Here is a 57,125-nt window from a genome sequence, read left to right as displayed (position 1 = left end):
TTTCCAGCGCTTCACGCACCACCGCGTGACCACTCATGAAAGTGACCTGGGCTTGTTGGTCCGCGGTCATGTTGACCTTGATATCCAGGCGCCCCAGCTCGGCCGGCTGCAACTGGATCTCCGCCGACTTGAGGTTGGCGCTGGACAGGTACATCACGCGGTTGACCACTTCCTCGGTCCAGCCGCTCTGGTGCATGGCCAACGGTGCATTCGCAACGGGTGGCAAGGCATTCGCGGTTTTTGGCGTGGCGGCCTGGGTCAGCGCGGCCAGGCGGTTGGCGAAGTCATCGACGCGGGTGTCGCTGCTGGCGTCTTTCAAATCTTTGAGGCCGCCTTCGATCAAGCCACTGAAGGCTTTGTCGCCGCCCTGGTCAGTGCTGTCTTTGGTGGCTTGCTGGTCGACCATATTGGCCAGGCCGGCGGCAAAGTTCTGCGCAGCGGTCGGCTGATCCTGGGTCGGCGCGGGTGCAGCTTTCTGCGGCGTCTGGCTGCTGGCCGAGACGTGACCGCCCTGCTCCATCGCCAGGCGCACGGCCGGCATCGAATCCAGCGGGTCGGCTGCCGGGTCGAAGGCGGGCTGCTTGGCTTCATCGGTGGCAGCGACCGGTGCGGCGACGACCGGCTGGGCCTTGTCGTCCTGGGTCGCGGCAACCGGGGCCGGGGTTTCGACGGGCACCGGAACGGCAACCGGGGTGACGGTGGCAATCAAGGCCGGGTCGACGACCGGGTCAACCGACGGTTGCTGCACCAGGGACGGGTCGGTGGGTTTGTCGTCGTCACTGCTGGTGCTGTCGTCGGACGTGGCCGGTGGCTTGGCAGGCAAGGGATTGCCGCTATCGGCAACCGCTGGCGTGCTGGCGGCAGGCTTGTCGTTGCTGTTTGCAGGCTTGGCGCTGGCGTCGGAAGGCTTGTTATTCGCGGGTTTAGCCGGAGTGTCGTCGGTCTTTACCGTGGGCTTCGAGCCCTGGCTGGCGAACACTTGAGCAAAGCCCTGGGCCTTGTCCCGCGGGTCCGCAGCCGCTACCGCAGGGGTGGCGGCCGGCGCTTGAGGCTTGGCCGCGGGGGCAGCCTGAAGGAGCGAATTCGGGGCGACTGGCATAGGTAAAGGTCTCCACTGCATTGGGGATCGGGGATGCAGTATTGGGAGGTAGAGCAAGAGTTGGGCCAGGTTTGCACGAGCATCACAAATGGCCGGTAAAACACAGTTCAATGTGGGAGCGGGCTTGCTCGCGAATGCGCAGTGTCAGTCGCCAAATTCGTTACTGATACACCGCTTTCGCGAGCAAGCCCGCTCCCACATTTGGATCTGTGGAGGGCTCAGCGTAACGCGCTGACTCAGAGGCTGAACCGCTGCCGCTCCGACTCATACAACGGCCGAACCAAAGCAAACTCACGATCAATCTGATCAACCAACGCCCCAAGGTCCGCTGTCGATTTAACCGACTCCACCTCCAAGCGCTGGCACAACTGCGCCAATTGCACCGCCCCAAGGTTGCCACTGCTGCCTTTAAAGCTATGCGCAATGCGCCCCAACGCCTTGGCATCATCACGCGACTTGCGCAGCGCCTCGACGCGCTTTTGCGAATCGTCCAGGAAGGTATCGAGCAACTTGGGATACTCGCCTTCCATCACTTCCTGCAAACCCGACAACACGTCAGGGTCCAGATGAATCTCAGCCACTTGCTCGCTCCTTGATCAAGAATCGGCGGATTATGCCAGAGCCCCCCAGCAAAACTCCACGCACACACTGCGCCCGCCATCGGACCAGCGTACATCGCTGCTCAGTTGCCGGACCAGGCTCAAGCCGCGGCCAGACAGACGGTCGATATCCAGCGGCCGCGCCAGCACCTGTTCCACGTCAAACCCAGGGCCGCTGTCTTCAATGCGCAACGTCATTTTGCCGCCCGTGGCCGTCGGCACCACTTGCACATGCACACGCACATAGCCGCTGTTCAACTGCGCCAGCCGCTCATTGCGCTGGCGGTAATAGTGGGCAAACCCCTGCGCATCACGCTTGAGCTTCGAATCCAGGCCCAACACGCCATGCTCCAGCGCATTCGAATACAACTCGGCCATCACACTGTAAAGCGCCCCGCTCTGCTTGCGCAGGCCGTGGATCTCCAGCAGCAATTGCAGCAGATACGGCAGCGGGTTGTAGCTTTTGAGGGTCTGCGCGCGAAACTCAAAACTCACCGACCAGTCCAGCGGGCACGACTGCCCGCTGTCGGCATACAGCGCCTCGGCTGCGCGCAACGGCTGGCCGTCCTGCAAGGTGATCTCGACCATGCTGACGTCGTCCCGCGCCTGGCCACGAAACGCTGCCAGGGCCTTTTCGATGTCTTCGAACAGGCGATCAGGTTCACGGTTGGCCGCGAACACCTGCTGCAAACGCTCGGCGCCGAACAACTGGTCATTGGCATCGGCGGTGTCCAACACGCCATCGGAAAGCAAAAAGACGCGATCGCCGAGGGCCATGGGCCAGACCTCAGTGCTGTCATCAAACGCCTCGGCCGAGAGCACGCCTAACGGCAGGTGCCGCGACACTAGCGGCGTACGCTTGCCCGTGGCGACTTCATGCACATAACCCTCGGGCATGCCGCCGTTCCACACTTCCACCACGCGCCGCTGGGCACTCAGGCACATCAGGGTGGCGCAGCAGAACATGTCCACCGGCAGGATACGTTTGAGCTTGGCATTCATCTCGCGCAGGGTTTGCGCCAGGCCGTAGCCCTTAGCCGTCATGCCATAAAACACTTCCGCCAGCGGCATGGCGCCGACGGCGGCCGGCAACCCGTGGCCGGTGAAATCGCCGAGCAGCACGTGCATGTCACCCGAAGGCGTATAGGCTGCCAGCAGCAGGTCGCCGTTGAACAGCGCATAGGGCGATTGCAGATAGCGAATGTTCGGCGCCGCGTTGATACAGCCAGAATGCGCGACCTTGTCGAACACCGCTTTGGCCGCGCGCTGCTCATGCAACAAGTAATCGTGGTGCCTGGCGATCAAGTCTCGTTGCTGCAACACCGTGGCCTGCAACCGGCGCAGGCGATCCATGGCGTTGATTTTCGCCGCCAGGATCAGCGGGTTGTAAGGCTTGGGCAGGAAATCATCGCCTCCCGCATCCAGGCACTGGGCCAGGGCTTCGCTCTCGCGCAGGGAGGTGAGGAAGATGATCGGCACCAGCGCTTCGCCCGCCAGTTGCTTGATCTGGCGCGCCGCTTCAAAGCCGTCCATCACCGGCATCAAGGCGTCCATCAACACCAGTTGCGGACGCTCGCGCGTGAACACCTCGACGGCTTGCGCGCCATTCGTGGCCGTGAGCACCTGATGCCCCTGGCGCCGAATGATCGTCGACAACAGCAGTAAATCCGCCGCGCTGTCTTCGGCGATCAGCACCGTCAGCGGCTCAAGGACGGGGGCCAAGGTGCTCAACTGATGTCGAACAGCTTGTCGAAGTTGGAGATGGCGAGGATCTTGCGCACATCGGCGTTGCTGTTGATCACTTGCACTTCGGCGTTATCACCACCGGCATGGTCACGCAACAGCAGGAGCATGCCCAGGGCCGAGCTGTCCATATAAGTGGTGTCCTTCAAGTCCACTATGTAGACCTCGGGCACCTTGTAGAACTTTTCGTAAGCTTCACGAAAAGCCTGATGACTACCAAAATCGAATCGCCCCTTGACGGTGATCAGTGCTTTTTTCCCATCCAGGGAGACTTCTGAAACGACTGACATACGACTGCTTCCTTGTCATTGGCAATATGCAACAAGGTTTAGCAGGTGAACCGGGTATGGGCAACACAGAGGACCAAATGACACTCAGTACTGTGATTGGCGCGGAAGACGCTGGGACAGCTCATCCAGCAGCTTCTGCTCGCGCTTGTCTTCAATCGCCCGCGCTTCGTCGATATAACGCTGCACCAACTTGCGCAAACCTTCGACCCGGGCGAACGCCGCTTGCCAGGCCTCGCGGGCTTTATCGAGGTTGTTCTGGTGCCAGGCCAGGCTCTGGCGCTGCTGACCGACGGCCGTCTCAAGCTGGTTGAGAAAGCCCTGGTAGCCCATCAGCCATTGGCCGGACACGCCCTTGCTGCCGCGTTCGATCCACTGCTGCTGGTACTCGCCGCGAAAGCGCTCCAGGTCGCCGAGTTTGCTTTCGGCCAGGCGCACCTGGCCCTGGAAATACCCCAGGCGCTGCACCGCGGCTTTTTCGGCCTTTTCGGCCATGTCCACCACTGGGGCAAGGCGGGAAGAGCGCGTGCTGGCCATGGCTTAACCGCCTGGCGCCGGGGCGAAGATCGAGCCAAGGTGGGCTTCGCTTTCGCCCATGCTGATCTTGTCGTTGAGGCCCTGGCGCAGGTAGGTCACCAGTTGCGGTTGCAGGGCAATTGCCAAGTCGGTTTCACGATCGCCCCCGGCCACATAGGCGCCGACGCTGATCAGGTCGCGACTCTGCTGATAACGCGACCACAGCTGTTTGAAGTGCTGTGCGCGAGCCATGTGTTCCGGCGTGACCACCGCCGGCATCACCCGGCTGATCGAGGCTTCGATGTCGATGGCCGGGTAGTGCCCTTCTTCGGCCAGGCGCCGCGACAGCACGATGTGGCCGTCGAGCACGCCCCGCGCCGAGTCGGCAATCGGGTCTTGCTGGTCATCGCCTTCGGACAGCACGGTGTAGAACGCGGTGATCGAACCGCCACCGGCTTCGGCATTACCGGCGCGCTCGACCAGCTTGGGCAGCTTGGCGAACACCGACGGCGGGTAGCCTTTGGTGGCGGGCGGTTCGCCGATGGCCAGGGCGATTTCCCGCTGGGCCTGGGCGAAACGCGTAAGCGAGTCCATCAGCAACAGGACGTTCTTGCCCTTGTCGCGAAAATATTCAGCAATGCGCGTGCAGTACATGGCGGCGCGCAAACGCATCAGCGGCGCATCGTCCGCAGGTGACGCCACCACCACCGAGCGCTTGAGGCCTTCTTCACCGAGGCTGTGCTCGATGAATTCCTTCACCTCACGGCCCCGCTCGCCGATCAGCCCGACCACGATAATGTCGGCTTCGGTGAAGCGCGTCATCATGCCCAGCAACACCGATTTACCCACACCCGTACCGGCGAACAGGCCCAGACGCTGGCCGCGACCGACCGTCAATAAACCGTTGATGCTGCGAATGCCCACGTCCAGCGGCACGCTGATGGGGTTGCGGTTGAGCGGGTTGATCGTCGGGCCGTCCATCGGCACCCAATCTTCAGCCTTCATGCCGCCCTTGCCGTCCAACGCACGACCGGCGCCGTCGAGTACGCGGCCAAGCATGCTCATGCCCATCGGCAGGCGGCCGGTGTCGGCAAGTGGCACCACGCGGGCGCCGGGGGCAATGCCCGCCAGGCTGCCCACTGGCATGAGGAAAATCTTACTGCCGGAAAAGCCCATCACTTCAGCTTCGACCTGCACCGGGTGGTAGCTGTCGTCGTTGATCACCAGGCAGCGGCTGCCCATGGCGGCGCGCAGGCCTTCGGCTTCAAGGGTCAGGCCGACCATGCGCAACAGGCGCCCTTCGAGGATCGGTTGGCCGGGCAACTCAGTGGCCTCGGCGTAGCCGCTCAGGCGCTTGGCGAAGCTGGTGCGATCAAGGCGCATCGGCGGCGTCCAGGTCGACGCTCAGGTCAGGCTCGGCCGGGTGCAAGGCTTGTTCATGCAACTGGTCGAAGAGCTTGGCCATGATCTGGGTGATACGGGTTTCCACCGTGGCATCGATACGGCTGTGTTCGGTTTCGACGCGGCAACCGCCGGGCAGCAGCGCCGCGTCTTCGACGATGCGCCAGGTTTCTTCATGGCGCTCGCGCAGGGCTTTGACCTGTTCGAAATCCTGCGGGTTGATGTACAGCCGCACATTGCCGACGCCCAACGGCAGCAGCTTGAGGGCTTCGCGCATCACGCTTTCGATGTGGCTGGAGTCGAGCACCAGCTCGCGCTGGATCACCTGGCGGGCGATGTGCTCGACCAGGCCGACCATGGATTTTTCCAGCTGCGAATCCTGTTCGGCGATCGGGTCGAACAGGCTGCCCATCAAGCGCTCCAGGCTGGCCAGCTTGACGCTCAGCGCTTCCTCGGCCTCTTGGCGAACTTTCAGGGTGGTGCTGCGAAAACCGTCTTTTTCACCCGCCGCGAAGCCCTCGTTGTAGGCCTCCTGGCGGATGGCTTCCAATTCTTCGAGGGTCAGTGGCTGGACTTCATCCAGCGGCACTTCTTCCATTTCCGCCGGTGTTTCCACCACCGGCTCAGGCTCGGGCTCCGGCACATGCGGGTCGAAGCTGGGCAACGACCAGATGTCGAACCCGCCGACATCCCGCGCGCGAATCAGATCGCTGGGCGTCTCATCTTTGTTCGACATGGATGGCGCCTTAGATCATTTCTTCGCCGCCCTTCCCGCCGAGAACGATTTCTCCGGCTTCGGCCATACGGCGGGCAATGGTGAGGATTTCCTTCTGGGCGGTTTCCACGTCGCTGACGCGCACCGGGCCCTTGGCTTCCAGGTCGTCGCGCAACAGTTCGGAAGCACGCTTGGACATGTTCTTGAAGATCTTCTCTTTGACGCCTTCGTCCGAGCCTTTGAGGGCCAGCACCAACACGTCGGAAGACACCTCGCGCAGCAGCGCCTGGATGCCACGGTCGTCGACATCGGAGAGGTTGTTGAACACGAACATGAGGTCTTCGATCTGGCCGGACAGGGTGTCGTCGATCTCGCGGATCGAGTCCATCAACTGGCCTTCGACCGAGCTGTCGAGGAAGTTCATGATGTCGGCCGCGCGCTTGATGCCACCCAAGGTGGTACGCGAGGCGTTCGAGTTACCCGAGAACTGCTTCTCGAGAATCGTGTTGAGTTCTTTCAGGGCGGCCGGCTGCACGGTGTTCAGCGACGATACGCGCAGGATGATGTCCAGGCGCACTTTATGGTCGAAGTGGCCGAGCACTTCACCGGCCTGGTCGGGGTCGAGATAGGCGACGACGATGGCCTGGATCTGCGGGTGCTCGTAGCGGATCACGTCGGCAACGGCACGCGGCTCCATCCATTTCAGGCTGTCGAGGCCGCTGGTGTTGCCACCCAGCAGGATGCGGTCGATCAGGCCGTTGGCCTTGTCTTCGCCCAACGCCGAGGTGAGCATCTTGCGGATATAGCTGTCGGAGCCGACGCCCAGGCTGGTCTGGTCGCCGACGATCTCGACGAACTCGCTCATCACCTGCTCGACTTGCTCGCGGTGCACATTGCGCATTTGCGCCATGGCCACGCCCACGCGTTGAACCTCTTTGGGGCCCATGTGGCGCAGCACTTGTGCGGCGTCGGTCTCACCCAGGGACAGCAGCAGAACTGCGGCTTTGTCGACTTTGGTGAGCTTGGCAACAGCGGCTCGATCATTCATCTGCGTTAATCCACTCTTTCACGACCTGGGCCACACGGCCCGGGTCTTCTGCCACCAAACTCTTGATTGCGTTCAACTGAGCGTCGTAGCCTTCGCTCGGGCTTGGCAACAGAATGCTTTGTGGGCCGCCGAGGCTGACGCGGTCGTTGGCCAGTTCGCCGTCCAGGCCGCCCATGCCGCCCAACTCGACGTCGCCGCCAGCCAGGGCCAGCTGCTTCTTGCCGTGGCCGGTGATGTTGTTGAGCACCGGGCGCAGCACGCCGAACACCAGCACCAGGATGAACAACACACCCAGCACTTGTTTGACGATGTCCCAGAACCACGGCTGCGTGTAGAACGACGGGTCGGCGATCACTTCGCCACGCTCGGCGGAGAACGGCATGTTGATCACGCTGACGCTGTCGCCACGGCTGGCGTCGAAACCGACGGCGTCCTGCACCAGGCGGGTGAAGCGCGCCAATTCATCGGCGCTCCAGGGCGCACGGGTCACAGCACCGTCAGCGGCATTGACCTTGACCTGGTCATCGACCACCACCGACACCGACAGGCGATTGATTTTGCCCTGTTGCTGCTTGGTGTGGCTGATGGAACGGTCGAGTTCGAAGTTCTTGGTCGACTGGTTACGCTTGTCGGCCGGGTACGGCGCGAGCATTGGCTGGCCGGTGGCCGGGTCCATGATCTGCTGGCCGTTGGCGTCCAACAGTGGCTGGCCAGGCTGAATCGCGCCAGCTGTCGCGGCAGCGCCACCGGTGGTTTGCGGTGCCGAAGCGGGAGCTGGCGGCTGGTTGCTCAGGGCACCCGGCACACCTTGCGGGCCATTGCTGGCGGTACGTTGTTCGCTGGTCGACTGCTCGCTGCGCAGCGCCGGCTGGTCCGGGTTGAACTGCTCGGAGGTCGACTCGACGGCGCTGAAGTCCACGTCGGCGGACACTTCAGCCTTGTAGCGGTCGTTGCCCAGTACCGGTTGCAGAATGTTGTGCACACGCTGGGTGAGCATGCTTTCCATGCGGCGGCTGTAGTCGAACTGCTTGCCGGCCTGGGTCAGCGCGGAGTTCTCGGCCAGGTCGGAGAGCAGGTTGCCCTTCTGGTCGACCACGGTGATTTGCGACTTGCTCAATTCGGGAACGCTGGTGGCCACCAGGTTAATGATCGCCAGCACCTGGCCAGGCTCCAGGGAGCGGCCAGAAAACAGTTCGACCAATACCGAGGCACTTGGCTTGCGTTCGTCACGTACAAACACCGAGCTTTTCGGAATCGCCAGGTGCACACGGGCGCCCTTGACGTTATTCAAGCTGGAGATGGTGCGCGCCAGTTCGCCTTCCAGACCACGACGGTAGCGCGTGGCTTCCATGAACTGGCTGGTGCCCAGGCCCTGGTCCTTGTCGAGAATTTCAAAACCGATATTGCTGTCGGACGGCGTAACGCCGGCCGCGGCCAATTTCATCCGCGCACGGGCCACGTCGTCGGCCTTGACCAGCAGCGCGCCAGAGTTAGGCTCTACGGTGTAGGCGATGTCGGCGGCGGCCAGGGTTTCCATGATCTGCTTGGAATCCATGCCGGCCAGGCTGCCGTACAACGGGCGGTAATCAGGTTGCTGCGACCACAGCACCACGGCAAAACCAATCGCCACGCTGGCAGCCAGGCCGACCATCAGGCCCACCTGACGCAACATGGTCATTTCGGAGAGGTTTTCCAGGAACGACAGGCCAAACAGCGGCGGCTTGCCGTCTGCCTTGGCGGGTACGTTGTCCACGACTGCTTCTGCCATGACTTAAATCTCGTCCTTAAACCGGCATCTGCATGATGTCTTGATAAGCCTGGACCAACTTGTTGCGCACTTGGGTCAAGGCTTGAAAGGAAACGCTGGCCTTCTGCGAAGCCACCATCACGTCGGTGAGGTCTACGCCGCTTTTGCCGATTTCGAAGGCGGTGGCCAACTGATTCGAGGCTTGCTGGGTATCACTGACTTTATTGATTGCCTGACCGAGCATGTCGGCAAAACTGCTTTGGCCCAATTCCGGCGCTGGCGCGACGGATTTCGGTTGAGCCATGGCATCCATTTGCATGGAGCGCATATCCAACATCAACCGATTGAACTCAATACCCTGGCTCATGACCTTCTCTCTCCGACGACCCGCAATTTTTTGACACTACGTAGCGGTTACTAGGGGTGGTAGCAACAAGGGTGCCAGCTCCGTGGCGATTCGTAAGAAAAGGCGACAAACCCTGTCGGCCCAATGCTTTTTTCAGGTGGCGAAGAGGTAGGCTTCCACGTCCATTCCCGCGTCACGCATCTGCGCCAGCTTGTAGCGCAAGGTGCGCGGGCTTATCCCCAAGCGCTCGGCCGCTTCTTTGCGGCGGCCGCGCTCGGCACGCAGGGTGTCGATGATCATCTGGAATTCGCGGCGACGCAGGTCGTCGCCCAAGCCGCCGGCGGATTCGGCTTCGACCGCCACCACAGGCGCCGGCGCCAGGCTCGGCAACGGTGCCGCGCCAGTGCCCATGGCCAGGCAAAAGTCCTGCGGCTGGATCAGCCCGCCCTGCTGCAAGATCAGCGCGCGCTGGATCGCGTTGTCCAATTCGCGCACATTGCCGGGCCATGGGTAGCTGATCAGGCAGGCCTGGGCATCGGCCGACAACCGCGCCTGGGCGTGCTTCATTTTTTTGACGTGGTTGTTCAGCAGGCGCTCGGCCAGCGGGATGATATCTGCCGGGCGCTCGCGCAGTGGGCGCCAGGCCAGCGGGAATACCGAAAGGCGGTAGAACAAGTCTTCACGGAAACGCCCCGCCGCCACTTCGCCCGCGAGATCACGGTTGGTGGTGGCGACCACGCGAATGTCCAGCTGGATCGGCTTACGTGCGCCGACGCGCTCCACTTCGCGCTCCTGCAGCACCCGCAGCAACTTGGCTTGCAGGCCCAGGGGCATTTCCGAGATCTCATCGAGCAGAATGGTGCCGCCGTCCGCCTGTTCGAACTTGCCCGCCTGGGCGGCGATGGCGCCGGTGAACGAGCCCTTTTCATGGCCGAACAGCGTGGCTTCGAGCATGTTGTCAGGGATCGCCGCGCAGTTGATCGCGATAAACGGTTGTTTGGCGCGGCTGGATTGCTGGTGGATATAGCGTGCCAGCACTTCTTTACCGGTGCCGGACTCGCCGGAGATCAGCACGGTGGAATCGCTGCGCGCCACACGGGCCGCCAGTTCCAGCAACTGCGCGCTGGCCGGCTCGAAGGCAATCGGGCCTTCGCCGTCGCTGGCCGGGACCACGCCGAGCGCATGCCGGGCGACCAGCTCGATCAAGGCTTTGGGCTCGAACGGCTTGACCAGGTAATCCGCCGCGCCTTGGCGCATGGCGTCCACCGCCCGCTCCACCGCGCCATGGGCTGTCATCAGCAGCACCGGCAGTTGCGGCTGACGTGCGCGCAGCAGGCCGAGCAACTGGTGGCCGTCCATGCCGGGCATGTTCACGTCGCTGACCACCAGGCTGAAGGACTCTTGCTCAACGGCCTCCAAGGCGTCCTCGGCCGAACCGACCGCGCGGTAGTCATGGCCCGCCAACAGCAGCGTGTCAGCCAATGCTTCACGCAGGGCGCGATCGTCTTCAACCAATAAAACCTTGATAGCCATAGTCCTTTTACTCCGCGCTTGCCGCGCTGGAAAACAGCGGCAAGGTCATCAATGCACAGGTGCCACGCCCCAACCGGGAGTGCAGTTGCAATTCTCCCTGATGCGCACGCGCCACTGCCTTGACCACGGTCAGGCCCAGGCCCGTGCCGTTGGTTTTGGTGGTGAAAAAGGGTTCGCCCAGGCGCTGCAGCACCACCGGGTCGATGCCGCTGCCGCTGTCGCTGATGCACAGGCGCAGGGTTTGCCCGCGGTTGTACAGGTGCACTTTGAGGCGCGCACCGGGGCCGCTGGCCTGGGTGGCGTTTTCGATCAGGTTGAGCAAGGCGCCGACCAGCGTGTCGCGGTTGCACAGCAACTCGCCGAGATGGCTGTCGCACTGCCAGCGCACGTTGGCCTCTTGAATGTGCGTCGCCGCTGCCGCCTGCAGCGATTGCATCAGCACAGCCGGCGTGAGGCGATCGGTCAGCGGCAATTCGCCGCGGGCAAACACCAGCATGTCGCGCACCTGGTGCTCCAATTCATGCAGGCGCTCCTTGAGGCGGCCGGCAAATCGCTGGTGGGTGGCGGCGGGCAATTGCTCATCAGTCAAATGACTGGCGTAGATCAGCGCCGCCGACAGCGGCGTACGGATCTGATGCGCCAAAGAAGCGACCATCCGCCCCAGCGACGACAAGCGCTCATGGCGCGCCAGCTGATCTTGCAGGTGACGGGTTTCAGTCAGGTCGTTGAGCAGCACCAGTTGGCCGGGCTCGGCGTCGAGGGAACGGGTGGCGATGGACAGGCGGCGGCCGTCCTTGAGGGAGATTTCATGGCCATCGTCTTCGCGTGGCGCAAAGCAGCGCGTAATCACGTGGCGCCACAGTTCGCCTTCAAGCGGCTCGCCGAGCAAGTCGCGCGCGGCCGGGTTGGCTTCGCGCACGCGGCCCATCTCATCGATGACGATCACGCCACCGGGCAACAGGTCGAGGAGGTTTTGCAGACGGTTGGCCAGGCGCTCTTTCTCGGCCAGCTCTTCCATGCGCTGGGCACTGACCACCGCCAGCTCGCCTTTAAGCTCGGAAACCCGGGCCTCCAGCAAGCTGTAGGAGTCAGTCAGTTGGCTCGACATCTGGTTGAACAGCGAAAAGGCCTGTTCCAGGCCCTGCCGGCTTTGCTGCTCTACAGAGGGGAGAAGCCCCTGGATGTCGGGGGCCGAAGAATGTTGGGCGGCGTGGGGCATCATGCTCTCTCGCTTGGCTGACCGTCAGTTAAACGGAACGTTGCGAGGGCTGTAGCAATACCCGTGCCGAAAAAAAACCGCTGATTAATCAGCGGTTTATATTTCAGGCGTCAATCATCTGTCTGCTCATCGCCTTCCCGGCGGCTCATGCCGTACTTGCGCATCTTCTCAACCAGGGTGGTTCGGCGGATACGCAAGCGTTCGGCGGCGCGCGCGACAATGCCGTTGGCATCGTCCAGCGCCTGCTGGATCAGGCCTTGCTCGAGGCTACCGAGGTAGTCCTTCAAGTCCAGGCCTTCGGGCGGCAGCATGGCGGTGGAACCGAAGTCCGGCGTATGGCCGTTGATGGCCACGCGCTCTTCCAGGTCGCTGCGCAGGCTGTCGACCAGTTGCTCGTCTTCGTCGTCGACATAGCGGAATTTCTTCGGCAGCTCGACCACGCCGATCACCCCGTAGGGGTGCATGATCGCCATGCGCTCCACCAGGTTGGCCAGCTCGCGGACGTTGCCCGGCCAGCCGTGGCGGCACAGGGACATGATCGCGGCGGAGTTGAAGCGAATCGAGCCGCGCTTTTCGTGTTCCATGCGCGAAATCAGTTCGTTCATCAACAGCGGGATGTCTTCCACGCGCTCACGCAGCGGGGCCATCTCGATAGGGAATACATTGAGGCGGTAGTACAAGTCTTCGCGGAAGCTGCCGACCTCGATCATGCTTTCGAGGTTCTTGTGCGTGGCCGCGATGATGCGCACGTCGACGCTCTGGGTCTTGTTGCTGCCCACGCGTTCGAAGGTGCGTTCCTGCAGTACGCGCAGCAGCTTGACCTGCATCGGCAGCGGCATGTCGCCGATTTCGTCAAGGAACAGGGTGCCGCCGTTGGCCAGCTCAAAACGCCCGGCACGGCTGGTGATCGCCCCGGTAAAGGCGCCCTTCTCGTGACCGAACAATTCGCTTTCAAGCAGCTCTGCCGGGATCGCCCCGCAGTTGACCGGCACGAATGGCCCGTCGCGGCGCTTGGAATGATAGTGCAGGTTGCGTGCGACCACTTCCTTGCCGGTGCCGGACTCGCCGAGGATCAGCACGCTGGCGTCGGTGTCGGCCACTTGCTGCATCATCTGGCGCACGTGCTGGATCGCACGGCTGGTGCCGACGAGGCTGCGGAACAAGTTGGGTTCGCGATGACGGCCGCGCTCGCGGGCCTGGTCGTACATCTCACGGTAAACCTGGGCGCGGTGCAGGGAGTCGAGCAATTTGCTGTAGCTGGGCGGCATTTCCAGGGTCGAAAGCACGCGGCGGCGTTGGTCTTCCGGCAGGTCGATAGAAGAAACATCGCCCATTAGCAGTACCGGAAGGAACTCATCCCAGGTCGACAGTGTCTTTAACAAGCCCAGTACTGCACCAGGAGCGTTTACCGTCCCGATCAGCACACAAATGACTTCACGGCTCGACGACAAAGAGCTGACCGCCTGCTGCCAATCATGGCTACCGCAGGGTAAATTTTCTTCACCAAGAAAATTTAAAATCACCGCCAAGTCGCGGCGGCGGACGCTATCGTCATCGATCAGCAGAATTTTGGTTTCACGCCACATGCAATAGCAACTTCCCTAGTAAAACTTCCTGCCCCAGAGTGAGGGCAATCTAGACGTCTGTAAGATTTCTTACCTTGGTAGACGTCTGAAATCTGAAAACAGCACTAGTTAAGTCAAAAATGCTGGCACAGTCAAATATATGACGCACCGTTCGGACTAACTGAGCCCATTCAGCCGAACAGATGGTAAACCTTTGACGCGTTTTCCGCTCGGTTGATCTGCGACATCTCTTCGAAAATCGCCTGGCGCTCGCCCGTCGTCACTTCCAGCAACTGCTGATACACCGCCAACAAGCTCTCCAGCTTTTCCCGCAGGGCATCCTCGTCCACCGGCGCGTTATTGAGCGCCTCGTCGATCACCGCACGGCAGCCCATATCCAGTTCGCCGATAGCGTCCCAATTACGTGCCGCCAAGGCGTCGACCAAGGCTTCGCGGGTTTCGTCAATCCGTTGCAGGGCGTGGCTCATGACATCATCCTCAGGCCGAAAGGCCTACAGTGTTGCAATACCGTCCCAGCCTTCCTTGAGCGTAATCATCAGGCCGGCTACTTCGTCGATCATGGTGACATCGTTCTTGCTGTTGGCTTCCAGCAGGCGCGTGGTCATGTAGGCGTACAGGTTGTCCAACTGTTGCAAGGCGGCCGGATCATCGGTTTTTTCCGGGTTCAGGCCGTCACGCAAGCCGATCAGGATGTCGATCGCCTTACCGAGCAGCAGACCTTTTTGCGCGATATCACCACGAGCCATGGCGCCCTTGGCCTGGGCCATGCGATCCAACGCGCCTTCCATCAGCATCTGGACCAGACGGTGCGGGCTGGCTTCGGAGACTTGGGCATGGGAATTGACCTTCTGGTATTGGCGAAGGGCTCTCATGGGATTCATGTTTCTACCTCGTGACAGGCGACAGCTAAATTGGATGGGCTCTGACTATTATGTCGACTGGGTCGCAAAAAACTTTAACCCCCAAGTCGGTCGAAGGCGGCGCCCGATGGCGGTATTTACCACCGGGCGGCTTCATCGGGATCAGCTGTCCGAGGACGACTTGTTCAGCGCGTTGAGCGTGGTCATGACGCTGGAACGCTGACTGGTGAGCTGGGCCACCAGATTGTTCATCGTCGTATATTTAGCGGTGAGGCTGGTCTTCAGGGCGGCCATGCGCGCGGTCAGGGTGTCCTGCTGGTTTTGCAGGTCCTTGAGGTTGTTCGACAGGGTCGAGGAGCGCGTGGCGAGAACACCGGTGTTGCTCAGCGCGTAGCTGTCGGTCGCGGTTTTCATGCGCGCCAACAGGCCATTGTCGCCGTTGAAAATACCGCCGATGTCGGTAGGGTTGGTCAAGATCGCCGCACCGAATATTTTATCGTCAATGCTCAGCTTGCCGGTGCCGGAGTCAGTGTTCACCCCAAATTGCGCCAGGGACTTCAACGTGCCCGTGCCAGCCAGTGCGTTCATTTGCGCGCGCAGGGACGACTGCAGGGTGCGCATGGTGGCATCGCCGGTCAGCGCAGACGGCGTGGTCGAACCATCGGCGTTGGTGGTGATTTTGGTTTCAGTATTGATCGCCGTCATCAAGGCGTTGTACGTGTCGACAAAGCCCTTTACCGAGCTTTTCAGGGTGTCGTTGCTGCGACTGACCGTGATGGTCGAGGCGATTCGATTTGGACTGTTCTGATCTGTGACGCCAGACGGAAGAGGCGACAGCGCCGTCAACTTGATACTCACGCCGCTGATTGCGTCAGTCAGGGTATTGCTCTTGGATTCCTGCGCAGTACCGTCAATGGTGTACTTCGCATTCTTCGGCTCGGTCACCACTGAGGTCCCCGCTTCCAGGCCGGAGTTACCACCCAGGGTAATGTCGGTGCCAACACCGGTATTGGTTGACGTCATGACCAGTCGAGAACCCGTGGCGTCAGTCAGGATGTTGGCACTCAGGCCTACGCTGCTGTATTGCGCGTTGATCGAGTCACGTACTTGTTGCAACGTCGCGCCCGGTGGAACAGTGACCCCATAACTCTGCCCAGACTGGGAAATCTCCAGTTTCGTCGACGTCGTACCGGCATTGACGACCGTACTCGGCCCCTTTGCATACGTCTGGGTCGCAACCTTCGAGGAGGTCGCCAACTGGTTGACCACCAGCAAATAGTTGCCTGCGGAGGCACCAGCCCCCAAGGTAATGGTGGACACGTTTGAATCCGACGTCGTCGCCGTCAGGCCGCCGATACTGGCGTCCTTGGCCATATTGTCCATGGCCCCGCGGAAGGCATCCAGCGCTGCTTGAATCTTGCCGATCGAGGACAGCTGGGCAGTCGACGTTTGCGTCTGCTTGTTGATCTGCGACTGCTTTGGCGCTTGTTCAGCGTTGACCAAGGCCGTAACGATCGACTCGGTATTAATCCCCGTAACCGGGCCGCTTACCGTGATATCACCCATGACTCTTCTCCTGATCGGGGCTGGCGCTTTATTGACGGACGACGCCTCAAGCAGCTACAGCAACAAAATTCATGCCAGCTCAGACTTTGGCGTCAAACAACACACTGCTGGCGTCGTGAAGGCTTTGTGCGAGTTTCAATGCCGTTTCCGAAGGGATTTGACGAATGACCTCGCCACTGTCGGTCGCAATGACCTTGACCACCACCTGATGTGTGGAGTCATCAATGGAAAAATCCAGGTTGCGCTGGGCAGCCTGGACGAATTTGCGAATATCCGTTACCGCCTGTTCAAGGTCGGAGGATTTCGAGTCTTGCTTGGGTTCGCCCGTGGCAACCGTGGGGTCTACCTTGGTTTTCTGCGGGTCGGCTGTCACAGGGGCAGGCGCGCTCTGCGGCGCCGCTGCTGGATAAGACAGGTTCAACTTGACGCTCATGTCCATGTCCAATCTCCTCATCACGCAAAAGACAAAAGGGCACGTAAACGCGCCCTTCCGTCAGTCATCTACCGATGGCTATTACTGAAGCAGCTTCAGTACAGCGGATGGCAGTTGGTTGGCCTGGGACAGGATCGCAGTGGAAGCCTGTTGCAGGGTTTGTTGCTTGGTCAGCTGAGCAGTTTCTGCAGCGTAGTCAACGTCCTGGATCTGACCGCGAGCGGCGCTGGAGTTGTCTGCAATGCTCTGCAGGTTGGCAACGGTGTTGTCGAAACGGTTTTGAACAGCACCCAGACCGGCACGCTGGGAGTCGATGTCGGAGATCGCTTGAGTGATCACGTCGATCGAGTTCTGTGCGTTGGCAGCAGTGGTGATGTCGGTGTTGTTAACGGTGGTTTTGGTGGAGTTGGCAGCAGTACCAGTAGCTGCGAACAGACCAGTCACACCGGCGCCGCTCAGCGAGTAGCTGCTGGAGGAGTTCAGGGAAACTGCACCAGTAGCGATGATCGCGGTGTTAGCCAGAGCAACGGCAGTACCGAAGGTGCCAGTACCGTCTTGGGTAGCCACTTTGATACCGGCAACAGCGCCTGGATCGCCAGCGTTGAAGGTCAGGTTCTCACCGGTGTCAGACTTGACCGACAGCGCTTGAGTGGTCGAATCGTAGTTAACGGTGATGCCCAGCTTGGCAGCGTTGGACTTCAGTTGGTCAGCCAGGTCGGAAGTGCTGGTCACGCCAGTGAACTGCACAGCGGTACCGCCGCCGACTGCCAGGGTGAAGTTGGCGCTGGCAGGGGTTGCACCAGCAATGGCAGCGGAGTCAACAGTGAACTGGGCAACGGTGCTGGCAGTAGCAGCCAGGCCGCCTACAGCGCCGTTCATTTGAGCAGCGATCTGCTTGGCGGAAGCGCCGGCAGCGATGGTCAGGTTTTTCGACTGGCCGCCACCGGTTACAGCGATTGCGCCGCCGGCAACGCCAGTTGCGCTTGGAGCAACGCCTTGGCTCTTCAGCTGCTGCGAACCAATGTTGTTGGCTGCAACGTTACCGATGCTCATGTCGATGGTCTGGTTGGCGTTGGCGCCGACCTGGAACGAAGTAGTACCGAAAGAACCGTCCAGCAGGTTCTTGCCACCGAAAGTAGTGGTGGTAGCGATACGGGTCAATTCAGCGGTCAGAGCTGCGTATTGAGCCTGGTTCGACTTACGGTCTTCAGCGCTTGGCGAGCCGTTGGCGGATTGCAGAGCCAGGGTACGCATGCTTTGCAGGATGTTGGTGGACTGCTGCATTGCGCCTTCAGCGGTCTGAGCAATCGAGCTGCCGTCGTTGGCGTTTTTGATCGCAACGCCCAGGCCGTTGATCTGGCTGGTCAGACGGTTGGAGATTTGCAGGCCGGCCGCATCGTCTTTGGCGCTGTTGATACGCAGGCCGGAGGACAGACGCTGCATGGAAGTTTGCAGGGCGCCGGAAGCCTTGTTCAGGTTGTTCTGAACGGTCAACGAAGCAAGGTTAGTGTTTACTGTTAAAGCCATGACGAAATCCTCGTGGGTGGTGTACTGCGGCTTCCGGCCCTGGCAACCGCCGGGTGTGGCCTAGAGAACCTTCGTAATAGTTATCGTCGTGAATGCAGGTCTCTTGAGGACTTTTTTGATTTTTTTTACTAGCACGTGGCCACCCTTTGTAATTCAAGCATTTACGATAGCCCAAAGCCTCGCATTTGCTGGGTTTTCTGGCGCCAAATAAAAAACGCCCAGGCTTTTTCAAGCCTGGGCGTTTTTGTGTACGGCGCTATCAGCAGGTCACGGACGATAGAGAATTGCCGAACCCCACGACAAACCCACACCAAAGCCACTGATCGCAACACGCTTCCAGTCGCCGTCCATCATGTGCTTTTCCAGCAGCAGCGGAATGCTCGAGGACACGGTATTGCCCGTCTCGACCATGTCCTTGATGAATTTCTCTACCGGGGCGTCTTCAAACCGTCGCGCCACGGCGTCGACAATCGCCGCACTGCCCTGGTGAATGCAGAACGCATCAATCTCGTCAGCCTTAAGCTCAGACTCATTGAGCAGCTCGTGCAAATGCGCCGGCACTTTGAGCAGGGCGAAGTTGAAGACCTGGCGGCCATTCATGAAAAACACACCGTCGCTGACCTTCAAGTGCGGCGCGCCGGAACCGTCGGTGCCGAACTTCGACTTGCCCAGCAGCCACGGGGCGTCTTCGCCCATCCACGTCGCGGTGGCGGCATCGCCGAACAGCATGGTGGTGTTGCGGTCTTCCGGGTCGACAATCTTCGAATACGGGTCGGCGGTGATCAGCAGGCCGTTTTTCAGGCCGGTGGCTTCCATGAAGCCTTTCATCGCATAGATGCCGTAGACGTAACCGGAGCAGCCCAGGGAGATATCAAAGGCGGCCACGTGGGTCGGCAAGCCCAATTTGTCCTGAACGATGGCGGCCGTGTGGGGCAAGCCCTCTTCGTCGCCGTTCTGGGTCACAACGATGACCGCATCGATGGACTCGCGCGACAGTTGCGGGTTAGCAGCAAACAAGGCATTCACCGCCTCGACACACAGGTCGGAGGTTTCCTGCGCAGCATCCTTGCGCGGCAGGAACGCCGAACCGATCTTGCCGATGATGAAATCTTCATCCTTGGCGAATTTGGCGCCCTGGGCGTAGTTATCGACCCCGTCTGCCGGCACGTAACTGGCGATGCTTTTTATGCCAATCATTGTGGCTTCCCAATACTAAATAGCTGGATAACACCCCTCGAACGACGTCGGGAGTGCTGACAATAAAGGGGATAACCCCGTAAAAATATCGCTGAAAGCCGCTGCGCAAAGACCCGCAGTCGACTTATCCTTTTCACACGATACAGTGAAGATGCGCTTTATGACTCACAGGTCACTCAATTTTGTGCGCTTTGTGCAAAACCCTGCAACATTCCCGGCGCCAGAAATGACAACGGCCCACCCTGTTGCCAGGGTGGGCCGTCTGTTCTGCCGATGATTACATGCGGCTGAACAGGCTCAACTGAGAGATTTTCACAAACGCCAGCTGCGAGGCTTGCAGCATGGTCTGCTGCAGCGTCAGGTCGATGGCGGCCTGGCCCATGTCGACGTTGGCCAGCGACGACATGGTGGAGGTGTTGGCCAAGCCCAGGCTGGTGTTTTCCTGGCCCTGAATATCCAGGGCGTTCTGGCGTGCACCAATCGAACCGCGTACCTGGTCGATTTGCGCCGTGGCGTTGCCCAGGTTGCCGATGGTGGTGTTGAGCACATCCTTGAGCTTGTTCATCGCCACCGGGTCGCCATCGGCCGGGGTTTCCAGCGCCTTGCGCAACTGGCCGAGGGTGTCCAGGGCGTTCATGTTTTTGTTGCTGGTGGCGCCGACGGCAAACTGGTCACCGGCACCCGGCGTGCCACTCACATCAAAAGTCACGCCGGCGGCAGTGATCGACGTCGCGCCCGTGGCCATGGTGCCGGTGGCTATCGACTTGCTGTTGGCCGTGTACGGCTGGGCGTACACCTCGTAAGCATTGCCGCTGGTGAACTTGATAATCGCACCCGAGTTGGGAAAGGTGCTGGTGTAGGCCGCCTGATCCGTGACCCGGCCACCGGTCAACTGCGCGGTGGATGCATTACTCGCCGTACGCGAACTGCTGAAGGTGTCCGGCTTGCTTTCCAGGGTAAACGCCTTGCCCGCCACCAACGCATCAGAGTCCGGGCCCGAGGCCACATTCGAACCCAGGTTCAGGCTGATATCGAACTTGACCCCGCGCAGGTTGATGCTGTGCGCACCTTCCTTGGTGGAATCAAACGTGCCGTTACCGGTGATCTCGGCGGTAATGTCGTTACCGTCCTTGTCGGTCACGCTGTATTGAGTGCTGCTGGCGAACGTCACCTTGTACGGCTGGCCATCGGCAAAGTTCTTGGTGTACGCCGTGCCGTTGGTAACCAGGCCCGCGGAGATCGCGACTTTGCCGTCATTGACCGCCGGCGGCAAAATCGTGGCCTGGGTGCGACCGGTGTTGGAAGAACTCTCCAGCAGCGTCTTGCCGGTGTCGCCCGCAGCGATGGTCAGGTTGCTCGACACTTGCAGGCTCAGCGGCGTCTCATCACCCTGGTAGGTGTAGGTGCCATCGTTGTTGCGGCTGTAAGGCGGCGTATCGGTCTTGGCGCCGGAGAACATGTAGTTGCCGCTGGAGTCCTTGGTGTTGAGCAAGCCCAACACCTGATCCTCGAGCGCGCCGACCTGGGCGGCAATCGCCTGGCGGTCATCATTGCTGAGCTTGAGGTTACCGGCCTGCAACGCCAGGCCCTGGGCGGTTTGCAGCGCGGTGTTGATGCTGCCGAGCACGCTTTCTTCGTTGGTCAGCGAGTTTTGCAGGCTGGTGATGTTGCCGTTGTATTGCCCCAGCATGTCTTTCTGCTGTTGCAGCATCAGCAATTGGGCGGCGGCCACGGGATCATCGGCGGCGGTTTGCACGCGCACACCGGAGCTCGCCTGGTCCTGGGCCTTCACCACACCGGAATAGTTATCCTGATACTTGCTGGAGCTGGTGTCGAAATACTGCTGTGTAGAGATACGCATCGTTCCAGACTCCTTTAAAGGGCGTTAATCAATGTGCTGAAGGTTTCTTGCGCGGCCTTGATGATCTGCGACGACGCCGTGTAGTACTGCTGGAACTTGATCATGTCGCCCGCCTCCTCGTCCAGGTTGACCTGGGACACGGAGTTGCTCGCCGCCTTGTTCGCCGCCAGCAAGGCGCCGGTGGCGGTGCTGTCGGTATTGGCCTGGGCGGCCTTGGAGCCGACCTGGGAGACCAATCGGCTATTGGCGCTGACCAGGCTCACGCCCGCATTGCCGTCCACCGCACCCACCGTCGCCTTGGTTTGCAAGCCCAGCAACTGCTGGGCGTTGCGGCCATCGGACGCCGCGCCGCTGTTGAACGAAAACGTGGTGCTGTCGTTTTTAACCGGCGAACCGGCCACGGTGGTATCAAAGCTGAAGCTTTTGCCGGGGATCAACGTACCGCTCGCATCGCGCATCGGCACGTTGATGGTGATCTTGTTGCCCTGGCCCGGAATGATGCTGCCGTTACCGATGGGGTTGCCCTGGGCGTCGGTGAGCGAGTAAGGCTGGGTGCCGTCCGCTGCCGGGTCGCCGAACACCATCTTCACCGGCATCGAGTTCTCGATCCCGGTGCGCAGCTGCGCGGTAGCCGCGCCGCCATTGATATCGATAGGCACGGTCAACACCGGTGGCGTGAACGTGCCGGTGCCGGTGTTGGTCTTGCTGGCATTGCCGGCCAATGGCCCGGCAAACGCGATTTTGTTCGGGTCTTTCAGGTCGACACCGATGTTGCTGGCACCCGTGGCCGTCGGGCTGACTTTAAAGCTGTCACCGGCAGCCACTGTGCCGCCGGTATTCAACGCCAGGGTGAAACCATCAATCACCGGCGGTGGCGTGGTGGTGGTGTCGAACGAACCCATGGCCTTGCCATCGGAACGCACCACGTTGTACTGGTTGCCGCTGGTGAAGGTGACCTTGTAGTCGAAGGTCGACAGCTTGCTGCTGTCGGCAATCGTCACATTCAAGTTGCCTGAACCTGCGCTGTTACCCGCCGCCGCCTGGCTGCGCTGGGCAATCGCCGCGGCGCTGTTGATGTCGCTGAACAGCGAGGAACCGAAATCGCCATTCAGGTCCAGGCCCTGGCCCAACTGGCTGTTGACGCTGTCGGCGGTGGCAATGGCGATGCGACCCAAGTCGTTGATGGCCGGCATCAGCACGTCACTGCGGTAACGCAACAGGCCGCCAATGCTGCCGCCGGTCACCACCGAGCCGATGTCCATCGATGTGTCGCCCATTTTGAGCTGGATGGTGTACTGGCTGTTGTCGGTGCTGCTGGGTACGGCCGAAATCTTGTTGGAGATACTGCCCTCGACCAGCGACTGGCCGGTGCCGGTGGTGATGCTGAGCTGGCCGTTCTTCTCGGTCGCGGTCACGCCAATCAATTCGTTGAGCGAACGCACGGCTTCATTACGCGCATCCAGCAGGTTGTTCGGCGCGCTGTTCGACGAGCCCTGGGCCTGCGCAATCTGACTGTTCAGCGAGGCAATCGACGCGGTGATCGTGTTGACCTGATCGCTCATGGTCTTCAGCTGGCCGTTGATGGTCTCTTTCTGCTGGGTCAACTGGGTGGAAATCGCGTTGAAGCGGTTGCTCAGGGTCTGGGCGCTGGTCACCAGCAATTGCCGCGCGGACACATCACTTGGGGTCGCCGCCGCCGTTTGCAGCGAGGCGAAAAACGCACTGAGCACCGCCGACATGCCGGTGGACTTGTCCGACATGGTCTTGTCGATGGCTGCGGCCTGGCCCGCGTAGGCGGTGGCGTCGCTGTTGAGCGAGGTGCTGCTCTGGTAGGCGGCGCCCAAAAAGTCGTTATAAATGCGGCGCACATCCGCCAGGGTCGTGCCGCTGCCGATGTACACGCCGCCATACTGGTTGTTGGCGCTGGCGTTCTGGGTGGTCTGCTGACGCGAGTATCCCGGGGTGTTGACGTTGGCAATGTTGTTACTCAGGACCGACAGCGATCCTTGAGCGGCGTTGAGCCCCGACATCCCGATATTGAGCAAACTCATGATTCAGACCTTATAAATGAGTGGATGCGCCCGCGGCAGCGTAGTTCTGGTAACTGTTCATCGTTTTGGCGATCTGCGAAATCTTGCTGGCGTAGTCCGGGTCGGTTGCATATCCGGCTTTTTGCAACTCGCGTACAAACTGTTCCGGGTTGTCGGCTGATTTCACAACTTCTTTATAGCGATCATTGCTTTGCAGCAATGTCACGAGGTCGTGGAAGCTGTCCTGGTAGGAGTTATAGGAACGGAACTGCGCCGTTTCCTTGACCATCGCCCCATCACGAAACTCGCTGGTGATTGCACGCGCCTGGCCGCCCTGCCAACTCTGCCCGGCCTTGATGCCGAACAGGTTGTGGCTGCTGCTGCCGTCTTCGGCGCGCATCACCGATTTACCCCAACCGGTTTCCAGCGCGGCCTGGGCCACCAGGTACTTCGGATCCACGCCAATGCGCGCGGCGGCCGCCTTGGCCATCGGCAGCATGGTGGCGACGAATTCATCCTGCGAGCTGAAGGCTTTTTTCGCCGGCGCCAGCGGTGGCTGGGCGATGGCGCGGCCGTAGACCTGCATGCGCCCGCTCGGCACGGCAAAGCTGCGCGCCGTGCTGTTGATCACGTTGTCGGCGGCGGCGCTGTTACGCAGCGGCGCGCTTTGGGCGACAGTCGTTGCATCGGTGCTCGGCACGATGCCGGCCAACAGGCGGTCGGTCAGCTTGCTCGGCAGGGCGATACGGCGCTGGTTCATCAGCTCCATATCGTTGGCGTGTGCGCTTGCGCCTTCCGGCACGGCCACGCGATAAGCCCACAGCGGGCGCTGGCCATTGGAGCGGCCCAACGGGCCTTCGGCTTTCGTGCCGGCGGCGATTTCCGTCGGCACATCAACTTTCTTCGCTGGCGCCTGCGCGGCTTCCGGGCCTTGCAAGGTGGCCGCCTGGGCGTCCACCGGTTTGTTCTTCTGCATCTGGCGCATCAGCACGTCGGCCAAGCCGATACCGCCGCCTTCGCGGGACATCGACACCGCCAGCTGCTGGTCGTACATTTCCTGGTACTGCTTGGCAGCCGGGGTGTTCATCGGGTTGTCCTTGCCCAGCGCCTCGGTGGCCGAGCGCATGGACTTGAGCATTTCGCTCAAAAACAGCGACTCGAACTCCTGCGCCACCTTGCGCATGTTGCCTTCGCTGTTCTTGTCGGCACCGACCTTGAGCTGGTTAAGCCGGTTGAGGTCGGAGTAAGACCCCGAGTCCGCCGTGCTGCTGATCCCGCTCTTGCGCATATCCATGGCCATGGCCTCAGATCACAATCAGGTCGGCTTGCAAGGCGCCGGCCTGTTTCAGAGCTTCGAGGATCGCCATCAAGTCGCCAGGGGCTGCGCCCACCTGGTTCACCGCGCGGACAATCTCATCCAGCGTGGTGCCGGGGCCGAACTTGAACATCGGCTTGGCTTCTTGCTGAGCATTCACACGCGAACGCGGCACCACGGCTGTCTGGCCATTGGACAACGGCCCCGGCTGGCTGACGATCGGGTCTTCGGTGATGGTCACGGTCAGGCTGCCGTGGGTCACCGCTGCCGGCGACACCTTGACGTTCTGGCCGATCACGATGGTGCCGGTACGCGAATTGATGATGACTTTGGCCACCGCCTGGCCTGGGTCGACCTCAAGGTTTTCCAGGATCGACAGGTAGTCGACGCGCTGGCTTGGGTCCAACGGCGCAGTGACGCGGATCGAACCGCCGTCGATGGCCTGGGCGACGCCAGGGCCGAGCATGTCGTTGATCTTGTCGACCACGCGCTTGGCGGTGGTGAAGTCCGAACGGTTGAGGTTCAAGGTCAGGCTGTTGCCCTGGTTGAAACCGCTCGGCACGGTGCGTTCAACCGTGGCGCCGCCCGGAATGCGACCGGCCGATGGCACGTTGACGGTGATTTTCGAACCGTCACGGCCCTCGGCGTCGAAGCCGCCCACCACCAGGTTGCCCTGGGCGATGGCGTAGACGTTGCCGTCGATACCTTTGAGCGGCGTCATCAGCAAGGTGCCGCCGCGCAGGCTTTTCGAGTTACCGATGGAAGACACGGTGATGTCCACCACCTGGCCCGGCTTGGAGAACGCCGGCAAGTCGGCACTGATCGATACGGCCGCGACGTTTTTCAGCTGCACGTTGCCCGAGCCCGCCGGCACCTTGATGCCGAACTGCGAGAGCATGTTGTTGAAGGTCTGCAGGGTGAACGGCGTCTGGGTGGTCTGGTCACCCGTACCGTTGAGCCCCACCACCAGACCGTAACCGATCAATTGGTTGGAGCGCACGCCGGAAATACTCGCGATGTCTTTCAACCGCTCGGCGTGCGCCCCTGCGCTCAAGGCCAGCAATAACGCGGCAGCCATCAGCTGTTTGAGTTTCAAAGTGGCCACCTAGAAAGGGAACAGCGGGCTAAGGAAGAAACGGTCGAACCAGCCCGGCTGACTCGCATCAGCAAACGAACCCGTACCCGAGTAGGTAATGCGCGCATCGGCAATCCGTGTCGACGGCACGGTGTTGTCAGTGGAAATATCATCGGCGCGGACCATGCCCGCAATCCGCACCAGCTCGTCGCCGGTGTTGAGGGTCATCCACTTTTCACCGCGTACGGCGATGATGCCGTTGGGCAACACATCGGCCACGGTCACGGTGATCGAACCGGTCAGGCTGTTGCCCTGCCCTGCCGCGCTCTTGCCGTTGGTGGCACGGTCGCCGCTGTAGCCGGCGTCCAGGCTCAGGTCGCCACTGCCCAGCGGGTTGTTGGTGTTAGGCACGCCGCCGAACAGCGAGGTCAGGCCGATGCTGGTCTTGCTGGTCTTGCCGATCTGCGAGTTGGCGTTTTTGCTCGCCTGGGTTTTCTCGTTCAGGGTGATGGTGATGATGTCACCCACGCGGAACGCCTTGCGGTCGCTGTACAGGTTCTGTTCGAAACCGGCCTGGTAGATCGAGCCATTGTTGGCCGCCGCCGGCAACGGCGTGCGCGGCAACACCGGCGCGTAGTACGGGTCATTGGGCTTCGGCGTCGGGGCGACACAGCCCGCGAGCACGGCGATCCCACTCAATGCCAGAACAGAAACATAGCGATTCATGACCCTTACCTCACGGTGTTGCAGGCGCCGTCAATGGCGCCCCATAGACTTGATTACAGATTCTGCGTTACGAACGAAAGCATCTGGTCGGCGGTGGAAATCACCTTGGAGTTCATCTCGTAGGCGCGTTGGGTGGTGATCATGTTGACCATCTCCTCAACCGTGCTCACGTTGGAGGTTTCCAGGGTGCTTTGCAGGGTGGTGCCGAAACCGTTCAGGCCAGGCGTGCCGATTTGCGGCGCGCCGCTGGAAGCGGTTTCCAGGAACAGGTTGTTCCCCATGGCCTGCAGACCGGCCGGGTTGATGAAGTCGGCGGTTTGCAGGTTGCCGATCACTTGCGAGGCCGGGTTGCCGGCCACGGTGATCGACACGGTGCCGTCGTTGCCGACGGTGAAGGTTTTGGCGTCCGCAGGCACCACGACAGCCGGCTCCAGGGCGAAACCGTTGGCGGTGACGATCTGGCCATTGGAGTCGAGGTGGAAAGTACCGTCACGGGTGTAGGAAGTAGTGCCATCCGGTTGCAGGATCTGGAAGAAGCCACGGCCGTTGATGGCCATGTCCAACGGCTGACCGGTTTGCTGCAGGTTACCGGCGCTGAAGTTCTTCTGGGTGCCAACAATCTGCACACCGGTACCCAGTTGCAGGCCCGACGGCAATTCGCTGTCCTGGGTCGATTGGGCGCCCGGCTGCTTCTTGATCTGATAGAGCAAGTCCTGGAACTCGGCGCGGTCACGTTTGAAGCCCGTGGTCGACACGTTTGCCAAGTTGTTGGAAATGGTGGTCAGGTTGGTGTCCTGGGCGGACAAACCTGTTTTGGCAACCCATAGAGCCGGAAGCATGCTGTTCTCCTTCGTGCGCCTGTTTGTTGGCGCCGCGCTGCAAAATTAGTGTTCGTTCAGTGAGGCCGCGATCAGCTCATCGACAGAACGCGAGTCATGGCCTGGTCGTCTTCTTTAGCGCTGTTCATCATCTTGATGTGCAGCTCGAACTGCTTGGAAAGCGAGAGCACCGCAGTCATTTCTTCCACCGCGTTGACGTTGCTCGCCTGCAGGAAACCCGAGGTCAGCGTGACGTTCGCATCCGCCTGCGCCGGTTGGCCATCCTTGGTGTGGATGGTGCCGTCGAGGCCTTTATTCATGTTCTTGAGGTCGGGCTGGACCATCTTGATGCGGTCCACTTCCGCCATCACTCGCGGGCCTTCGCCCATGGCGCGGATACTGATGGTGCCGTCCGAGCCCACTTCGATTTTCTGCTGGGGCGGCACGGCAATCGGGCCACCGTTGCCCATCACCGGCATGCCGTTGCCGGCGCGCAATACGCCCAGCGCATCGACGTTCATGCTGGCGCTGCGCACATAGGCTTCGCTGCCATCCGGGGTTTGCACGGCGATCCAGCCATTGCCGTTGACCGCCACATCCAGGTCACGACCGGTCTCGATCATGGCGCCCGGCGAGAAGTCAGTGGCCGGCCGCTCGGTCATGGCAAACGCCCGCGCCGGAAAGCTGTCACCGAACACCGGCATTGAACGCGCCTGCTCCAGGTCACGCTGAAAGCCGTTGGTGGAGATGTTCGCCAGATTGTTGGCATGGGCCTTCTGCGCCAGTGCATTCTGGCTGGCGCCGGTCATCGCCACGTAAAGGTACTTATCCACGCTCTATCCTCTTTCTGACGGACGCTTGCCGCCCACCGCTGTACTGATGAGGCTTAAGCAATTTGCGAACCAACTTTTTAAAACAAGGAAAAGTCCAGGCGGAGCGGGGGTTTGCGGGGAGGCGCGGAGATGATGAGGCTGGACGAGAGTCGAAAAAACGGCGGACTACTGCCGCTTACGGCAAGCACAGACCTCATCAACGACAAAAGATCAAATGTGGGAGCGGGCTTGCTCGCGAATGCGGTGTGTCCGTCAATACATGTGCAGACTGATACACCGCATTCGCGAGCAAGCCCGCTCCCACAGTTTTTAACAGTGCTTAGCCCGCCGGGTTATTTATCAGCCTTGAGAATTTCGTAATCGCGCAGCTTGTTGGCGATGGTGGTATGGGAAACGCCAAGGCGCTTGCCGAGCTGCCGGCTGCTGGAATGCTCGGCATATAAAGCCTCCAGCACTGCCTTTTCAAACCGCCCGACGATCTCCTCCAGCCCGCCCTCCAGGGAAAAATCGCCAAGCGGCTGACGCACCCCATAATCCGGCAAGCGAATATGCTCAGCCTTGACCGTGCCGCCCTCGCACAACGACACCGCCTGAAACAGCACGTTTTCCAACTGGCGCACATTGCCCGGCCAGTGATAGTGGCTGAGCCGATCCATCGCCGCCGGCGCGAGCTTGGGCAGCGGGCAGCCGATTTGCCGGCTGGCCTGGTCAAGGAAGTGCTCGACCAACGGCGCCAAGCCATCCAGGCATTCGCGCAACGGCGGGATATGCAGCGACAGCACATTCAAGCGGTGATAAAGGTCTTGGCGAAACTCCCCGCGCGCACAAAGCTCCGACAAATCCACTTGGGTCGCACAGATAACCCGTACATCCAAATAGACCTCTTCATCACTGCCCACCCGGCGAAAGCAGCCGTCCTGCAAAAAGCGCAGCAACTTCACCTGCAGGCGCGCGCTCATTTCGCCCACGCCATCAAGAAACAACGTACCGCCCGCCGTCAGCTCCAGCAGCCCCAACTTGCCTTCGGCCCGCGCCCCTTCAAAGGCGCCGGGGCCATAGCCGAACAGCTCGGTCTCGGCCATCGACTCCGGCAGGCCCGCGCAGTTAAGCGCCATCAACGGCGACTGCCCACGCGGGCTGGCCAGGTGGCAGGCGCGCGCCAGCAGCTCTTTGCCGGTGCCGGTTTCGCCTTCTATTAATAGCGGCGCATCCAGCGGCGCCATGCGCCGCGCTTCACGCACCACCGCCGCCATCACCTTGGAACTCTGGAAAATGCTGTCAAAGCCGCGCAGCTCCTGCTTGCGCACATTGTAGATACGCTCACCCACACGGTCGGCGCGGTGCAGGGTCAACACCGCGCCGGCCATGGCCTCGCTGTCGTCATGCTCGGAGGATTGCAGCGGCGCGATGTCCGCCAGGAATACGTCGCCCTTGACCTTGACCCGCAGTCCGTTGATCCGCGACTTGCTCGCGCGCACCAACTCCGGCAAGTCGAAATCCTCGGCATAGCGTGACAGCGGAATGCCTGGCACCTCGTCCACGCGCACGCCGAGCAACTGCGCAGCCGCACGGTTGGCGGCGACGATGGAGCCGCCCATGTCGATGGACAGCACTGGGAACTCCAGGGCGCCAAGCAGCGCATTGAGTTCCATGTGCCGACGCTCGCTGGGCATCAGCCCTACCCGCTTGACGCCAAACACCCCGGCAATCGCTTCGAATTGCGGGCGCAGCGCCTGGAACTGCATGTTCACCAGGTTCGGGCAAAACAGGTAAATGGCGTTGCCATGTTCGCCGCCGACCTCGCCCTTGGCGACGTTGACGCCGTACTCCACCAGCAGGTTGAGAATGTCCCGCAGGATGCCGATGCGGTTCTGGCAATGCACTTTGATACGCATGAAAAGGCTCGAAAGGTGGGAAGGCGCCGCGGCTTTTTGCCGCTGGGCGCAGATAGTCGTCAAGATTATGTGACAGCGCGTGAGCTTTTCACAGCCCAATACAACGACAGGCAGGCCGATCGTAACGAAAACTTTACGATAATCGGTAAATTTTCCTACAGCCCTGGCCATCAGCTGGATGGAATCCACCCGCCTTGCGCGTTATCAATAGGCTCATCGCAGGACATAACAAGAACGAATGCCTAGCAGGAGAGCCGTATGAAGCAGACGCAATACGTGGCGCGTGAGCCCGATGCGCAAGGTTTTATCCACTACCCGCCGGAAGAACACGCGGTGTGGAACACCCTGATCACCCGTCAGCTGAAAGTGATCGAAGGTCGCGCGTGTCAGGAATACCTGGACGGCATCGACAAGCTCGGCCTGCCGCTGGATCGCATTCCGCAACTGGGCGAAATCAACAAAGTGCTGGCCGAGACCACCGGCTGGCAAGTCGCCCGCGTCCCCGCACTCATTCCTTTCCAGACCTTCTTCGAATTGCTCGCCAGCAAACAATTTCCGGTGGCGACCTTTATTCGCACCCGTGAAGAATTGGACTACCTGCAAGAGCCAGATATTTTCCACGAGATCTTCGGCCACTGCCCACTGCTGACCAACCCTTGGTTTGCCGAATTCACCCACACCTACGGCAAGCTCGGCCTCGCGGCCACCAAGGAGCAACGGGTGTACCTGGCGCGCCTGTACTGGATGACCATCGAATTCGGTTTGGTGGATACCCCGCAGGGTCGGCGCATCTACGGTGGCGGCATTTTGTCGTCACCCAAGGAGAGTGTGTACTGCCTGTCGGACGAGCCCGAGCACCAGGCCTTCGACCCGCTCGAAGCCATGCGCACGCCGTATCGTATCGACATCCTGCAGCCGCTGTACTTCGTCCTGCCTGAGCTTAAGCGCCTGTTCGACGTGGCGCAGGAAGACATCATGGGCATGGTCGAGCGCGGTATGCAGCTGGGTCTGCACGCGCCGAAATTCCCTCCCAAGCCCAAGGCTGCTTGAGCCTTACGTTTTGAGGCCAGGTGAGTCTGTTCCCTGGCCGCGCGTTGCTTTAGGGTAACGCCCACTGATCTTCAATCATTCGAATTCAGGACACCCACATGACCACCTTGAACCAAGCCCACTGCGAAGCCTGCCGCGCCGATGCCCCACAAGTCAGCGACGAAGAGTTGCCGGTACTGATCAAGCAGATTCCCGACTGGAACATCGAAGTACGCGACGGCGTGATGCAGCTGGAAAAGGTTTTCCTGTTCAAGAACTTCAAATTCGCCCTGGCCTTTACCAACGCCATGGGTGAAATCTCCGAAGCCGAAGGCCATCACCCAGGCCTGCTCACCGAGTGGGGCAAAGTTACCGTGACCTGGTGGAGCCACTCGATCAAAGGTCTGCACCGCAACGACTTCATCATGGCCGCGCGCACCGACGACGTGGCCAAGGACGCCGAGGGCCGCAAGTAATGCATTTCGATGCCATTGGCCGCGTGCCCGGCGACCCGATCCTCGGGCTGATGGACCTGTACGCCCAGGACACCAACCCCAACAAATTCGACCTCGGCGTGGGCGTCTATAAGGACGACCAGGGCCTGACGCCGATTCCCCACGCAGTGAAGCTGGCCGAACAGCGCCTGGTCGATACCCAGCCCACCAAGACCTACATCGGCGGCCACGGCAATGCGGCATTCGGTGCGTTGATCAGCGAGCTGGTGCTGGGCAGCGGTTCAGCGCTGATTCGCGAACGACGTGCCGGCGCGACCCAAACCCCGGGCGGCACCGGCGCACTGCGCTTGAGTGCCGACTTTATTGCTCAACACTTGCCCGGCCGTGGCGTGTGGCTGAGCAACCCGACCTGGCCGATCCACGAAACCCTCTTCGCCAAGGCCGGGCTCAAAGTCAGCCATTACCCGTACGTGGGGGCTGATAACCGCCTGGACGTGGCCGCGATGCTGGCGACACTCGCCACCGTGCCCAAGGGCGACGTGGTGCTGCTGCACGCCTGCTGCCACAACCCGACCGGTTTTGACCTGGCCCAGGATGACTGGCGCCAGGTGCTGCAGATCGTGCGCGAGCGCCAGTTGCTGCCGCTGATCGACTTCGCCTACCAGGGCTTTGGCGACGGCCTGGAACAGGACGCCTGGGCGGTACGGTTGTTTGCCGCCGAGCTGCCGGAAGTGCTGATCACCAGTTCCTGCTCGAAGAACTTCGGCCTGTACAGCGACCGTGTCGGCGCGTTGATCGTGTGCGCAGCGGATGCCGAGAAGCTCACGGATGTACGCAGCCAGTTGGCCAATACGGCGCGTAATTTGTGGTCGACACCGCCGGATCATGGCGCAGCCGTGGTGGCAACCATCCTCGGCGATGCCGAGCTCAAGCAGGTATGGAGCGACGAAGTCGAAGCCATGCGCTCGCGGATTGCACAGCTGCGCGCAGGCTTGGTGGAGGCACTGGCGCCCCACGGGCTGGCTGAACGCTTTGCGCATATCGGTGCGCAGCGCGGGATGTTTTCCTATACCGGCTTGAGTGCCGAACAGGTCAAGCAACTGCGCGAGAAGCACAGCGTGTATATGGTCAGTTCGGGCCGGGCCAACGTTGCCGGGTTTGACGCGACGCGCCTGACCCTGCTGGCCCAAGCCATCGCCGACGTCTGCAACTGAAGAAACCGAAGCAAACTGTGGGAGCTGGCTTGCCTGCGATAGCGGTGTATCAGTCACTTAATAGGCTGACTGAACTACCGCTATCGCAGGCAAGCCAGCTCCCACATTTGAACTGAGTAAGGCCTTTAGCTGGCAACCATCTCGGCTTTCAGCTGTGCCTCTTTCGCCTGCGCGTCCGCCAACCGATACAACTCGATATGCCCATCCCAGTGCTCGATCAACGCCGTGCACGACTCCACCCAATCCCCGCAGTTGAGGTAATCCACCTCGCCCACTTTGCGAATTTCTGCGTGGTGAATATGCCCGCAGACCACGCCATGCAATTCGCGCTTGGTCACTTCGTGGGCGATGGCCTCTTCGAAATCGCTGATAAAGCTCACCGCCGTCTTCACCTTGTGCTTCAGGTACGCCGACAACGACCAGTAGCCGTAGCCATAGCGCGCACGCCAGTGATTGAGCCAGCGGTTCAGCGTGAGGGTGAACTCGTAGGCCGAGTCGCCAAGAAACGCCAGCCAACGGTGGTAACGGGTGATCACATCAAACTGGTCGCCGTGAATCACCAGCAAATGGCGGCCATCGGCGGTGACGTGCACGGCTTCGTCCACCAGCTGGATATTGCCCAGGATCAGCTTGGAATAGCGCCGTAGAAACTCGTCGTGGTTGCCGGTGACGTAGATCACCTCGGTGCCGCGCTTGGCCATGGTCAGCAGGCGGCGAATCACGTTGGTATGCGCCTGGGGCCAATACATGCCGCCGCGCATTTTCCAACCGTCGATAATGTCGCCGACCAGGTACACCTTGTCGGCATGGTAGCCCTTGAGGAACTGCGACAAGTGTTCGGCCTGGCAATCCCGCGTGCCCAAGTGCACGTCGGAAATCCACAGGGTGCGAACCCGTTGTTTACGGCTGGGTTTGGCAAACTCGGCACGGGTCATGGGCTTCCCTCAACGGTGTTTTCGCGAGCTTGCGCCCTGGCGGTTAATAGCCCATGACAACTTTGCGTCAGTCTAATGACAGCGCCTGGCGCCCATGAAGCGTTGTAGACTGCTGCCTTGCGCCACCAGGAGACCGCGATGAGACCGACCCTCACGCTGCGCCACTACCTCGAAGAGCCCCTCGCCCACAGCCATGACCACGCACAGCTGGTGTTTGGCCTGTCGGGGCATTTGGACCTGGAAGTCGATGGCCGTGGCAGCCAGGTGCACGAAAGCAGCGTGATGGTGCTGCCCTTCTGCGCCCACCATGCCTGCGGCAGTCGCGATGGCAGCCGCTGCCTGGTGCTGGATGTGCCCACCGACCATTGGGTGGTGCAATCGCTGGGCGAGCATGCCGATGCCAGCCGCCGCCTACTCGACCAATCGGCACACCTGACCCTGGATTCGCGCCAAAGCCAGCTGGTGCAATGGCTCGCGCACAGCCCGGTGGATGACCCGCTGATCGTGCAGCAAGGTGCGGTGCTGTTGCTGGCCAGCCTCAATCACCCGCTGGCCCAACCGGCGCCGGGAAAACGCCTGCCGTATGCGGCGTTCAATGCGCATATCGAACGCCACGTTAAGCACCCCTTGCAGGTCGCAGACCTGGCGCGCATCGCCGACCTGTCGGTGGCGCGCTTGCATGCGCGCTTTATCGCCGAGTGCGGGCAGACGCCGATGGACTACATCCGCAGCCGTCGCCTGCACATGGCCCTGGCCATGTTGCGCGAAACGCCGCTGCCCATCGGCGAGATCGCTGAGCGCGTCGGCTACAGCTCGCAAAGTGCGTTTGCCGCCGCCATGTTGCGCGAGTTTGGCGCCTCCCCAAGCGCCCTGCGACGCTCATCATAGTCTGGCGATAAAAAACGCGAGCCGCGCGACAGACGCCCACGCGTCCAACCCTCTAGACTGCGATGCTGTCACCCCCGTTGGTTCAAGGATCGCAATGACTCCCCGCTCAGCCCTCGGCGCCCTGCATATCGGCGCATTGATGTTTGGCCTCACCGGCGTATTCGGCAAGCTGGCGGCTGCCTCGCCGGCCATTATCGTGTTCGGCCGCGCAGCCTTTGCCGTGGTCGCCCTCGCCGTCTTTGCGCGATTCGCCAGCAACACCGCCTGGAAAAAACTCGAAATGCGCGACTGGCGCCGCCTGCTGGTCAGCGGCGTGCTGCTGGCGGCGCATTGGGTGACCTTCTTTATTGCCGTCAAAACCGCAGGGGTTGCGGTCGCCACGCTCGGGTTCACCGCGTTCCCGGCGTTTACCGTGATCCTTGAAGGGCTGATCTTCCGCGAGCGCATTCGCGCCAATGAAGTGCTGTTGGTGGTGCTGGTCAGCGTCGGTTTGATTCTGGTGACGCCAGACTTCAACCTCGCCAGCGCCGCCACAGGCGGCCTGCTGTGGGGCATCGCCTCGGGCCTGCTGTTCTCGCTGCTGTCGCTGAACAACCGCGCCAGCTCCGGGCGCATCCCGGCGGTACAAGCGGCGCTGTGCCAGAACGTGGTGGTCGCGGCCTGCCTGCTGCCGGTGGCGGCACCGGGGCTGGCGGATGTGCGCGCAATCGACTGGTTGTGGATCGGGCTGCTCGGGGTGTTCTGTACCGGCCTGGCCCACAGCCTGTTTGTCGCCAGCCTCGCGGTGATCAAGGCGCGCACCGCCTCGGTGGTGTTCGCCATGGAGCCGGTCTACGGCATTACCGCTGCCTGGCTGCTGTTTGCCGAAACCCCGACATTGCGCATGCTGCTGGGCGGCGCGCTGATCATTGTCGCGATCGTGCTGTCCGGGCTGATGGGCAGCACCAGCCAAGCCAAGGCACCTGCGGCGGCGGCCTGATGTTCAGGCTTTGCGGTCGTTGTGGCCCAGATCCCGTTGCGGGTCGATCTGGTCGCGCACGCGCTGTTTAAGCACCTTGGCCTCCGGGAAGCCGCCATCGGCCTTGCGCTCCCAGATTTGCACACCGTCGCAAGTAATGCGAAACGCGCCGCCGGTGGCCGGTTCCAGGGCCACACGCGCCAAATCATCGGCAAACGTACTCAACAGTTCCTGGGCCAGCCAGGCGGCGCGCAGCAGCCACTGACATTGAGTGCAATAGGTGATGACGATCTCGGGTTTGGTTGCAGACATAATTTGAGAGGTTCCTGGCATAACGAGCTCGGCGGATCGAGTGGCTATAATACCGGCCTTTATCGCCCAGCCTCGAGATTCATGATGCGCCGCCTGCTGTCCTGCCTGTTTCTGTGCCTGCTCCCCCTGCTCGCCAACGCCGTCGAAAGCCCACGCCCGAAAATCGGCCTGGTGCTGTCCGGCGGCGCTGCCCGTGGCCTGGCGCATATTGGTGTGCTCAAAGCCTTGGAGGAGCAAGGCATTCAAATCGATGCCATCGCCGGCACCAGCATGGGCGCCGTGATTGGCGGGCTGTACGCCTCGGGCTACAAGATCGATGAGCTGGAAAAGCTCGCGCTGAGTATTGACTGGCAACAGGCGCTGTCCGACGCGCCACCCCGCGAAGACGTGCCGTTTCGACGCAAGCAGGATGACCGCGATTTCCTGGTCAAGCAGAAGCTCAGCTTTCGCGACGATGGCAGCCTCGGCCTGCCGCTGGGGGTGATCCAGGGACAGAACCTGGCCCTGCTGCTGGAGAGCATGTTCGCCCATAGCAGCAACACGCGTAATTTCGACAAGCTGCCGATTCCCTTCCGCGCGGTGGCCACCGACATCACCACGGGCGAAAAAGTGGTGTTCGCCAAAGGCCACTTGCCCCAGGTGATCCGCGCCAGCATGTCGATCCCGGCGGTGTTCGCCCCGGTGGAAATCGACGGCCGGCTGCTGGTGGACGGCGGCATGACCGACAACATCCCGCTGGATGTGGCGCGCGAAATGGGGGTCGACATCGCCATCGTGGTCGACATCGGCACCCCACTGCGTTCGCGCAAACAGCTGGCTACTGTGGTGGATGTGCTCAACCAGTCGATCACGCTGATGACCCGGCGCAACTCCGAGGAACAGCTCAAGGCCCTGCACCCCAAGGATGTGCTGATCCAACCGCCGCTGGCGGCCTACGGTGTCACGGACTTCGGCCGCGCCAAGGACATGATCGACGCCGGCTACCGCGCCACCCGCGCCCTCAATGTGCGCTTGGCCCATCTGCGCCCCGCCGAGCCAATAGATCCACAACTGGTAGCAGCGCGCACGCCGGGCGAACGCACCCCGGTGATCACCGCGATCAAGGTGGAGAACGACTCGAAAGTCAGCGATGACGTGATCCGCTACTACATCCGCCAGAACCTGGGCGAGCCGCTGAACCTGGGCCGCCTGCAAACCGACATGGGCACCCTGTACGGCCTGGATTACTTCGAGCAGGTGCAATACCGCGTGGTGAAAAAGGGCCAGGACAACACCCTGGTGATCAGCGCACGCGGCAAACGCAGCGGCACCGACTATTTGCGCCTGGGCCTGAACCTGTCGGATGACATGCGCGGCGACAGCGCCTTCAACCTCGGCGCCAGCTACCGCATGAATGGCATCAATCGCCTCGGCGCCGAATGGCTGACGCGCGTGCAGATTGGCGACCGCCAAGAGCTGTACAGCGAGTTCTACCAGCCACTGGATGTCGGCTCACGCTACTTCGTTGCGCCCTATATCAGTGCTCAGGCGCAGAACGTTGAACTGATTCTGGACAACGACCCTATCTCCGAATACCGCCTGGAGCGTTACGGCTTCGGCCTGAACGTCGGCCGCCAGATCGGCAACAGCGGCGAAATCCGCTTCGGCGTCGGCGAGGCCTGGGGCAAGGCGGACGTGCGCATCGGTGACCGCGACCTGCCGAGCGTGAGTTTCAACGAAGGGTTCTATGAGCTGAAGTACTCGTTCGACTCCCTGGATAACGTGTACTTCCCGCATACCGGCGAAGACATCGGCCTGGCCTTCCGCGAGTTCGAACCCGGCCTGGGCTCGGACCAGCGCTACCGGCAGTGGGAGTTCAAGCTGGACAAGGCCATGAGCCATGGCCCGGACACACTCATACTGGGCGGTCGCTACGGGCGCACCCTGGATAAATCCGACGTGGTGATCTCCAGCTTCCTGCTCGGCGGGGCGCGGCAATTGTCGGGCTTTCGCGAAGATGCGATATCGGGGCAGAACATCGCGTTGATGCGTGCGGTGTACTACCGCCGCCTGACGCCGCGCTCATACCTGCCGCTGGATTTCCCGCTGTACCTCGGGGCCTCCGTGGAACGCGGCCGGGCATGGAACAACGACAATCAGTTCGACAGTGGCTACATCAATGCCGCGAGTGTGTTCCTGGGCTTTGATACGCCGCTGGGGCCGCTGAATTTCAGCTATGGGTTCAATGATGATAATCAGCAGGCGGTGTATCTGAACCTGGGCCAGACGTTCTAGAGCCCTACACAAATCGAATGTGGGAGCGGGCTTGCTCGCGAATGCGGGGTGTCAGTTGATGTATAAGTTGACTGATCCACCGCATTCGCGAGCAAGCCCGCTCCCACATTTTTTAATTTGTGTCGTGCCTAGGATCAGGACTTTTCCAGATTCGCCAGAATGTGCCCATGCACCCGCATGCACACGCGCAAATCCTCTTCGTCCACGCCCACAAACAGTTCATGGCGCAACGCCGTGGCGATGGTTTCAATTTGTTCGATCAAAGGGCGGGCGGTGTCGCAGAGCAAAATGCGCTTGGCGCGGCGGTCTTCGAGCACGGCCTGGCGTTGCACCAGGCCCTGGCTTTCGAGGCTGTCGAGCAGGCGCGCCAGGGTCGGCCCTTCTACCCCGACACTTTGTGCCAGCTCACGCTGGGTCGGCGCCTCGGTGAAACGGGCCAGGTGCAGCAGCACCAGCCAACGCGCCTGGGACAAACCCAGCCCCGCCAAACGGCGGTCCAGCTCGGCGCGCCAACCTCGGGACATTTGCGCCAACTGCATGCCAAAGCGGTGTTGATCGGTTAAAGGCATAAAAAACTCATGGTTTAGACTGAAAATAAAGTGTGGCTAATTATTAGTCAGCTAAGCATGCGCCATGCCAGGAGGCAAGCGTCGCTATGTACTGATTCGTTACATTGGCGCAATTGGCACACTAAATTTCGAATTCAGACTGCAACGCGGCCCGCACGCAGTACAAAACACCCTCTGGAACACGACCGGTAAACAGCGGCGCGATCTCCGTAACCGGTGGCAGTTCGCCTTCTCCGTCGAGGAAGGCGTCCTGGATTTCACCGAGCAGATCTTCCGGCAAATCAAGGGCCTGCTCCAACGACAGCTGCTGCTTGCCGATGGATTCAGCCAGCAAGGTGTAGACGTTTTTTTCCGAACATTGCAGCTGGCCGGCAATCTGCATCGGGGTCATGCCGGCACGCGCCAGGCTGATCAGTTCGTGGCGAATATCGGCGACTTCCTTCGGCGCTTCGGCCTGGCCGCCAAGCACTTCGAGGAAGGCCTGCCCATAACGCTCCAGCTTGCGTGCGCCCACACCGCTGACCCGGCCCATTTCGGCCAGGGTGGTGGGTTGTTCGCGCAGCATCTCCAGCAACGTGGAGTCGGGGAAGATGACGTAAGGCGGCACGCTGTGCTCCTGCGCCAACTTGCGCCGCAGGGTGCGCAAGGCTTCCCACTGTTCGCGCTCTTCGCCACGTACCAACTGGCTGGCCGGGCTGGTGCTGCTGCTTTTGGCGGTGGTTTGCGGCTTGAGGTCGCGGCGCAGCTCCAGGCTCACTTCGCCCTTGAGCAATGGCCGGCAACTGTCGTTCAAGCGCAGGCCGCCATAGCCTTCAATGTCAATATCCACAAGGTTGCGTGCCACCATCTGCCGGAACAGCGAGCGCCACTCACCCTCGGCGCGGGCCTTGCCGACGCCATAGACCGAGAGTTTTTCGTGGCCGAAGCTGCGCACTTTTTCGTTGTCCTTGCCCAGCAATACATCCACCAGGTGGCCGACGCCGTAGCGCTGCCCCGTGCGGTAGATGGTCGACAACGCCTGGCGCGCCGGCTCGGTGGCGTCCCAGGTCTGCACACCGTCGACGCAGTTGTCGCAGTGGCCGCACGGCTCGGGCATGTCTTCGTCGAAATACGCCAGCAGGGTTTGACGGCGGCAGCGGGTCTCTTCACACAGCGACAGCATGGCGTCGAGCTTATGTTGCTCCAGGCGCTTGTGGCGCTCGTCGCCTTCGGAGTTCTGCAGCATCTGCTTGAGCATCACCACGTCTTGCAGGCCGTAGACCATCCAGGCATCCGCCGGCAGGCCATCACGGCCGGCGCGACCGGTTTCCTGGTAGTACGCCTCAAGGGACTTGGGCAGGTCCATGTGCGCAACGAAACGCACGTTGGATTTGTCGATGCCCATGCCGAACGCGATGGTCGCCACCATGATCAGGCCTTCCTCGTTAAGGAAGCGTTTCTGGTGCGCAGAGCGCGTTTCATTGGGCAGGCCCGCGTGGTACGGCAGCGCCGGGTAACCTTGCTCGCAGAGGAACGCGGCCACTTCGTCGACCTTCTTGCGTGACAGGCAATAGACGATGCCTGCATCACTGCGCCGCTCGGACAGAAACGCCAGCAACTGCTTGCGTGGCTGCTCCTTGGGCACGATGCGGTAGAAAATATTCGGCCGGTCGAAGCTCGACAGAAAACGCTCGGCGTTCTGCAAATGCAGGCGCTCGACGATTTCTTCGCGGGTGCGTTTGTCGGCGGTGGCCGTCAGGGCGATACGCGGGACGTCGGGAAATAATTCCGCCAACTGGCCCAGTTGCAAATATTCGCGACGGAAATCGTGGCCCCATTGCGATACGCAGTGGGCTTCGTCGATGGCAAACAGGGCAATTTCCAGGCTCTGCAGAAATGCCAGCATGCGCGGCTGCACCAGGCGCTCAGGCGCCAGGTAGAGCATCTTGACTTCGCCGCGCTTGATTCGCGCGGCCAGGTCGCGCTGCTGCTCGGCGCTGAGGGTGGAGTTCAACGACGCGGCGGCGACGCCGAGTTCTTCGAGGGTGGCGACCTGATCGTCCATCAACGCGATCAGCGGCGACACCACCACGGCCAAGCCATTACGCAACAGCGCCGGCACCTGGAAGCACAACGACTTGCCGCCGCCGGTAGGCATCAATACCAGGGCATCACCGCCACTGGCCACGCGCTCAATGATCGCACCCTGGCGGCCACGAAAGCTGTCGTAGCCGAAGATGTCCTTGAGGACGCGTTGAGCCTGCTCGAGCATGTAAAACTCCAAAATGGTGCCGAAATCCCTCTGTACAGGCTGGCCGAAAAACCCGGGCTTCACGGGAAATAATCCGTAAGCGAAGTTTTCGCGGGTTGGCGCTTGGCCTGCAGGGGCATCACAAAACGCGGCAGTATACCCGAGCGTCGGCCCGCAAAGGGCGCCACTGACGAATAGCGACCGCTATCTAAAACCCGGCAAATATGCCTTGCAGCTGGCCGGGGCGCTCAAGAAAGCCTAGAATTGCGCATCGTTTATTCCCAAGGTATCCCGTAATGTCCTTCGCTGAGCAACTAACCCGCCTGCAAGCCTTCCTCGACGCCGATGAGCTGCATGACGAGGCGCTGGACTACGTGGCCGCCCACGGCTACCTGACCGCCCTGTCGATCTCGTCCGACATCGTGCCGGACCGTGAGTGGATCGACGCCTTGTTTGCCGAAGAGCCGCATTACGCTGATGCCGCCCAGCGCGAAGAAATCGAATCCACCCTGCTGGCCCTCAAGGCCCATATCGGTCGCCAATTGGCTTCCGATGAGGAATTCGAGCTGCCATGCGAGCTGGACCTGGGTGAAGACCCGGATGACTCCGACCTGCGCGGCTGGTGCATCGGTTTCATGGAAGGCGTGTTCCTGCGCGAAGCCGCCTGGTTTGAAACCGCCGAGGAAGAAGTCAGCGAAATGCTGCTGCCGATCATGGTCGGTTCGGGCCTGTTCGACGACCAGCCGGAGTTCTCCGACATCGCCTCCGACGCCAACCTGATGGACGACATGATCGTACAGATTCCGGAAGCCCTGACCGCGCTGTACCTGCTGTGCAACGCGCCTGACGAAAAACCGGCGATCCTCAAGCCACGTCACCACTGAGTCGTTTGCCCGTGACACCCATGGGCACTCGCTCGCCGCTCCTGCGTTACGCACTGCTGGCCATCGGCTGGCTGAGCGTGGCGCTGGGAGTAATCGGCATCTTCCTGCCGGTGCTGCCCACCACCCCCTTTCTGCTACTCGCCGCCGCCTGCTTCGCTCGAAGCTCCCCGCGTTTCTACCACTGGCTGGTGGAACACCCGCGCCTGGGCCCGTGGATCAAAGATTACCTGGATGGCAATGGCATCCCGCTCAAGGGCAAGGTCTATGCCATCGGCCTGATGTGGCTGAGCATTGGCGTCTCCTGCTACCTGGTGCCGCTGCCATGGGCGCGCGGGTTTATGCTGACCAGTGCGGTGCTCGTGACGATTTATATCCTGCGCCAGAAGACCCTGCCGCCGCGATAATCGTGGCCGCTGGCTTGTGTGGGAGCCGGGCTTGCCCGCGATAGCATCGCCACGGTGCAACTGTCACACCGCGGTGCCTGAATCGCAGGCAAGCCAGCTCCCACAAAAGCCAGCGGCCACACACGCCAGATCCTGCACACGACCTTGGTCGACACTGACTAACCCCAAGCATCATGCGAGACTGTGCCACCGGGCCCGGAATGCCTGGGTGTTCTTATGCTCGGAGTTACCATGACGCTGTCCAGCGGGCTGATCGCCGCCGTTGCCCTGGCCTATATGGCCATTATGTTTGCCATCGCCTTTTACGGTGACCGCCGCCACGCGCCGCTGCCGCCACGGGTGCGTGCGTGGGTGTATAGCCTGTCGCTGGCTGTTTACTGCACCAGCTGGACCTTCTTCGGCGCTGTAGGCCAGGCCGCCGAACAACTGTGGGCCTTTTTACCGATTTACCTCGGACCGGTACTGTTGCTGGTGTTGGCACCTTGGGTGCTGCAGAAGATGATTCTGATCAGCAAGCAGGAAAACATCACCTCCATCGCCGACTTTATCGCCGCGCGCTACGGCAAATCCCAGTCCCTGGCAGTGGTGGTGGCGTTGATCTGCCTGGTCGGCGTGCTGCCCTACATCGCCCTGCAACTCAAAGGCATCGTGCTGGGCGTGAACCTGTTAATCGGCTCCGGCCCCGACACCACCGGCACCCGCGCCCAGGACACCGCGCTCATCGTGTCGCTGGTACTCGCGCTGTTCACCATTGTGTTTGGCACACGCAACCTCGACGCCACTGAACACCACCGTGGCATGGTGCTGGCGATTGCGTTTGAATCGCTGGTCAAGCTGTTCGCCTTTCTCGCCGTCGGTGCGTTCGTGACCTACGGCTTGTACGACGGTTTCGGTGACTTGTTCAGCCAGGCGATGCTGGCGCCGCGCCTTGAGGAATACTGGAAAGAAACCATCAACTGGCCGTCGATGGTGGTGCAAACCGGCGTGGCGATGATGGCGATTATCTGCCTGCCCCGGCAGTTCCATGTGACCGTGGTGGAGAACATCGACCCGCAGGATTTGCGCCTGGCCAAGTGGGTGTTCCCGGCCTACTTGATCCTCGCGGCACTGTTTGTGATTCCTATCGCCCTCGGCGGCAAAATGCTTTTGCCAGGCTCCGTACTGCCGGATTCCTACGTGATCAGCCTGCCCATGGCCGAAGCGCATCCGGCCCTCGCGGTGCTGGCGTTTATCGGCGGTGCATCGGCGGCGACCGGCATGGTGATTGTCGCCAGCATTGCCTTGTCGACCATGGTCTCCAACGACATGTTGCTGCCGTGGCTGCTGCGGCGCTCCAGCGCCGAGCGGCCATTCGAAGTGTTCCGCCACTGGATGCTGTCGGTGCGCCGGGTCAGCATCGTAATCATCCTGTTGCTGGCCTACGTGAGTTACCGGCTGCTCGGTTCCACCGCGAGCCTGGCGACCATCGGCCAGATTGCGTTTGCGGCGGTCACCCAACTGGCCCCGGCGATGCTCGGCGCGCTGTACTGGAAGCAGGCTAACCGGCGCGGGGTATTTGCCGGGTTGGCGGCGGGCACATTCTTGTGGTTCTACACCTTGGTCCTACCAGTTACGGCGAAAAGCCTGGGCTGGTCGCTGAGCCTTTTCCCTGGTCTGACGTGGCTGCATTCGCACCCGTTTGGCTTCGCCGTCACCTCGCTGACCCTTGGCACGGTGTTCTCGCTGGCGGGTAACTTCACGCTGTTCGTGTGGGTCTCGATGCTGTCGCGCACACGGGTGTCCGAGCACTGGCAGGCCGGACGCTTTATTGGCCAGGAAATCAGCCAACGCGCCAGCGCGCGCTCGATGTTGTCAGTACAGATCAGCGACCTGCTCAGCCTGGCGGCGCGTTTTGTCGGCGAAGAACGTGCCCAGCAGAGCTTTATCCGCTTTGCCTATCGCCAAGGCAAAGGCTTTAACCCCAACCAGAATGCCGATAACGATTGGATCGCCCACACCGAACGCCTGTTGGCCGGCGTGCTCGGCGCTTCGTCGACGCGTGCCGTGGTAAAAGCGGCGATTGAAGGGCGGGAAATGCAGCTGGAGGACGTCGTACGCATCGCCGACGAAGCCTCTGAAGTGCTGCAGTTCAACCGCGCGTTGCTGCAAGGCGCAATTGAAAACATCACCCAGGGCATCAGCGTGGTCGACCAGTCGCTGAAGCTGGTGGCCTGGAACCGGCGTTACCTGGAGCTGTTCAACTACCCCGATGGCTTGATCAGCGTGGGCCGGCCGATTGCCGACATTATTCGCTACAACGCCGAGCGCGGGCTGTGCGGGCCGGGTGAGGCCGAAGTGCACGTGGCGCGACGCCTGCATTGGATGCGTCAGGGCCGCGCGCACACCTCCGAACGGCTGTTTCCGAATGGCCGCGTGATCGAGCTGATCGGCAACCCGATGCCCGGTGGCGGGTTTGTCATGAGCTTCACCGACATCACCGCCTTCCGTGAAGCCGAGCAAGCGCTGACTGAGGCCAACGAGGGCCTGGAACAACGGGTGACCGAGCGCACTCATGAACTGTCGCAACTGAATGTGGCGCTCACCGACGCCAAAGGCGTGGCCGAGTCCGCCAGCCAGTCGAAGACGCGCTTTCTGGCTGCGGTAAGCCATGACCTGATGCAACCGCTGAACGCGGCGCGCCTGTTCTCAGCCGCCCTCTCCCACCAGAACGACGGCCTGTCCAGCGAAGCCCGGCAGTTGGTGCAGCATCTGGACAGCTCGCTGCGCTCCGCTGAAGACCTGATCAGCGACCTGTTGGATATCTCGCGCCTGGAAAACGGCAAGATCAACCCGCAGCGCCAACCCTTTGTGCTCAACGAACTGTTCGACACCCTGGGCGCCGAATTCAAGGCCCTGGCCCACGAGCAAGGGCTGCGTTTCCGCCTGCGTGGTAGCCGCTTGCGGGTAGACAGTGACATCAAGTTGCTGCGGCGCATCCTGCAGAATTTTCTCACCAACGCCTTCCGCTATGCCGACGGCCCAGTGCTGCTTGGCGTACGCCGGCGCAAGGGTGAACTGTGCCTGGAAGTCTGGGACCGTGGCCCGGGCATCCCGCTGGATAAACAGCAGGTGATCTTCGAAGAGTTCAAGCGCCTCGACAGCCACCAGACCCGCGCCGAAAAAGGCCTGGGCCTGGGTCTGGCGATCGCCGACGGCTTGTGCCGGGTACTCGGCCACCGCCTGAGCGTGCGTTCGTGGCCGGGCAAAGGCAGCGTGTTCAGCGTGCGCGTGCCTTTGGCGCGTAACCAGGCCAGCCCGAAAGCCAAGCCGACGCCAGATAACGGGCTGGCGTTGAGCGGGGCGCAGGTGCTGTGCGTGGACAATGAAGAAAGCATCCTGATCGGCATGCGCAGCCTGCTCACCCGCTGGGGTTGCGAAGTATGGACCGCCACCGACCAGGCGCAATGCGCGGCACTGTTGGCCGAGGGCGTGCGCCCGCAACTGGCGCTGGTGGATTACCACCTGGACCATGGCGAAACCGGCACCGAGTTGATGGGCTGGCTGCGCGCGCAATTGGCGGAGCCGATTCCCGGCGTGGTGATCAGCGCCGACGGGCGCCCGGAGATGGTGGCCGAGGTGCATGCGGCAGGGTTGGATTATTTGGCCAAGCCGGTGAAGCCAGCGGCGTTGCGGGCGTTGTTGAGTCGGCATTTGCCACTGTAATTCGGCTGAACTCGGTTAAAAATGTGGGAGCGGGCTTGCTCGCGAAAGCGGTGTGTCAGCCACTAAATACGTCGCCTGACACTGCGCATTCGCGAGCAAGCCCGCTCCCACATTTCGGACTGCGTTTATTCAGGTAGATGCGCCACGCCATCCGAATCGGTCATCGCCCGCTCGAGCAAATCCGCCGGCAGGCTTTTACTCGCACGCGCGCCCAGCAACCTTAACTGCTCGGTACGGCTGACCAGGTTTCCGCGCCCATCCGTCAGCTTGTTTCGCGCCGCACTGTAAGCCTTATCCAACTGCTGCAGGCGGTTGCCCACCTCATCCAGGTCCTGGATAAACAGCACGAACTTGTCATAGAGCCAGCCGGCACGCTCGGCAATTTCCCGCGCGTTCTGGCTCTGGCGTTCCTGCTTCCACAGGCTGTCGATAACCCGCAGGGTGGCCAGCAAAGTCGTGGGGCTGACGATGACGATATGGCGGTCGAACGCCTCCTGGAACAGGTTCGGTTCGGCCTGCAACGCGGCGGAAAATGCGGCTTCTATCGGCACGAACAGCAACACGAAATCCAGGCTGTGCAGGCCTTCCAGGCGCTTGTAATCCTTACCGGCCAGACCTTTGACATGATTACGCAAGGACAGCACGTGCTGCTTCAGGGCAGCCTGGCCAATCACGTCATCGTCTGCCGCCACGTACTGCTGATAGGCCGTCAGGCTGACCTTGGAGTCGACCACCACCTGTTTGTCGCCGGGCAACATGATCAGCACGTCCGGCTGGAAGCGCTCGCCGTCCGGGCCTTTGAGGCTGACTTGAGTCTGGTACTCGCGGCCCTTCTCCAGCCCGGCATGTTCCAGTACACGTTCAAGGATCAACTCGCCCCAGTTACCCTGGGTTTTCTGGCCCTTGAGCGCGCGGGTGAGGTTGGTGGCTTCGTCCGACAGACGCAGGTTCAGTTGCTGCAGGCGTTCAAGCTCCTTGGCCAGAGAGAAACGCTCGCGCGCTTCATTCTGGTAGCTTTCTTCCACGCGCTTTTCGAAGGACTGGATACGTTCCTTGAGTGGGTCGAGCAACTGGCCGAGGCGTTCCTGGCTGGTTTCGGCAAAGCGCTGTTCACGTTCGTCGAAGATCTTCCCTGCCAGCTCGGCGAACTGCGCGCGCAGCTCGTCCCGCGAGCCTTGCAGGTCGGCAAGGCGTTGTTGATGGCTTTCCTGTTGTTCGCGCAGTTCGGCACGCAGCGCGGCTGATAGCGCGTCGAGACGGCGAAGCTCGGTGTCCTTGGCGCTGCGGTCGAGGTTCCAGGCATGGGCGGCGTCGCGGGCGTTATCGCGGTCGATCTGCAGCAGTTCGACTTCACGGCGCACGGCCGCCAAGTCAGCTTGTTTGGCGGCGTTGGCCTGGCTGAGGTCGCTGATCTCGTCGCGGCTGGCATCCAGTTGCGCGGCCAGCCCTTCCTGGGCCAGCTGCGCGGTGGCCAGGCGCTCTTCGAGCAGTTCCCAGCCGGTCATGCGCGCGCTCAGCCGCCGTTGAATCTGCCAGCACACGGCCAATAAAGGCACTGCAGCGCCAGCGACGCCCAAGGCAATACTGGTCCAGTCAAAAGCCATCGCCATTTCTGCCATCACCGAAAAAGACCAAGGTTAACCAAGCACAGGGCTGGAGGACAGCTCAGTCTTCGACCTGGCCCAGTTCGCGTTGGGCGCGGCGGTCGCCGGCGCGCGCGGCCAGGCGCAGCAGGTCATGGCCGATGCGACGGTCGCGGGCATTGCCGCACTCACGGCACATTAATTGGCCCAGGCGGCTCTGCGCAGCCACTACACCTTCACGGGCGGGCTGCTTGAGCAAGCGCCCGGCGAAGTGCTTGACGTTGGTGCTGTGCCCCAGGCGCGGGCTGTCGAGCAGCCACAAGGCAACTTTCAAGGAAAAACGCTTGGGTACGGTAACAGTCTGAGGGGTGTCGGTAACAGAAGGTGATACTGAGCGAAACTTCATAAAGCACTGCGGGACAGAACGGAAGGCGCGCCACTCTACTCTTTTTTTCCTACAGGTAAAGCTGAAAAATCCCTGCACGCCCGTTCTAGAGCAAGCGCTTGGCACAATCCACAGAAGCTGTGGATAACTCAGTGGACAACCCGCCTTTAACTCGCGCAAAGGCCCATGGAACGGGGGCCGCAGTCAAACTGACGATTTTTTCACCAATAAAAAAAAGCGATATTTTTCATTGACTTAAATTTTCATTACAGGCAAATGGCGCTGCTTCCACGTCAGGATCAGAGTGGTTACACACCTCGCAACTAATGTGCACAAGTAACCATCCGCTGGTTATATCGCCGAGATTTTTTGCGCCTACACGTCTGAAAAATGTTACCGGAGGTCCAAGCCGGGGACTTTTCAAATCTGCCCCGGCTCGCCACACTGCCTTACCTCCACGCAACCTCGAAAGGCTCGATGAAAGGAATCCTCGTATTCGCCGTGTTGCTGCTGGCTATCTGCGCAACCTCGCTGGGTATCAATGCAGCGCTGCCCTCGCCCGACGGTGCATTGTTTGCCATCGCCATCCTGCTGTCGGCAGCGTTTACCGCCGTGAGCCTGTGCATCGAACTGGGTGAAGGTCGGATCAATGACATGCGCGACGTGATCAATGTGATCGAGACTGGCCGCTCCTTGCGCCTGACCCTGGCGGCCTACGGGCTGGGTTGCTCACTGGCGGCGGCGGTTACCGTGCTGGTCTATCGCGGGTTGCTGGGCGCCTGATTGAGGTTTTTTGGTTAGCACACTTCCCTTCCGTGTTTCAATCCGTTACTATCCGCGGCGTTAGTACCAAGCTGAAAGTCAATTCTGGTCGAACAACTCCCCTGAACAACACGGGATCGACCACCTCGATGGTTTCCAGGTATTCCTTGTGACGACACTGCCTTTGAACAAGCAAAGGGTGTCGCGAAGTTTAAATACTCTGACCGAACCAACCTGCAAATTGATCAGGATCTTCACCCCGGGCCCAGAACCTTTGCCCTTGTCGTGTTGCCTGCCCTCCTAAGTACCTACCTGCCAGCCCAAGCGCGCCTAACTTATTAGCGCTTCAAACTGGCTGCTTTGTTCCAGTCGGGTTCTTCGTTTGATCAATGGTGATCAACGTTACTGGAACGTTTTAACGTTGCACGGTTCTTATCCGTGTCATTTGTAGGAACACCAATAATATGTCCACTCAAATCCACACTCAGGATGCCATTCGCACCCTCACCAACGCTTTTGCACCAATGAACTGCCTGATCATGGCCGCTCGCAAAGGCTGCTTCAGCTTCACCCTGGTCAACGAACACGGCATCGCGCGTCACAGCGAACGCCTGTACCCCGATCAATACTCCAGCGCAGAGCCGCTGCAGGCCGTGATCGAGCGTACCCGTCAGGCATTGATTGCCTGATCGACCCGAGTCGCTGAAACACAAAAAACCCTGCTTAAAACGCAGGGTTTTTTATTGCCTGGCGTTTAAGCACAGGCGATGAATTAAGTTCAAAACGATATAAACGTTATAACTAAATGAAGAAGATGTTTTAAAAACAATCCTTTACATCGTAAATATGACACTACACTTCAACTCAAGCGGCATGATCCGCTTACGACGAGCCTGAGCTCCGATTCACCGCTGCCAAGCCCCCTCTCAGGCATCGTCGACCACTTTCATGGATCGAGGCTTGTATGGGTATCGCCGCCAGTGAATTGTGTCGTTATGTGATCAGGCCGACGTTGATATACCTCGGCCGCCATAACCCGACAGCCGAAGCCCTGCTGCTGGGCATTGCCGCCAGCCAGTCGGAACTCGGCTCGGCCCTGCATGACCGGCGCGGCCATGGCCTGTACAGCATCACCGAACCTCGTCACCGCGCCCTGTGGGACGACTACCTCGCACCAGACCCCGAACGTGCCAGCCTGGTACGTGGCTTGGCCAGCCAGCATGCATTCCTCAGCGCGCCGCAGCTGGAACTGACCGTCAACCTGCGTTACGCCACCGCCATCGCTTGGCTACTGGTAGAACAACACCGCCCTGCCCTGCCGCCAGCGGGTGATGTGCTGGCCATGGCGCGTATCTGGAAAGAAATATTTCACCCTCAAGGTCGGCTCCGGGACTTCACCCAAGCGTGGCAAACCTGTGTTTCACCCATGAATCAGGTCACTTGTTGATCAGGCGTTTTGCAAGATTCGGCAAAAAACCGCGAATCTGGTCGGATTGTCCTACAAAACAGCTCTATCTCCTGCATTACGCCCTATAGCGCTAACTTAAATTTATTGTTACTTTCCGCAGCGGTGATCACCACGGAGTTCTAATAATGAAAAAAGTAATGCTCAAGACCACACTTAGCCTCGCCGTTACCATGGCCTCCTCCCAACTGTTTGCAAGCGGCTTCGCCTTGAACGAACAAGACGTTGCAGGCATGGGTACGGGTTTCGCAGGCCGTTCTTCTTCTGCCGAAAACGCCAGCACTGTCTACGGTAACCCTGCCGGTATGGCTCGCCTCGAAGGCCAGCAAATCACCGGCGGTGTTGCAGCGATCGATGCCTCGACCAATATCAAGGATGTCAGCGGCCGCTCCAGCGGTTCGAACAAAGGCGATATGGTGCCTTTCACCGCTGTGCCTTTCGGCTTCTACACCAATAAACTCAACGAGCAATGGGCTGTCGGTTTCGGCGTTTATGCTCCGTTTGGCTTGGTGACCGACTACGAAAATGGCTTCCAGGGCAAAGCCTTTGGCAGTAAGAGCGAAGTGAAAGTCATCACTTTCCAGCCGACTGTCAGCTATGCCTTCAATGACCGGGTTTCCATCGGTTTTGGTCCGACCATCAACCGTATCTCGGGCACGCTTGAGTCCGACATCAACTTGCCAGTCCCGGGCACAGGCTCCAACAACATCAAGATCAAGGGTGATGACACCGCCGTCGGCTTCAACGCCGGCCTGTTGGTTCAAGCCACTGATACCACCCGCGTGGGCCTGACCTACCACTCGAAGGTGAAATACAAGCTCGAAGGCCACACCGAAGTGAGCAAGGGCACCAACGTACCGGCCGGGCTGTTTAACAATGGCCGCTACGACGCTTCCTTGAAAATCGACACCCCTGAAACCTGGGACCTGTCCGTTACTCAAGACATGAGCGACGCCTGGAAACTCTACGCAGGTGCCACCTGGACTCGTTGGAGCCGCCTGAAAGACATCACCGTCAACAACGAAGGTGTATCGGCCGCAGCCGGTAGCGGTCTTTTGGCTCCGCAAATTGTCGGCACCATCAAAGAAGATCAGAACTGGCACGATACCTGGGCATATGCCCTCGGGACGTCGTACCGCGTCACCAAGCAAGTGGTGTTGCGTACCGGCCTGACCTTCGACCAGTCGCCGACCAACAACACCGATCGTTCGCCACGTATCCCTACCGGTGACCGGACTATCTTCAGTCTCGGCCTGGGCTACGACGTAATGCCGAACATGACCGTTGACCTGGCTTACTCCTACCTCAAGGAAGAACCGGTCAAGGTTGCGCGCGCCAACGCACTGGGCCAGTCCTACAACGCCAAGTACGAAAACAGCGCCAACGGTTTTGGCCTGGGCGTAACGTACAAGTTCTGATCTGACGCTGCATAAAAAAGCCCCGCTCTCCTGCAAAGGAGGCGGGGCTTTTTAGTCGGCGCTAATCAGGGTTTGGACGCAATCGCCTGTTCCACCGCCTTGATCAGGTCCGGACTGTCCGGTTTGGTGAGGCTGGAGAAATCAGCAATCACCTTGCCCTGGCGGTCGACCACGTACTTGTAGAAATTCCACTTCGGCGCGTTGCTCTGCTGCGCCAGAGCCTTGAACAGATGGACCGCATCCGGCCCCTTGACCGTCTGCGGCTCGGTCATCGTAAAGGTCACGCCGTAATTCACGTAACAGACCTTGGCAGTCTCTTCACCGGTCTTGGCTTCCTGCTTGAAGTCATCGGACGGCACGCCGATCACTTCCAGCCCTTCGCCCTTGTAGCGCTGGTACAAGGCTTCGAGGCCTTTGAACTGCGGTGCAAAGCCACAAAAGCTGGCGGTATTGACGATCACCAGGGGCTTGCCAGCAAAGCGCTGACACAAATCGATGGATTCCTTGGCCCGCAACTTGGGCAATTGGCCCTCCAGCAACGGCGGGCAATTGGCGGCCATGGCCACGCTGCCAACAGCCATCAGGACGGGTACAGCAAGCCAGCGCATCAGCATCTTGGAGGTCCTTGAGTCAGTTCAGACACAGAACTTAACAGATCGACATACCCAGTTGCATCAACGCCAGCCCGCCGTGCTGCCAGCCCCACCAGGCCAGCAGCAACAAAACCACGCCCGCCGAAAGGGCCAGCCAGCGCACCGTCACACTCATGCCGCCTCCATTTGCGTCTGCAAACGCGCCACCGGCCTCTCGCGCACCGGCCAATTCAGCGCGGCAGCGAGCAGGCTCAGCAGGATAGCCACCTGCCAGATCAAATCGTAGTTACCGGTTCGATCATAGACCACCCCACCCAACCAGCCGCCGAGGAACGAACCGAGCTGGTGGAACAGGAACACAATCCCACCGAGCATCGACAGGTTGCGCACGCCAAACAAAGTCGCGACGGTGCCGTTGGTCAGCGGCACGGTGGACAGCCACAAAAAGCCCATGGCCATGCCAAACAGGTAGGCCGTGACTTCGGTCACCGGCGCCCACAGGAACAGCACGATCACCACCGCGCGCAGCAGGTACAAGCCGGTGAGCAAACGCGGCTTGGACATACGCCCGCCGAGCCAACCTGCCGTGTACGTACCAAACACATTAAACAGGCCGATCAACGCCAGCACCGTGGTGCCCACCGTGGCCGGCAGATGTTGGTCGACCAGATACGCCGGCAGGTGCACACCAATAAACACCACCTGGAACCCGCAGACGAAAAAGCCGAACGCCAGCAACCAGAACCCGGAATGGGAGCAGGCCTCTTTCAGCGCTTCACGCAGCGTTTGCTGGCCAACCATCACGGGCAGCGGTTTGTCCTTGAGCATCGCCACCAGCGGCAGAATCAGCGCCACCATCAAACCCAGTGCGAGCAAGGCGGCCGACCAGCCCAACCAGCCGATCAGGCCCAAGGTGCCCGGCACCATGGCGAATTGGCCGAAAGAACCGGCGGCACTGGCGATGCCCATGGCCATGCTGCGCTTTTCCGGCGGCACGGCGCGGCCGACAACACCGAGAATCACCGAAAACGACGTGCCCGACAGGCCGATGCCAATCAGTAACCCTGCGCTAAGCGACAACGACCACGCCGAGTCGGACATGCCCATCAACACCAGGCCCACGGCGTAAAGTACCCCGCCGACAAATACCGCCTTGGTGGCGCCGAAACGGTCGGCCAGGGCGCCGGTAAACGGCTGTGCCAGGCCCCAGATCAGGTTTTGCAGGGCGATGGCGAAGGCAAAGGTCTCACGGCCCCAGCCGAACTCAATGCTCATCGGCGCCAGGAACAAGCCGAAGCCGTGCCGCACGCCCAACGACAACGCCAGGATCAGCGCACTCCCCACAAGAACCCAGCCACTGGTGCGCCACATCGAGGTCATTTCTTATTCTCCGCTCGCGGGTATATACCCGCTTGTAGTCGAACAAACCCGCTTTTAGGCGAGTTCGTCCAGCAAGGCCAACAGGGTTTCGCGCTTTTCGGCGCCTAACCGGTCAATTAATTTCTGCTGCGCCGCTTCCCACGCCGGCAAGGCGGCAGCCAGGCGTTCTTCGCCGGCCGCCGTCAACAGCACCAGGCGGTTGCGCAGGTCGTCACCCTCAACCAACTGCACCAGGCCTTCGCCTTCCAGCACCCGCAGGTTACGCCCTAACGTGCTGCGATCCAGGCCCATGGCTTCGGCCAGGCTGGAAATGCTCGGTTGGTCGAGGCGCTGCAGGTTACACAGCAAAGAATACTGGGCGACGTTGATCCCGAAGCCGTCGAGAGCGCCGTCGTAATGCCTGCTGACGCCACGGGCGGCACGTCGCAGGTTGGTGCATAAACATTGAGAGGCAAGCATGGAACGTGTATATACCCGCGATTATGGAAATGCAAGAAAGTGTTACAGCGCCAAGCCGATCAACACCGCGACTTCCAGCAGCTCCAGCAGGGCTCCTGCAGTGTCGCCGGTGGTGCCGCCAAGCCGATTGACCATCAACTGGCGCAGCCCGATAAAGCACAGGGCCGCGAGCAAAACGGCAACCCCGCCGCTGAAACCGCCGATCAGGATGCAGGCCAGGCCGCTGAGGATCAGCACTTGCTGGCCGACAACCCTCGGCAGATGATCCGCCAATGCCTGCCCCAATCCGCCTGCACGCACATAGCCTGTGGTGAGGAACAGCGCCAGCATCGAAGCCCGCCCGATCAGCGGCGCCAGAATCAGCGCCGCACCGTTGTGCTGTTCGATCAAGGCCACCAGCGCGGTGAACTTGAGCAGCAACACCAAGCCCAGGGTGACCACGGCAATCGGCCCGCTGCGCGGGTCTTTCATGATGGTCAACGTGCGCTCGCGGTCGCCAAAGCCGCCGAGCCAGGCATCGGCGCTGTCCGCCAGGCCGTCCAGGTGCAGACCGCCACTGAGCAGCACCCAGGCCGTCAGCAACAGCGCGGCGTGCAGCAACAACGGCGCGCCCATCAGTGCTGTATTCAGCGCCCACAACAGCAACCCGAACAACAACCCCACCAGCGGATAAAACAGCAGTGAACGCCCCAACTCCTGAGGCTGCGGCATGCCCGGCAGACGAATCGGCAGGCTGCTGAGAAATTGCAGGGCGATCCAGAACGGCAACATTGTCAGATTCCTTCCTTTAACGCGCCGTCGGCTGTCACCTGCAGGCTGAACAGCCCGCCGTGGCCGACTTCGACATTCAGCAGTTGCGCCCGAGGCAAGCCACGCGCCTGCGCCAGCAGCAGGCGCATTACGCCACCGTGGCTGATCAACAACACACGCTCACCGGCATAGGCCTGATGCAGACGTGAGACGGCGCCGAGAACACGCTCGGAAAAGTCGCTGACGCGCTCGCCCTCAGGCGGCGTAAAAGCGTACGGATCGGCCCAGAACCGGCCCAGCCCTTCAGCGTCGGTCTCCATCAGCGCTGCGGCGCTCTGCCCTTCCCAGGCACCGAAGTGCAGCTCCTGCAGATCCTTCTCCAAGCTCACCGGCAGATTCAGCCGCGCGCCCAGCTCATGGGCAAACAGCGCGCAGCGTTGCAGCGGCGAACTGATCAACCGGTCCCACGGCCCCTGTTCCAGCACGGCGGCGCGCATCTGCGCCCAGCCCTTGGCCGTCAACGCATCGTCGAGGCTGCCGCGCAGGCCACCGCCCAGCTCGGTTTCGCCGTGGCGCAGCAGGTCCAGGTGCAAGATCATGCCGGGCGATCTGCCACGGCCGCTTCGGCGAACGTCGCCATCTGCCCGTGCAGCGCACACGCCAGGCGCAACATCGGCACGGCCAGCGCCGCGCCGCTGCCTTCACCCAGGCGCAGACCCAGCTCCAGCAACGGTTGCGCGTCAAGGCTTTGCAGCACATGACGATGGCCTGGCTCGGCGCCACGATGACCAAACACCAGCCACTCACGGCATGCCGGGTTCAGGCGCGTGGCAACCAAGGCGGCGACCGTGCAGATAAACCCGTCCACCAGCACCACGATGCCTTCCTGGGCGCAGGCCAGATACGCCCCCACCAGCGCGGCAATTTCAAAACCGCCGAGGTTGAACAGCGTGTGCAGTGCGTCACCCCGTTGCCCGGCATGCAGCGCCAGCGCGCGTTCGATGACGGCCACTTTGTGGCTGACGCCCTGGGCATTCAAACCGGTGCCCGGGCCGGTCAGGTCACTCACCGCGCAATCGAGCAACGCGCACGCCAAGGCGCTGGCGGCGGTGGTGTTGCCGATGCCCATCTCGCCACCGATAAACAGCTGTGCGCCGTTATCCAGTGCACGGCGTGCGCTGTCGCGACCGGCTTGCAGGGCCAGGCGCCCCTGGGCCTCAGTCATGGCCGGGCCGTTGACGAAGTTGGCCGTGCCCGCGCCGATGTTCAGGTGACGCACACCGGGCAGATTCAGCGACGGCGTGACCGTGCCAAGGTCGACGACTTCCAGCTGCGCATTCAACTGCCGCGCCAACACACTGATCGCCGCGCCACCGCTGACAAAGTTGTGCAGCATCTGCCCGGTCACTTCCTGGGGAAATGCCGACACGCCTTCTGCGACCACGCCGTGGTCACCGGCGAAAATGGCGATCCATACGTGATCCACCAGCGGCTTGACCTGGCCTTGCAGCCCGGCCAGCTGCACCGCCACGGCCTCCAACTGGCCGAGGGAGCCGGCCGGTTTGGTCAGTTGCTGCTGGCGAGCCAGTGCTTGTGCATGTGCCGAAGCATCCACGGCTTTACAGGGGTTGAGCCACCAGGTGTCAGTCATAACGCAGTACCTTTCAAAGTCAGGGGCAGGCCGGCGACGGTCAGGACAACGCGCTGACACCGCTCGGCCAAGGCTTGATGCAGCCAACCGGCTTCATCCACATAGCGGCGAGTCAATTCGCCCAGCGGCACGACACCCAGACCGGTCTCGTTGCTGACAAACATGATTTCCCCTGGCAACGAAGCCAGGGTTTCCAACAGTTGATCACGCTCAAACGCCAGGCGCGCCGGGTCTTCGAGCATCAGCAGATTGGTCAGCCACAGCGTCAGGCAATCCACCAGCAAGCAGCGCTCGGCGGATGCGTTTTCGCGCAACACGCGCGCGAGCTCGACCGGCTCTTCGACCAGCCCCCAGTGCCCGGGACGGCGCTGACGATGCAGCGCGACGCGCTCGTTCATCTCGCCGTCCAGCGGTTGGCTGGTGGCAATGTAGATGACATCCAGGCCGCTCTCACTGGCGAGCCTTTCGGCGAGCCGGCTCTTGCCGGAACGAGCACCGCCGAGGATCAGTTGATACATGGGAAGGCACCTTTGTCGGCCGGCCAAGAATTTGAGGCGAACACTGTCAAATGTGGGAGCGGGCTTGCTCGCGAATGCGGTGGTTCAGTCAGCTCATTTGTAACTGACACACCGCATTCGCGAGCAAGCCCGCTCCCACATTTAGGACGTGGTGCATCAGATGAATAGGGGTTGGCTGGCAGGCCGCCATCGCAGGCAAGCCAGCTCCCACAGAAAGGCAGATTGGCTTTTGATCTGGCTTTTGATTTTGATCTCAGGCGCCCCGTTAAACCACGCTGGCCGAACGCAGGCTTGAATCCGTGGGTAACCCGGCAGGACGCCGGGTTAGCCGC

53 protein-coding genes (1 of these 53 running past the window's edge) are annotated in these 57,125 nt (G+C 61.1%); 13 read left to right on the top strand and 40 right to left on the bottom strand.

Translation table 11 applies throughout. The features are described from left to right. From HX783_RS27735 to HX783_RS27605, 27 genes are all read right to left on the bottom strand, one after another. A protein-coding gene (locus HX783_RS27735; protein WP_177018998.1) for a flagellar hook-length control protein FliK crosses the window boundary here: on the bottom strand, window positions 1-1,099 show its 5' portion. The gene continues 254 nt to the left of window position 1, outside the view; only the first 1,099 of its 1,353 coding nucleotides appear in the window; it begins with the start codon at window positions 1,097-1,099; its stop codon lies off the left edge, out of view. A 236-nt stretch (window positions 1,100-1,335) separates the two neighbouring features. Further along, the gene (locus HX783_RS27730) at window positions 1,336-1,680 is read right to left on the bottom strand and encodes an Hpt domain-containing protein (RefSeq protein ID WP_177018997.1); all 345 of its coding nucleotides are present in this window, start codon (window positions 1,678-1,680) and stop codon (window positions 1,336-1,338) included. A gap of 30 nt (window positions 1,681-1,710) precedes the next feature. Then, window positions 1,711-3,429, bottom strand: a complete 1,719-nt coding sequence (locus HX783_RS27725) for a fused response regulator/phosphatase (protein ID WP_177018996.1) — start codon at window positions 3,427-3,429, stop codon at window positions 1,711-1,713. Next, window positions 3,426-3,731 carry an STAS domain-containing protein gene (locus tag HX783_RS27720; protein WP_177018995.1) on the bottom strand — a complete coding sequence of 102 codons (306 nt, stop codon included), beginning with the start codon at window positions 3,729-3,731 and terminating at the stop codon, window positions 3,426-3,428. Before HX783_RS27720 ends, HX783_RS27725 begins: the two co-directional genes overlap by 4 nt. 84 nt (window positions 3,732-3,815) lie before the next feature. After that, window positions 3,816-4,265, bottom strand: coding sequence for a flagellar export protein FliJ (gene fliJ / locus HX783_RS27715; protein WP_177018994.1), 450 nt, complete (start codon window positions 4,263-4,265; stop codon window positions 3,816-3,818). 3 nt (window positions 4,266-4,268) lie between these two features. Continuing rightward, on the bottom strand, window positions 4,269-5,627 hold the full coding sequence (gene fliI, locus HX783_RS27710) for a flagellar protein export ATPase FliI (RefSeq protein WP_094951616.1): 1,359 nt from the start codon (window positions 5,625-5,627) through the stop codon (window positions 4,269-4,271). Then, a complete protein-coding gene (gene fliH / locus HX783_RS27705; protein WP_159958622.1) occupies window positions 5,617-6,381 on the bottom strand; it encodes a flagellar assembly protein FliH in 765 nt (254 codons plus the stop codon). Before fliH ends, fliI begins: the two co-directional genes overlap by 11 nt. A gap of 10 nt (window positions 6,382-6,391) precedes the next feature. Further along, window positions 6,392-7,408 (bottom strand): flagellar motor switch protein FliG, encoded by a 1,017-nt coding sequence (gene fliG, locus HX783_RS27700; RefSeq protein WP_053257308.1) that lies wholly within the window; start codon window positions 7,406-7,408, stop codon window positions 6,392-6,394. After that, window positions 7,401-9,176 (bottom strand): flagellar basal-body MS-ring/collar protein FliF, encoded by a 1,776-nt coding sequence (gene fliF / locus HX783_RS27695; RefSeq protein WP_177018993.1) that lies wholly within the window; start codon window positions 9,174-9,176, stop codon window positions 7,401-7,403. The genes fliG and fliF overlap by 8 nt, the downstream gene beginning before the upstream one ends. Window positions 9,177-9,192: 16 nt before the next feature. Then, entirely contained in the window at window positions 9,193-9,522 is a 330-nt protein-coding gene (fliE, locus tag HX783_RS27690) for a flagellar hook-basal body complex protein FliE (protein ID WP_016972029.1), read from the bottom strand. 132 nt (window positions 9,523-9,654) lie between these two features. After that, complete coding sequence (locus HX783_RS27685; RefSeq protein WP_177018992.1) at window positions 9,655-11,034, bottom strand: sigma-54 dependent transcriptional regulator; 1,380 nt, start codon at window positions 11,032-11,034, stop codon at window positions 9,655-9,657. 7 nt (window positions 11,035-11,041) lie between these two features. After that, a complete protein-coding gene (locus HX783_RS27680) occupies window positions 11,042-12,253 on the bottom strand; it encodes a PAS domain-containing sensor histidine kinase (RefSeq protein WP_159961584.1) in 1,212 nt (403 codons plus the stop codon). Between the two features lie 110 nt (window positions 12,254-12,363). Next, window positions 12,364-13,839 carry a sigma-54 dependent transcriptional regulator gene (locus tag HX783_RS27675; RefSeq protein WP_159958628.1) on the bottom strand — a complete coding sequence of 492 codons (1,476 nt, stop codon included), beginning with the start codon at window positions 13,837-13,839 and terminating at the stop codon, window positions 12,364-12,366. Between the two features lie 170 nt (window positions 13,840-14,009). Next, window positions 14,010-14,306, bottom strand: a complete 297-nt coding sequence (locus HX783_RS27670; protein ID WP_177018991.1) for a flagellar protein FliT — start codon at window positions 14,304-14,306, stop codon at window positions 14,010-14,012. Between the two features lie 24 nt (window positions 14,307-14,330). Next, entirely contained in the window at window positions 14,331-14,720 is a 390-nt protein-coding gene (gene fliS / locus HX783_RS27665; protein ID WP_104994430.1) for a flagellar export chaperone FliS, read from the bottom strand. 141 nt (window positions 14,721-14,861) lie between these two features. Further along, the gene (gene fliD, locus HX783_RS27660; protein ID WP_177018990.1) at window positions 14,862-16,265 is read right to left on the bottom strand and encodes a flagellar filament capping protein FliD; all 1,404 of its coding nucleotides are present in this window, start codon (window positions 16,263-16,265) and stop codon (window positions 14,862-14,864) included. Between the two features lie 79 nt (window positions 16,266-16,344). Further along, window positions 16,345-16,704, bottom strand: a complete 360-nt coding sequence (locus HX783_RS27655; RefSeq protein WP_106576448.1) for a flagellar protein FlaG — start codon at window positions 16,702-16,704, stop codon at window positions 16,345-16,347. Between the two features lie 75 nt (window positions 16,705-16,779). Then, window positions 16,780-18,225 (bottom strand): flagellin, encoded by a 1,446-nt coding sequence (locus tag HX783_RS27650; RefSeq protein ID WP_177018989.1) that lies wholly within the window; start codon window positions 18,223-18,225, stop codon window positions 16,780-16,782. 267 nt (window positions 18,226-18,492) lie between these two features. Then, window positions 18,493-19,422 (bottom strand): ketoacyl-ACP synthase III, encoded by a 930-nt coding sequence (locus HX783_RS27645; RefSeq protein WP_177018988.1) that lies wholly within the window; start codon window positions 19,420-19,422, stop codon window positions 18,493-18,495. A gap of 277 nt (window positions 19,423-19,699) precedes the next feature. After that, window positions 19,700-21,283 (bottom strand): flagellar hook-associated protein 3, encoded by a 1,584-nt coding sequence (locus HX783_RS27640; RefSeq protein WP_177018987.1) that lies wholly within the window; start codon window positions 21,281-21,283, stop codon window positions 19,700-19,702. Window positions 21,284-21,297: 14 nt separating this feature from the next. Further along, on the bottom strand, window positions 21,298-23,334 hold the full coding sequence (flgK, locus tag HX783_RS27635; protein WP_177018986.1) for a flagellar hook-associated protein FlgK: 2,037 nt from the start codon (window positions 23,332-23,334) through the stop codon (window positions 21,298-21,300). Between the two features lie 10 nt (window positions 23,335-23,344). Next, window positions 23,345-24,613, bottom strand: coding sequence for a flagellar assembly peptidoglycan hydrolase FlgJ (gene flgJ, locus HX783_RS27630; protein WP_159958644.1), 1,269 nt, complete (start codon window positions 24,611-24,613; stop codon window positions 23,345-23,347). A 4-nt stretch (window positions 24,614-24,617) separates the two neighbouring features. Further along, a complete protein-coding gene (locus HX783_RS27625) occupies window positions 24,618-25,706 on the bottom strand; it encodes a flagellar basal body P-ring protein FlgI (protein ID WP_162530309.1) in 1,089 nt (362 codons plus the stop codon). A 27-nt stretch (window positions 25,707-25,733) separates the two neighbouring features. Then, complete coding sequence (gene flgH, locus HX783_RS27620) at window positions 25,734-26,429, bottom strand: flagellar basal body L-ring protein FlgH (protein ID WP_003214607.1); 696 nt, start codon at window positions 26,427-26,429, stop codon at window positions 25,734-25,736. Window positions 26,430-26,482: 53 nt separating this feature from the next. Further along, window positions 26,483-27,268, bottom strand: coding sequence for a flagellar basal-body rod protein FlgG (gene flgG / locus HX783_RS27615; RefSeq protein WP_005790105.1), 786 nt, complete (start codon window positions 27,266-27,268; stop codon window positions 26,483-26,485). A gap of 71 nt (window positions 27,269-27,339) precedes the next feature. After that, window positions 27,340-28,080 carry a flagellar basal body rod protein FlgF gene (locus HX783_RS27610; RefSeq protein WP_159958650.1) on the bottom strand — a complete coding sequence of 247 codons (741 nt, stop codon included), beginning with the start codon at window positions 28,078-28,080 and terminating at the stop codon, window positions 27,340-27,342. Between the two features lie 332 nt (window positions 28,081-28,412). Then, window positions 28,413-29,975, bottom strand: a complete 1,563-nt coding sequence (locus HX783_RS27605) for a sigma-54-dependent transcriptional regulator (RefSeq protein ID WP_159958652.1) — start codon at window positions 29,973-29,975, stop codon at window positions 28,413-28,415. 258 nt (window positions 29,976-30,233) lie between these two features. Between HX783_RS27605 and phhA the strand changes: the two genes are divergently transcribed. The 3 genes from phhA (at window position 30,234) to HX783_RS27590 (ending at window position 32,673) form a co-directional block, all read left to right on the top strand. After that, a complete protein-coding gene (phhA, locus tag HX783_RS27600) occupies window positions 30,234-31,025 on the top strand; it encodes a phenylalanine 4-monooxygenase (protein WP_177018985.1) in 792 nt (263 codons plus the stop codon). A gap of 98 nt (window positions 31,026-31,123) precedes the next feature. After that, a complete protein-coding gene (locus tag HX783_RS27595; protein ID WP_105523117.1) occupies window positions 31,124-31,480 on the top strand; it encodes a 4a-hydroxytetrahydrobiopterin dehydratase in 357 nt (118 codons plus the stop codon). Continuing rightward, window positions 31,480-32,673 carry an amino acid aminotransferase gene (locus tag HX783_RS27590; protein WP_177018984.1) on the top strand — a complete coding sequence of 398 codons (1,194 nt, stop codon included), beginning with the start codon at window positions 31,480-31,482 and terminating at the stop codon, window positions 32,671-32,673. The genes HX783_RS27595 and HX783_RS27590 overlap by 1 nt, the downstream gene beginning before the upstream one ends. Before the next feature lie 125 nt (window positions 32,674-32,798). Here HX783_RS27590 and HX783_RS27585 read toward each other — a convergent pair whose 3' ends face one another. Continuing rightward, the gene (locus tag HX783_RS27585; protein WP_159958658.1) at window positions 32,799-33,608 is read right to left on the bottom strand and encodes a UDP-2,3-diacylglucosamine diphosphatase; all 810 of its coding nucleotides are present in this window, start codon (window positions 33,606-33,608) and stop codon (window positions 32,799-32,801) included. Window positions 33,609-33,746: 138 nt separating this feature from the next. Here HX783_RS27585 and HX783_RS27580 point away from each other — a divergent pair, with 138 nt between their 5' ends. Together HX783_RS27580 and HX783_RS27575 are read left to right on the top strand one after the other, a co-directional pair. Further along, window positions 33,747-34,496, top strand: coding sequence for an AraC family transcriptional regulator (locus HX783_RS27580; RefSeq protein ID WP_177018983.1), 750 nt, complete (start codon window positions 33,747-33,749; stop codon window positions 34,494-34,496). A 94-nt stretch (window positions 34,497-34,590) separates the two neighbouring features. Then, a complete protein-coding gene (locus HX783_RS27575) occupies window positions 34,591-35,475 on the top strand; it encodes a DMT family transporter (protein WP_177018982.1) in 885 nt (294 codons plus the stop codon). Between the two features lie 3 nt (window positions 35,476-35,478). Here the strand turns inward: HX783_RS27575 and HX783_RS27570 are convergent, their stop codons facing one another. Further along, the gene (locus HX783_RS27570) at window positions 35,479-35,766 is read right to left on the bottom strand and encodes a SelT/SelW/SelH family protein (protein WP_177018981.1); all 288 of its coding nucleotides are present in this window, start codon (window positions 35,764-35,766) and stop codon (window positions 35,479-35,481) included. Window positions 35,767-35,850: 84 nt separating this feature from the next. Here HX783_RS27570 and HX783_RS27565 point away from each other — a divergent pair, with 84 nt between their 5' ends. Beyond that, complete coding sequence (locus HX783_RS27565; RefSeq protein ID WP_177019103.1) at window positions 35,851-38,040, top strand: patatin-like phospholipase family protein; 2,190 nt, start codon at window positions 35,851-35,853, stop codon at window positions 38,038-38,040. Window positions 38,041-38,174: 134 nt separating this feature from the next. Here HX783_RS27565 and HX783_RS27560 read toward each other — a convergent pair whose 3' ends face one another. Beyond that, window positions 38,175-38,609 carry a MarR family transcriptional regulator gene (locus HX783_RS27560; protein ID WP_177018980.1) on the bottom strand — a complete coding sequence of 145 codons (435 nt, stop codon included), beginning with the start codon at window positions 38,607-38,609 and terminating at the stop codon, window positions 38,175-38,177. A gap of 121 nt (window positions 38,610-38,730) precedes the next feature. Beyond that, window positions 38,731-40,860, bottom strand: a complete 2,130-nt coding sequence (recQ, locus tag HX783_RS27555; RefSeq protein ID WP_159958666.1) for a DNA helicase RecQ — start codon at window positions 40,858-40,860, stop codon at window positions 38,731-38,733. A 275-nt stretch (window positions 40,861-41,135) separates the two neighbouring features. On the opposite strand from recQ, the gene HX783_RS27550 reads away from it, so the two are divergent. The 3 genes from HX783_RS27550 to HX783_RS27540 all read left to right on the top strand — a co-directional run bounded on the left by HX783_RS27550 (window position 41,136) and on the right by HX783_RS27540 (window position 45,829). Next, on the top strand, window positions 41,136-41,723 hold the full coding sequence (locus HX783_RS27550; protein ID WP_106576431.1) for a YecA family protein: 588 nt from the start codon (window positions 41,136-41,138) through the stop codon (window positions 41,721-41,723). Between the two features lie 20 nt (window positions 41,724-41,743). Next, complete coding sequence (locus HX783_RS27545; RefSeq protein WP_159958668.1) at window positions 41,744-42,127, top strand: YbaN family protein; 384 nt, start codon at window positions 41,744-41,746, stop codon at window positions 42,125-42,127. Window positions 42,128-42,358: 231 nt separating this feature from the next. Then, the gene (locus tag HX783_RS27540) at window positions 42,359-45,829 is read left to right on the top strand and encodes a PAS domain-containing hybrid sensor histidine kinase/response regulator (protein ID WP_177018979.1); all 3,471 of its coding nucleotides are present in this window, start codon (window positions 42,359-42,361) and stop codon (window positions 45,827-45,829) included. Window positions 45,830-45,954: 125 nt separating this feature from the next. Here HX783_RS27540 and rmuC read toward each other — a convergent pair whose 3' ends face one another. Together rmuC and HX783_RS27530 are read right to left on the bottom strand one after the other, a co-directional pair. After that, window positions 45,955-47,433 carry a DNA recombination protein RmuC gene (gene rmuC / locus HX783_RS27535; protein ID WP_371317718.1) on the bottom strand — a complete coding sequence of 493 codons (1,479 nt, stop codon included), beginning with the start codon at window positions 47,431-47,433 and terminating at the stop codon, window positions 45,955-45,957. 61 nt (window positions 47,434-47,494) lie between these two features. Further along, a complete protein-coding gene (locus tag HX783_RS27530; protein ID WP_177018978.1) occupies window positions 47,495-47,818 on the bottom strand; it encodes a sel1 repeat family protein in 324 nt (107 codons plus the stop codon). Between the two features lie 456 nt (window positions 47,819-48,274). Between HX783_RS27530 and HX783_RS27525 the strand changes: the two genes are divergently transcribed. From HX783_RS27525 to HX783_RS27510, 4 genes are all read left to right on the top strand, one after another. Beyond that, on the top strand, window positions 48,275-48,580 hold the full coding sequence (locus HX783_RS27525) for a hypothetical protein (protein ID WP_177018977.1): 306 nt from the start codon (window positions 48,275-48,277) through the stop codon (window positions 48,578-48,580). A 443-nt stretch (window positions 48,581-49,023) separates the two neighbouring features. Then, the gene (locus HX783_RS27520; protein ID WP_019407963.1) at window positions 49,024-49,248 is read left to right on the top strand and encodes a hypothetical protein; all 225 of its coding nucleotides are present in this window, start codon (window positions 49,024-49,026) and stop codon (window positions 49,246-49,248) included. 275 nt (window positions 49,249-49,523) lie between these two features. Next, the gene (locus tag HX783_RS27515) at window positions 49,524-50,006 is read left to right on the top strand and encodes a hypothetical protein (RefSeq protein ID WP_177018976.1); all 483 of its coding nucleotides are present in this window, start codon (window positions 49,524-49,526) and stop codon (window positions 50,004-50,006) included. A gap of 146 nt (window positions 50,007-50,152) precedes the next feature. Continuing rightward, window positions 50,153-51,442 carry an OmpP1/FadL family transporter gene (locus tag HX783_RS27510; protein WP_177018975.1) on the top strand — a complete coding sequence of 430 codons (1,290 nt, stop codon included), beginning with the start codon at window positions 50,153-50,155 and terminating at the stop codon, window positions 51,440-51,442. Window positions 51,443-51,507: 65 nt separating this feature from the next. Here HX783_RS27510 and HX783_RS27505 read toward each other — a convergent pair whose 3' ends face one another. The 7 genes from HX783_RS27505 to cobU all read right to left on the bottom strand — a co-directional run bounded on the left by HX783_RS27505 (window position 51,508) and on the right by cobU (window position 56,793). After that, window positions 51,508-52,056 carry a glutathione peroxidase gene (locus tag HX783_RS27505; protein ID WP_177018974.1) on the bottom strand — a complete coding sequence of 183 codons (549 nt, stop codon included), beginning with the start codon at window positions 52,054-52,056 and terminating at the stop codon, window positions 51,508-51,510. A 150-nt stretch (window positions 52,057-52,206) separates the two neighbouring features. Continuing rightward, entirely contained in the window at window positions 52,207-53,415 is a 1,209-nt protein-coding gene (locus HX783_RS27500; RefSeq protein ID WP_371317717.1) for an MFS transporter, read from the bottom strand. Between the two features lie 54 nt (window positions 53,416-53,469). After that, window positions 53,470-53,874, bottom strand: a complete 405-nt coding sequence (locus HX783_RS27495; RefSeq protein ID WP_017734645.1) for a MarR family winged helix-turn-helix transcriptional regulator — start codon at window positions 53,872-53,874, stop codon at window positions 53,470-53,472. 42 nt (window positions 53,875-53,916) lie between these two features. Next, window positions 53,917-54,645: an adenosylcobinamide-GDP ribazoletransferase gene (locus tag HX783_RS27490; RefSeq protein WP_177018973.1), complete on the bottom strand. Its 729-nt coding sequence runs from the start codon at window positions 54,643-54,645 to the stop codon at window positions 53,917-53,919. Window positions 54,646-54,647: 2 nt separating this feature from the next. Next, window positions 54,648-55,223, bottom strand: a complete 576-nt coding sequence (gene cobC / locus HX783_RS27485) for an alpha-ribazole phosphatase family protein (protein ID WP_177018972.1) — start codon at window positions 55,221-55,223, stop codon at window positions 54,648-54,650. After that, window positions 55,220-56,275: a nicotinate-nucleotide--dimethylbenzimidazole phosphoribosyltransferase gene (gene cobT / locus HX783_RS27480; RefSeq protein WP_177018971.1), complete on the bottom strand. Its 1,056-nt coding sequence runs from the start codon at window positions 56,273-56,275 to the stop codon at window positions 55,220-55,222. Before cobT ends, cobC begins: the two co-directional genes overlap by 4 nt. After that, window positions 56,272-56,793 (bottom strand): bifunctional adenosylcobinamide kinase/adenosylcobinamide-phosphate guanylyltransferase, encoded by a 522-nt coding sequence (gene cobU / locus HX783_RS27475; RefSeq protein WP_177018970.1) that lies wholly within the window; start codon window positions 56,791-56,793, stop codon window positions 56,272-56,274. The genes cobT and cobU overlap by 4 nt, the downstream gene beginning before the upstream one ends. Between the last annotated feature and the right edge of the window lie 332 nt (window positions 56,794-57,125).

Source organism: Pseudomonas sp. D2002 (assembly GCF_013385735.1).
Classification (GTDB): domain Bacteria; phylum Pseudomonadota; class Gammaproteobacteria; order Pseudomonadales; family Pseudomonadaceae; genus Aquipseudomonas.
The sequence above is the reverse complement of the archived record's forward strand: the minus strand, read 5'-3'. Positions and strand labels throughout refer to the sequence as shown.

Bases quoted from the DNA above. Each gene is read 5' to 3' on its own strand.
- flgJ (WP_159958644.1), bottom strand. From the start codon at position 24,613: ATGGCCATGGATATGCGCAAGAGCGGGATCAGCAGCACGGCGGACTCG.
- fliI (WP_094951616.1), bottom strand. From the start codon at position 5,627: ATGCGCCTTGATCGCACCAGCTTCGCCAAGCGCCTGAGCGGCTACGCC.
- HX783_RS27640 (WP_177018987.1), bottom strand. From the start codon at position 21,283: ATGCGTATCTCTACACAGCAGTATTTCGACACCAGCTCCAGCAAGTAT.
- HX783_RS27580 (WP_177018983.1), top strand. From the start codon at position 33,747: ATGAGACCGACCCTCACGCTGCGCCACTACCTCGAAGAGCCCCTCGCC.
- HX783_RS27605 (WP_159958652.1), bottom strand. From the start codon at position 29,975: ATGCGTATCAAAGTGCATTGCCAGAACCGCATCGGCATCCTGCGGGAC.
- HX783_RS27570 (WP_177018981.1), bottom strand. From the start codon at position 35,766: ATGTCTGCAACCAAACCCGAGATCGTCATCACCTATTGCACTCAATGT.
- fliG (WP_053257308.1), bottom strand. From the start codon at position 7,408: ATGAATGATCGAGCCGCTGTTGCCAAGCTCACCAAAGTCGACAAAGCC.
- HX783_RS27490 (WP_177018973.1), bottom strand. From the start codon at position 54,645: ATGTTGCCGTTCTGGATCGCCCTGCAATTTCTCAGCAGCCTGCCGATT.
- phhA (WP_177018985.1), top strand. From the start codon at position 30,234: ATGAAGCAGACGCAATACGTGGCGCGTGAGCCCGATGCGCAAGGTTTT.
- HX783_RS27585 (WP_159958658.1), bottom strand. From the start codon at position 33,608: ATGACCCGTGCCGAGTTTGCCAAACCCAGCCGTAAACAACGGGTTCGC.
- flgH (WP_003214607.1), bottom strand. From the start codon at position 26,429: ATGAATCGCTATGTTTCTGTTCTGGCATTGAGTGGGATCGCCGTGCTC.
- flgK (WP_177018986.1), bottom strand. From the start codon at position 23,334: ATGAGTTTGCTCAATATCGGGATGTCGGGGCTCAACGCCGCTCAAGGA.
- cobU (WP_177018970.1), bottom strand. From the start codon at position 56,793: ATGTATCAACTGATCCTCGGCGGTGCTCGTTCCGGCAAGAGCCGGCTC.
- HX783_RS27590 (WP_177018984.1), top strand. From the start codon at position 31,480: ATGCATTTCGATGCCATTGGCCGCGTGCCCGGCGACCCGATCCTCGGG.
- HX783_RS27575 (WP_177018982.1), top strand. From the start codon at position 34,591: ATGACTCCCCGCTCAGCCCTCGGCGCCCTGCATATCGGCGCATTGATG.
- fliJ (WP_177018994.1), bottom strand. From the start codon at position 4,265: ATGGCCAGCACGCGCTCTTCCCGCCTTGCCCCAGTGGTGGACATGGCC.
- HX783_RS27550 (WP_106576431.1), top strand. From the start codon at position 41,136: ATGTCCTTCGCTGAGCAACTAACCCGCCTGCAAGCCTTCCTCGACGCC.
- fliE (WP_016972029.1), bottom strand. From the start codon at position 9,522: ATGAGCCAGGGTATTGAGTTCAATCGGTTGATGTTGGATATGCGCTCC.
- HX783_RS27525 (WP_177018977.1), top strand. From the start codon at position 48,275: ATGAAAGGAATCCTCGTATTCGCCGTGTTGCTGCTGGCTATCTGCGCA.
- HX783_RS27510 (WP_177018975.1), top strand. From the start codon at position 50,153: ATGAAAAAAGTAATGCTCAAGACCACACTTAGCCTCGCCGTTACCATG.
- HX783_RS27495 (WP_017734645.1), bottom strand. From the start codon at position 53,874: ATGCTTGCCTCTCAATGTTTATGCACCAACCTGCGACGTGCCGCCCGT.
- fliF (WP_177018993.1), bottom strand. From the start codon at position 9,176: ATGGCAGAAGCAGTCGTGGACAACGTACCCGCCAAGGCAGACGGCAAG.
- HX783_RS27655 (WP_106576448.1), bottom strand. From the start codon at position 16,704: ATGGACATGAGCGTCAAGTTGAACCTGTCTTATCCAGCAGCGGCGCCG.
- recQ (WP_159958666.1), bottom strand. From the start codon at position 40,860: ATGCTCGAGCAGGCTCAACGCGTCCTCAAGGACATCTTCGGCTACGAC.
- HX783_RS27650 (WP_177018989.1), bottom strand. From the start codon at position 18,225: ATGGCTTTAACAGTAAACACTAACCTTGCTTCGTTGACCGTTCAGAAC.
- HX783_RS27720 (WP_177018995.1), bottom strand. From the start codon at position 3,731: ATGTCAGTCGTTTCAGAAGTCTCCCTGGATGGGAAAAAAGCACTGATC.
- HX783_RS27560 (WP_177018980.1), bottom strand. From the start codon at position 38,609: ATGCCTTTAACCGATCAACACCGCTTTGGCATGCAGTTGGCGCAAATG.
- cobC (WP_177018972.1), bottom strand. From the start codon at position 55,223: ATGATCTTGCACCTGGACCTGCTGCGCCACGGCGAAACCGAGCTGGGC.
- rmuC (WP_371317718.1), bottom strand. From the start codon at position 47,433: ATGGCTTTTGACTGGACCAGTATTGCCTTGGGCGTCGCTGGCGCTGCA.
- HX783_RS27675 (WP_159958628.1), bottom strand. From the start codon at position 13,839: ATGTGGCGTGAAACCAAAATTCTGCTGATCGATGACGATAGCGTCCGC.
- HX783_RS27530 (WP_177018978.1), bottom strand. From the start codon at position 47,818: ATGAAGTTTCGCTCAGTATCACCTTCTGTTACCGACACCCCTCAGACT.
- HX783_RS27520 (WP_019407963.1), top strand. From the start codon at position 49,024: ATGTCCACTCAAATCCACACTCAGGATGCCATTCGCACCCTCACCAAC.
- fliH (WP_159958622.1), bottom strand. From the start codon at position 6,381: ATGTCGAACAAAGATGAGACGCCCAGCGATCTGATTCGCGCGCGGGAT.
- flgG (WP_005790105.1), bottom strand. From the start codon at position 27,268: ATGCTTCCGGCTCTATGGGTTGCCAAAACAGGTTTGTCCGCCCAGGAC.
- fliS (WP_104994430.1), bottom strand. From the start codon at position 14,720: ATGAATCCCATGAGAGCCCTTCGCCAATACCAGAAGGTCAATTCCCAT.
- HX783_RS27565 (WP_177019103.1), top strand. From the start codon at position 35,851: ATGCGCCGCCTGCTGTCCTGCCTGTTTCTGTGCCTGCTCCCCCTGCTC.
- fliD (WP_177018990.1), bottom strand. From the start codon at position 16,265: ATGGGTGATATCACGGTAAGCGGCCCGGTTACGGGGATTAATACCGAG.
- HX783_RS27645 (WP_177018988.1), bottom strand. From the start codon at position 19,422: ATGATTGGCATAAAAAGCATCGCCAGTTACGTGCCGGCAGACGGGGTC.
- HX783_RS27595 (WP_105523117.1), top strand. From the start codon at position 31,124: ATGACCACCTTGAACCAAGCCCACTGCGAAGCCTGCCGCGCCGATGCC.
- HX783_RS27500 (WP_371317717.1), bottom strand. From the start codon at position 53,415: ATGACCTCGATGTGGCGCACCAGTGGCTGGGTTCTTGTGGGGAGTGCG.
- HX783_RS27505 (WP_177018974.1), bottom strand. From the start codon at position 52,056: ATGCTGATGCGCTGGCTTGCTGTACCCGTCCTGATGGCTGTTGGCAGC.
- HX783_RS27685 (WP_177018992.1), bottom strand. From the start codon at position 11,034: ATGGCTATCAAGGTTTTATTGGTTGAAGACGATCGCGCCCTGCGTGAA.
- HX783_RS27515 (WP_177018976.1), top strand. From the start codon at position 49,524: ATGGGTATCGCCGCCAGTGAATTGTGTCGTTATGTGATCAGGCCGACG.
- HX783_RS27540 (WP_177018979.1), top strand. From the start codon at position 42,359: ATGACGCTGTCCAGCGGGCTGATCGCCGCCGTTGCCCTGGCCTATATG.
- HX783_RS27670 (WP_177018991.1), bottom strand. From the start codon at position 14,306: ATGAGCCACGCCCTGCAACGGATTGACGAAACCCGCGAAGCCTTGGTC.
- HX783_RS27680 (WP_159961584.1), bottom strand. From the start codon at position 12,253: ATGCCCCACGCCGCCCAACATTCTTCGGCCCCCGACATCCAGGGGCTT.
- cobT (WP_177018971.1), bottom strand. From the start codon at position 56,275: ATGACTGACACCTGGTGGCTCAACCCCTGTAAAGCCGTGGATGCTTCG.
- HX783_RS27545 (WP_159958668.1), top strand. From the start codon at position 41,744: ATGGGCACTCGCTCGCCGCTCCTGCGTTACGCACTGCTGGCCATCGGC.
- HX783_RS27625 (WP_162530309.1), bottom strand. From the start codon at position 25,706: ATGGCTGCCGCGTTATTGCTGGCCTTGAGCGCAGGGGCGCACGCCGAG.